This window comes from Winogradskya consettensis (assembly GCF_018332715.1).
Lineage (GTDB): Bacteria > Actinomycetota > Actinomycetes > Mycobacteriales > Micromonosporaceae > Actinoplanes > Actinoplanes consettensis.
Genome location: NZ_BOQP01000039.1, coordinates 57672 through 113686, shown reverse-complemented (window position 1 = coordinate 113686; position 56015 = coordinate 57672). Strand labels below are relative to the sequence as shown.

General features: G+C 69.6%; 55 protein-coding genes and 1 tRNA gene (2 of these 56 cut by a window edge). 27 read left to right on the top strand and 29 right to left on the bottom strand.

All coding sequences use genetic code 11. The features are described 5' to 3' along the window. The 8 genes from Aco04nite_RS32820 to Aco04nite_RS32785 all read right to left on the bottom strand — a co-directional run. On the bottom strand, window positions 1–328 hold the beginning of the coding sequence (locus Aco04nite_RS32820; RefSeq protein WP_213001118.1) for a hypothetical protein. 743 nt of this gene lie to the left of the window's left edge; only the first 328 of its 1071 coding nucleotides appear in the window; it begins with the start codon at window positions 326–328; its stop codon lies beyond the left edge, outside the window. Then, on the bottom strand, window positions 321–1388 hold the full coding sequence (locus Aco04nite_RS32815) for a protein phosphatase 2C domain-containing protein (protein WP_213001117.1): 1068 nt from the start codon (window positions 1386–1388) through the stop codon (window positions 321–323). The genes Aco04nite_RS32820 and Aco04nite_RS32815 overlap by 8 nt, the downstream gene beginning before the upstream one ends. Further along, the gene (locus Aco04nite_RS32810; protein WP_213001116.1) at window positions 1381–2106 is read right to left on the bottom strand and encodes a vWA domain-containing protein; all 726 of its coding nucleotides are present in this window, start codon (window positions 2104–2106) and stop codon (window positions 1381–1383) included. The genes Aco04nite_RS32815 and Aco04nite_RS32810 overlap by 8 nt, the downstream gene beginning before the upstream one ends. Further along, the gene (locus Aco04nite_RS32805; RefSeq protein WP_213001115.1) at window positions 2103–3467 is read right to left on the bottom strand and encodes a DUF4407 domain-containing protein; all 1365 of its coding nucleotides are present in this window, start codon (window positions 3465–3467) and stop codon (window positions 2103–2105) included. Before Aco04nite_RS32805 ends, Aco04nite_RS32810 begins: the two co-directional genes overlap by 4 nt. Continuing rightward, window positions 3460–4197, bottom strand: coding sequence for a hypothetical protein (locus Aco04nite_RS32800; RefSeq protein ID WP_213001114.1), 738 nt, complete (start codon window positions 4195–4197; stop codon window positions 3460–3462). The genes Aco04nite_RS32805 and Aco04nite_RS32800 overlap by 8 nt, the downstream gene beginning before the upstream one ends. After that, window positions 4185–4667 carry a PASTA domain-containing protein gene (locus tag Aco04nite_RS32795; RefSeq protein ID WP_213001113.1) on the bottom strand — a complete coding sequence of 161 codons (483 nt, stop codon included), beginning with the start codon at window positions 4665–4667 and terminating at the stop codon, window positions 4185–4187. The genes Aco04nite_RS32800 and Aco04nite_RS32795 overlap by 13 nt, the downstream gene beginning before the upstream one ends. A gap of 1535 nt (window positions 4668–6202) precedes the next feature. Then, a tRNA-Val gene (locus Aco04nite_RS32790) sits at window positions 6203–6274 on the bottom strand. Between the two features lie 58 nt (window positions 6275–6332). Then, a complete protein-coding gene (locus tag Aco04nite_RS32785) occupies window positions 6333–6728 on the bottom strand; it encodes a TIGR02611 family protein (RefSeq protein ID WP_213001112.1) in 396 nt (131 codons plus the stop codon). A 335-nt stretch (window positions 6729–7063) separates the two neighbouring features. Between Aco04nite_RS32785 and Aco04nite_RS32780 the strand changes: the two genes are divergently transcribed. The 4 genes from Aco04nite_RS32780 (at window position 7064) to Aco04nite_RS32765 (ending at window position 9503) form a co-directional block, all read left to right on the top strand. Beyond that, window positions 7064–7495 carry an SsgA family sporulation/cell division regulator gene (locus tag Aco04nite_RS32780; protein WP_203838964.1) on the top strand — a complete coding sequence of 144 codons (432 nt, stop codon included), beginning with the start codon at window positions 7064–7066 and terminating at the stop codon, window positions 7493–7495. A 200-nt stretch (window positions 7496–7695) separates the two neighbouring features. After that, window positions 7696–8664, top strand: a complete 969-nt coding sequence (locus tag Aco04nite_RS32775) for a helix-turn-helix transcriptional regulator (RefSeq protein ID WP_213001111.1) — start codon at window positions 7696–7698, stop codon at window positions 8662–8664. Window positions 8665–8765: 101 nt separating this feature from the next. After that, window positions 8766–9221: an RrF2 family transcriptional regulator gene (locus Aco04nite_RS32770; RefSeq protein WP_203838966.1), complete on the top strand. Its 456-nt coding sequence runs from the start codon at window positions 8766–8768 to the stop codon at window positions 9219–9221. 96 nt (window positions 9222–9317) lie between these two features. Beyond that, window positions 9318–9503 (top strand): DUF4236 domain-containing protein, encoded by a 186-nt coding sequence (locus tag Aco04nite_RS32765; RefSeq protein WP_203838967.1) that lies wholly within the window; start codon window positions 9318–9320, stop codon window positions 9501–9503. Here the strand turns inward: Aco04nite_RS32765 and Aco04nite_RS32760 are convergent. Then, the gene (locus Aco04nite_RS32760; protein WP_213001110.1) at window positions 9498–10400 is read right to left on the bottom strand and encodes a hypothetical protein; all 903 of its coding nucleotides are present in this window, start codon (window positions 10398–10400) and stop codon (window positions 9498–9500) included. The genes Aco04nite_RS32765 and Aco04nite_RS32760 overlap by 6 nt on opposite strands. A gap of 123 nt (window positions 10401–10523) precedes the next feature. On the opposite strand from Aco04nite_RS32760, the gene Aco04nite_RS32755 reads away from it, so the two are divergent. Both Aco04nite_RS32755 and Aco04nite_RS32750 read left to right on the top strand, forming a co-directional pair. After that, window positions 10524–13328, top strand: a complete 2805-nt coding sequence (locus tag Aco04nite_RS32755; RefSeq protein ID WP_213001109.1) for a fibronectin type III domain-containing protein — start codon at window positions 10524–10526, stop codon at window positions 13326–13328. 132 nt (window positions 13329–13460) lie between these two features. Continuing rightward, entirely contained in the window at window positions 13461–15056 is a 1596-nt protein-coding gene (locus Aco04nite_RS32750; protein ID WP_213001108.1) for a GGDEF domain-containing protein, read from the top strand. A 56-nt stretch (window positions 15057–15112) separates the two neighbouring features. Here the strand turns inward: Aco04nite_RS32750 and Aco04nite_RS32745 are convergent, their stop codons facing one another. The 4 genes from Aco04nite_RS32745 to Aco04nite_RS32730 form a co-directional block, all read right to left on the bottom strand. After that, window positions 15113–15895 (bottom strand): endonuclease/exonuclease/phosphatase family protein, encoded by a 783-nt coding sequence (locus Aco04nite_RS32745; RefSeq protein WP_213001107.1) that lies wholly within the window; start codon window positions 15893–15895, stop codon window positions 15113–15115. Further along, window positions 15892–17505, bottom strand: coding sequence for a phosphatase PAP2 family protein (locus Aco04nite_RS32740; protein ID WP_213001106.1), 1614 nt, complete (start codon window positions 17503–17505; stop codon window positions 15892–15894). Before Aco04nite_RS32740 ends, Aco04nite_RS32745 begins: the two co-directional genes overlap by 4 nt. A 65-nt stretch (window positions 17506–17570) precedes the next feature. Continuing rightward, a complete protein-coding gene (locus tag Aco04nite_RS32735; RefSeq protein WP_213001105.1) occupies window positions 17571–18674 on the bottom strand; it encodes a YihY/virulence factor BrkB family protein in 1104 nt (367 codons plus the stop codon). Then, a complete protein-coding gene (locus tag Aco04nite_RS32730; RefSeq protein WP_244876469.1) occupies window positions 18671–19618 on the bottom strand; it encodes a diacylglycerol/lipid kinase family protein in 948 nt (315 codons plus the stop codon). The genes Aco04nite_RS32735 and Aco04nite_RS32730 overlap by 4 nt, the downstream gene beginning before the upstream one ends. Before the next feature lie 166 nt (window positions 19619–19784). Between Aco04nite_RS32730 and Aco04nite_RS32725 the strand changes: the two genes are divergently transcribed. Next, a complete protein-coding gene (locus Aco04nite_RS32725) occupies window positions 19785–20561 on the top strand; it encodes an MBL fold metallo-hydrolase (protein ID WP_213001103.1) in 777 nt (258 codons plus the stop codon). Between the two features lie 168 nt (window positions 20562–20729). Then, window positions 20730–21323, top strand: coding sequence for a DedA family protein (locus Aco04nite_RS32720; RefSeq protein ID WP_213001102.1), 594 nt, complete (start codon window positions 20730–20732; stop codon window positions 21321–21323). Here Aco04nite_RS32720 and Aco04nite_RS32715 read toward each other — a convergent pair whose 3' ends face one another. Next, entirely contained in the window at window positions 21324–22223 is a 900-nt protein-coding gene (locus Aco04nite_RS32715; protein WP_244876463.1) for a serine hydrolase, read from the bottom strand. Between the two features lie 132 nt (window positions 22224–22355). Here Aco04nite_RS32715 and Aco04nite_RS32710 point away from each other — a divergent pair, with 132 nt between their 5' ends. Genes Aco04nite_RS32710 through bla form a run of 3 tightly spaced genes read left to right on the top strand, consistent with a single transcriptional unit; the run spans window position 22356 to window position 25422 of the window. Continuing rightward, the gene (locus Aco04nite_RS32710; RefSeq protein ID WP_213001100.1) at window positions 22356–23072 is read left to right on the top strand and encodes a methyl-accepting chemotaxis protein; all 717 of its coding nucleotides are present in this window, start codon (window positions 22356–22358) and stop codon (window positions 23070–23072) included. A 35-nt stretch (window positions 23073–23107) separates the two neighbouring features. Beyond that, the gene (locus tag Aco04nite_RS32705; RefSeq protein ID WP_213001099.1) at window positions 23108–24508 is read left to right on the top strand and encodes a CHASE domain-containing protein; all 1401 of its coding nucleotides are present in this window, start codon (window positions 23108–23110) and stop codon (window positions 24506–24508) included. A gap of 35 nt (window positions 24509–24543) precedes the next feature. After that, entirely contained in the window at window positions 24544–25422 is an 879-nt protein-coding gene (gene bla, locus Aco04nite_RS32700) for a class A beta-lactamase (RefSeq protein ID WP_213001098.1), read from the top strand. Window positions 25423–25480: 58 nt separating this feature from the next. On the opposite strand, the gene Aco04nite_RS32695 is transcribed toward bla, so the two are convergent. From Aco04nite_RS32695 to Aco04nite_RS32680, 4 genes are all read right to left on the bottom strand, one after another. Beyond that, the gene (locus tag Aco04nite_RS32695) at window positions 25481–26518 is read right to left on the bottom strand and encodes a S1 family peptidase (protein WP_213001215.1); all 1038 of its coding nucleotides are present in this window, start codon (window positions 26516–26518) and stop codon (window positions 25481–25483) included. A 187-nt stretch (window positions 26519–26705) separates the two neighbouring features. Further along, entirely contained in the window at window positions 26706–27962 is a 1257-nt protein-coding gene (locus Aco04nite_RS32690) for an FAD/NAD(P)-binding protein (protein ID WP_244876462.1), read from the bottom strand. A 664-nt stretch (window positions 27963–28626) separates the two neighbouring features. Then, entirely contained in the window at window positions 28627–30207 is a 1581-nt protein-coding gene (locus tag Aco04nite_RS32685; RefSeq protein WP_213001096.1) for a DHA2 family efflux MFS transporter permease subunit, read from the bottom strand. A gap of 126 nt (window positions 30208–30333) precedes the next feature. Then, a complete protein-coding gene (locus tag Aco04nite_RS32680) occupies window positions 30334–30840 on the bottom strand; it encodes a winged helix-turn-helix domain-containing protein (RefSeq protein ID WP_213001095.1) in 507 nt (168 codons plus the stop codon). A 475-nt stretch (window positions 30841–31315) separates the two neighbouring features. Here Aco04nite_RS32680 and Aco04nite_RS32675 point away from each other — a divergent pair, with 475 nt between their 5' ends. Genes Aco04nite_RS32675 through Aco04nite_RS32665 form a run of 3 tightly spaced genes read left to right on the top strand, consistent with a single transcriptional unit; the run spans window position 31316 to window position 32618 of the window. Next, a complete protein-coding gene (locus tag Aco04nite_RS32675; protein ID WP_213001094.1) occupies window positions 31316–31822 on the top strand; it encodes a flavin reductase family protein in 507 nt (168 codons plus the stop codon). 13 nt (window positions 31823–31835) lie between these two features. Further along, on the top strand, window positions 31836–32294 hold the full coding sequence (locus tag Aco04nite_RS32670; protein WP_213001093.1) for an NADPH-dependent FMN reductase: 459 nt from the start codon (window positions 31836–31838) through the stop codon (window positions 32292–32294). A gap of 12 nt (window positions 32295–32306) precedes the next feature. Further along, a complete protein-coding gene (locus Aco04nite_RS32665; RefSeq protein WP_213001092.1) occupies window positions 32307–32618 on the top strand; it encodes a hypothetical protein in 312 nt (103 codons plus the stop codon). Between the two features lie 3 nt (window positions 32619–32621). Here the strand turns inward: Aco04nite_RS32665 and Aco04nite_RS32660 are convergent, their stop codons facing one another. Further along, the gene (locus Aco04nite_RS32660) at window positions 32622–33311 is read right to left on the bottom strand and encodes a hypothetical protein (RefSeq protein ID WP_213001091.1); all 690 of its coding nucleotides are present in this window, start codon (window positions 33309–33311) and stop codon (window positions 32622–32624) included. Next, window positions 33311–33739, bottom strand: coding sequence for a hypothetical protein (locus Aco04nite_RS32655; RefSeq protein ID WP_213001090.1), 429 nt, complete (start codon window positions 33737–33739; stop codon window positions 33311–33313). The genes Aco04nite_RS32660 and Aco04nite_RS32655 overlap by 1 nt, the downstream gene beginning before the upstream one ends. Window positions 33740–33913: 174 nt before the next feature. On the opposite strand from Aco04nite_RS32655, the gene Aco04nite_RS32650 reads away from it, so the two are divergent. From Aco04nite_RS32650 to Aco04nite_RS32635, 4 genes are all read left to right on the top strand, one after another. Continuing rightward, complete coding sequence (locus tag Aco04nite_RS32650; RefSeq protein ID WP_213001089.1) at window positions 33914–34465, top strand: hypothetical protein; 552 nt, start codon at window positions 33914–33916, stop codon at window positions 34463–34465. Window positions 34466–34506: 41 nt separating this feature from the next. Then, the gene (locus Aco04nite_RS32645; RefSeq protein ID WP_213001088.1) at window positions 34507–35412 is read left to right on the top strand and encodes an alpha/beta fold hydrolase; all 906 of its coding nucleotides are present in this window, start codon (window positions 34507–34509) and stop codon (window positions 35410–35412) included. 10 nt (window positions 35413–35422) lie between these two features. Further along, window positions 35423–35590, top strand: coding sequence for a ribosomal protein bL36 (locus Aco04nite_RS32640; protein WP_438874961.1), 168 nt, complete (start codon window positions 35423–35425; stop codon window positions 35588–35590). Between the two features lie 78 nt (window positions 35591–35668). Further along, window positions 35669–36505 carry an alpha/beta fold hydrolase gene (locus Aco04nite_RS32635; RefSeq protein WP_213001087.1) on the top strand — a complete coding sequence of 279 codons (837 nt, stop codon included), beginning with the start codon at window positions 35669–35671 and terminating at the stop codon, window positions 36503–36505. Here Aco04nite_RS32635 and Aco04nite_RS32630 read toward each other — a convergent pair. Then, window positions 36502–36654 carry a SapB/AmfS family lanthipeptide gene (locus Aco04nite_RS32630; protein WP_213001086.1) on the bottom strand — a complete coding sequence of 51 codons (153 nt, stop codon included), beginning with the start codon at window positions 36652–36654 and terminating at the stop codon, window positions 36502–36504. The genes Aco04nite_RS32635 and Aco04nite_RS32630 overlap by 4 nt on opposite strands. Further along, entirely contained in the window at window positions 36624–39023 is a 2400-nt protein-coding gene (lanKC, locus tag Aco04nite_RS32625) for a class III lanthionine synthetase LanKC (protein WP_213001085.1), read from the bottom strand. Before lanKC ends, Aco04nite_RS32630 begins: the two co-directional genes overlap by 31 nt. Window positions 39024–39103: 80 nt before the next feature. On the opposite strand from lanKC, the gene Aco04nite_RS32620 reads away from it, so the two are divergent. Further along, the gene (locus Aco04nite_RS32620) at window positions 39104–40501 is read left to right on the top strand and encodes a hypothetical protein (protein ID WP_244876461.1); all 1398 of its coding nucleotides are present in this window, start codon (window positions 39104–39106) and stop codon (window positions 40499–40501) included. Here the strand turns inward: Aco04nite_RS32620 and Aco04nite_RS32615 are convergent. After that, the gene (locus tag Aco04nite_RS32615) at window positions 40498–41400 is read right to left on the bottom strand and encodes a pyridoxal-phosphate dependent enzyme (RefSeq protein WP_213001084.1); all 903 of its coding nucleotides are present in this window, start codon (window positions 41398–41400) and stop codon (window positions 40498–40500) included. The genes Aco04nite_RS32620 and Aco04nite_RS32615 overlap by 4 nt on opposite strands. 18 nt (window positions 41401–41418) lie before the next feature. On the opposite strand from Aco04nite_RS32615, the gene Aco04nite_RS32610 reads away from it, so the two are divergent. Next, window positions 41419–42078, top strand: a complete 660-nt coding sequence (locus Aco04nite_RS32610) for an HAD family hydrolase (protein ID WP_244876460.1) — start codon at window positions 41419–41421, stop codon at window positions 42076–42078. Here Aco04nite_RS32610 and Aco04nite_RS32605 read toward each other — a convergent pair. Next, window positions 42075–42662, bottom strand: coding sequence for a nucleotidyltransferase family protein (locus Aco04nite_RS32605; protein WP_213001083.1), 588 nt, complete (start codon window positions 42660–42662; stop codon window positions 42075–42077). The genes Aco04nite_RS32610 and Aco04nite_RS32605 overlap by 4 nt on opposite strands. 235 nt (window positions 42663–42897) lie before the next feature. Between Aco04nite_RS32605 and Aco04nite_RS32600 the strand changes: the two genes are divergently transcribed. The 3 genes from Aco04nite_RS32600 (at window position 42898) to Aco04nite_RS32590 (ending at window position 46244) form a co-directional block, all read left to right on the top strand. Beyond that, the gene (locus Aco04nite_RS32600; RefSeq protein ID WP_244876459.1) at window positions 42898–44625 is read left to right on the top strand and encodes an alpha/beta hydrolase; all 1728 of its coding nucleotides are present in this window, start codon (window positions 42898–42900) and stop codon (window positions 44623–44625) included. A gap of 129 nt (window positions 44626–44754) precedes the next feature. Next, a complete protein-coding gene (locus Aco04nite_RS32595; protein WP_213001081.1) occupies window positions 44755–45339 on the top strand; it encodes a cysteine hydrolase family protein in 585 nt (194 codons plus the stop codon). Continuing rightward, window positions 45336–46244, top strand: coding sequence for a GlxA family transcriptional regulator (locus tag Aco04nite_RS32590; RefSeq protein WP_213001080.1), 909 nt, complete (start codon window positions 45336–45338; stop codon window positions 46242–46244). Before Aco04nite_RS32595 ends, Aco04nite_RS32590 begins: the two co-directional genes overlap by 4 nt. 75 nt (window positions 46245–46319) lie before the next feature. Here Aco04nite_RS32590 and Aco04nite_RS50285 read toward each other — a convergent pair whose 3' ends face one another. From Aco04nite_RS50285 to Aco04nite_RS32570, 4 genes are all read right to left on the bottom strand, one after another. Next, on the bottom strand, window positions 46320–47342 hold the full coding sequence (locus Aco04nite_RS50285; RefSeq protein ID WP_213001079.1) for a transglutaminase domain-containing protein: 1023 nt from the start codon (window positions 47340–47342) through the stop codon (window positions 46320–46322). A gap of 390 nt (window positions 47343–47732) precedes the next feature. After that, window positions 47733–48662, bottom strand: a complete 930-nt coding sequence (locus Aco04nite_RS32580; RefSeq protein ID WP_213001078.1) for a sugar kinase — start codon at window positions 48660–48662, stop codon at window positions 47733–47735. Beyond that, entirely contained in the window at window positions 48659–49300 is a 642-nt protein-coding gene (locus Aco04nite_RS32575) for a bifunctional 4-hydroxy-2-oxoglutarate aldolase/2-dehydro-3-deoxy-phosphogluconate aldolase (RefSeq protein WP_213001077.1), read from the bottom strand. The genes Aco04nite_RS32580 and Aco04nite_RS32575 overlap by 4 nt, the downstream gene beginning before the upstream one ends. A gap of 49 nt (window positions 49301–49349) precedes the next feature. After that, window positions 49350–49922, bottom strand: coding sequence for a hypothetical protein (locus tag Aco04nite_RS32570; RefSeq protein ID WP_213001076.1), 573 nt, complete (start codon window positions 49920–49922; stop codon window positions 49350–49352). A gap of 155 nt (window positions 49923–50077) precedes the next feature. Between Aco04nite_RS32570 and Aco04nite_RS32565 the strand changes: the two genes are divergently transcribed. Then, complete coding sequence (locus tag Aco04nite_RS32565; RefSeq protein ID WP_213001075.1) at window positions 50078–50980, top strand: NADP-dependent oxidoreductase; 903 nt, start codon at window positions 50078–50080, stop codon at window positions 50978–50980. Between the two features lie 10 nt (window positions 50981–50990). Here Aco04nite_RS32565 and Aco04nite_RS32560 read toward each other — a convergent pair whose 3' ends face one another. Next, window positions 50991–53114, bottom strand: a complete 2124-nt coding sequence (locus Aco04nite_RS32560) for a putative bifunctional diguanylate cyclase/phosphodiesterase (protein WP_244876458.1) — start codon at window positions 53112–53114, stop codon at window positions 50991–50993. A gap of 373 nt (window positions 53115–53487) precedes the next feature. On the opposite strand from Aco04nite_RS32560, the gene Aco04nite_RS32555 reads away from it, so the two are divergent. From Aco04nite_RS32555 to Aco04nite_RS32545, 3 genes are all read left to right on the top strand, one after another. Continuing rightward, the gene (locus tag Aco04nite_RS32555) at window positions 53488–53889 is read left to right on the top strand and encodes a VOC family protein (RefSeq protein WP_244876457.1); all 402 of its coding nucleotides are present in this window, start codon (window positions 53488–53490) and stop codon (window positions 53887–53889) included. 179 nt (window positions 53890–54068) lie between these two features. Further along, complete coding sequence (locus tag Aco04nite_RS32550) at window positions 54069–54665, top strand: winged helix-turn-helix domain-containing protein (RefSeq protein ID WP_213001074.1); 597 nt, start codon at window positions 54069–54071, stop codon at window positions 54663–54665. Next, window positions 54658–56015: the 5' portion of an MFS transporter gene (locus Aco04nite_RS32545; RefSeq protein ID WP_280519398.1), read on the top strand. The gene runs 70 nt beyond the window's last position; 1358 of the gene's 1428 nt are visible here — the first part of the coding sequence; the start codon lies at window positions 54658–54660; the stop codon falls past the right edge of the window. Before Aco04nite_RS32550 ends, Aco04nite_RS32545 begins: the two co-directional genes overlap by 8 nt.

Genomic DNA, 56015 nt, shown 5'->3' with positions numbered 1-56015 from the left:
GCCCGGCCGCGAAGAACCGGCTGTCCGCGGCGGGGATCAGGAGCCCGGCGAGGCGGCCGTCACCGCGTACGGTGTGTCGTGGCCAGGCAGTGAGAACGTCAAGGCGCTCCCGATCCGGACCGGACCGGCTCTCCCGCCAGCGCAGCAGCCGGACCAGCGCATCCTCGTGCACGTCGCTGAGGTGTTCCGGGGTGAACTCCTTGAACAGGTACTGCTGGCCCCGGTAGCGGCACCAGCGCAGCGTCGCGTTGCCACCCGGGTCGATCCGGACCTGCCGCGGGTCGAAGAAGTCCAGCTCCGCCAGGTCGGCGTCCAGGTCGTCACCCATCGACGGCACCCTCTCCGATCCACACGGCGACCGCCGACCGGTCGTCGGACCAGTACTCGTCGACGAAGCCGACATGGTTGACGAAGTCGAGCCAGCCGGGGCGCTGGCGCCAGAGCCGGGCCAGAGCACGGGCCAGCGGTGACACGCTCACGTCCAGCGCGCCGGTGAAGCCGTCGGTGCCGAGCAGCAGCACGGACCCGGGCGACAGCATGAAACTCTGGACGCGTGGATCGGCCGCGTGGGTGGGCATGTCGCGGGTGGCGTTCTCGCTGCCGCCCCGCTCGTGGTGCAGCACCGTCCACCGACTGTCGAACAGCGCCCAGGCCTCGGAGTCACCCACGCCGACGACGGTGACCTCGGCGCCGTCGAACCGGGGGACCACCTCGGCGACGACCAGGGTGCAGGCCCCGCTCTCGCCCTCATGGAGGGAGCGCACCAGGCCGGCGCCGATGGCCTGGAACATCCGGGTGGCACCGGCCGCGAAACTCAGGCTGTCCGGGCGGGTCGTGCACAGGTGCAACGCGGCGGTGATCGCTTCGGCCGCCACCCGCCCGGAGGCCGGCAACGAGCCCAGCCCGTCGGCGACGGCTACGTACAGTGCGGAGTGGGTCTCGTCCCAGGCGGCGCCGATCGCGTCCTGCCCCTCGGTGCCCATCCCGGCGTGGGTCGCGCCGCGCAGGGTGGCGGCCCGCACGTTGAGCAGCACCGCCGGCCGGGCACCGCCGGTTGTGCCGCACCAGCCGTGGAAGAACGACCCGTGCCAGGCGCTGCCGGTGACCACCCGTGCCGGGAGCCGGGGTTCGCGTTCCTGGCCGTCCCGCGGGGGGTCGATCACCAGCCGGGCCACCTGTGGCTGTGCTTCCGTCGGTTTTTCTTCCTTCACCGGCATGTCGGGCGGCGGCTCGATCCCGTCGCGGTGGCGATCGGGACGGTGCCACAGCCGGGGGATCTTCTCCACGGGCGGCAGCGTCAGGTGTCCCGTGCCGAACAGCACCAGCGCGAGCGCGGTCACGCCCAGCACGGTGGCCACCACCACGGCCATGAACGGGTTCTCAACCATGGACCCGCCGCATCCCCCGTGGTTCGTCGATCACCATCTCGCCCGTCCGGACGGAGAGCTTGATGCTGCGCTCGATGACGGTGATGACGCTCTCGGCCAGGCTGTCCCCCGCGCCCTCGTCACGCGCCGTGGCGATGAACGCGTTGCGCTCGCGGCCCTTGCCGGTGGCGATCGCGAACAGGGTGCCCTGGTGGGCGCCGTGCAGACCGATCGCCGCGATCCGCGCCTGGACGGGCTCGGCGACGATCTTCTCGCGGTACGGCATCCACTCCCCGGGTCGCTGGAACTCGCCGTGGGCGTACGGTGCCCCGTCGGTGATGAAGAAGACCAGCGGCCGCGCCACCTTGGTGCGGTAGTTGCCCGCCGCGCCGTGCGCCTCGATCGCCACCCGGTCCACCTCGATGCGTTCGTGCAGGAAGCGCAGCGCACCGGCGTAGTCCGTGTGCCCGCCGTCGCGCGGGCTGCGCACCTGCACCGGCTCGGCGAGCGACGTCATCGGGCACAGCAGCTCCGGCCGGTCACCGAACGCGATGACGCTGATCCACGCCGCCTTGGCCAGCGACCGGGAATCCGACAGGGACATGATCAGATCGGGGATCATCTGCTCGAACTCCTCCTGCGGCGCCGGGGCACCGGGCAGCCGGCGGCGCATGGACGCCGAGCTGTCGAGCATGATGTAGATCGGATAGCTCTTGCGCTCCGAGACGGTGACGCTCATCGCCGCCACCCCCGCGGCCGGGCGTCGCCGTCGATCCCGCTCCGCGGCGGTGGCACGCTCAGGGGCAGGGTCGGCGAGTCGTGCAGCAGGTATTCGGCGCGCGCATCGGTCAGCTCCTCCCGCAGCACCTCGACGTCCACGTTGCGCATCCGGGCGTCAACCTCGACCTTGTCGACGGCCGCGGCGTGCTCGGCGAGCATCTGGTGCCGGGCCAGCGCCTCGTGGATGACCCCGCGGCGCCGTTCGGTCTCGTTGACGACGCCCTGGATCCGGCGCCCCCGGTTGAGGCGGTCAGTGACGATCCGGTCGTACGCCGTGTAGCCGGTGAGGAACTTGACGATGACCGGCAACGCGTCGACCACGATGAAGAACAGCCGCAACGCCCACTCCGCCGAGTGCATGTACGTGTTCTCGTCCACGAGCTTGCCGAGCGCACCCAGCCGCTCGAGCAGGCCGATCTCCCGCTGGTTGCTCTTGTAGTCGCCGACCTTCGTGGCGATGACGTCGTTGATCTTCGTACCCTCATCGGCGCGACTGGTGCCCAGCTCCCCGGTGAGCGTCACGAGCCGGTCGTTGAGCTGTTTGAGCTTGGTGTGGTTGGCCACCATGTTCTGGGTGGAGCGGAACTTCTCCGCCTCGCCACGCAGCCGCCGGCAGTTCGGTCCCTGCCCGGTCTTGCCGCTCAGGCCCTCGCCGTCGGTCCCGTTGCACTCCTTGCGGGCGAGCGCCTCCAGGTTCGCGTACTCCTTGTCGTCCTGGTCGACGTCGGCCTTGAGCGTCTTGATGTCGCCGTTGACGTCCGCGATCTCCTTCTCCTTGGCAGGCGCGTCGGTCTGGACATTGATCCGCTTGTCGTCGCAGGTCTTGGCATTCCGCCCGGGCGCCGACGGGGCCGCCTCCGCGGTGCCGGGCGGCGGATTGCACTTCTTGAGATCGGTCTCGTACTGCCCGGCCGAGACGATCCGGTCATCCCGGACCCGCTGCTCGATAGCGGACTGGAAGACCCCCAGCAGCAACGGCTCGGCGATCACCACCCCGAAAATGATCGAGAGCACCAGACGGGGCACCAGCTTGCGGGCACGGACACCGGCGTGCGGCGACGAGGAGCTGGACATCAGCCACCGGTCGAGCGACAGGATGAACGCGCCCCAGACCGGCACGAACAGCAGAATGCTCGGGTGGAAGCCGTCGAAGACACACATCAGCGCCACCGTCATGGAGAACATGGCGATCAGCGCGGTACCGAGCACCACGCCGCCCATGGCGGTGAAGCGCGCCCGTTCCCCCGGCACGGTGTCGAGCACGTCCTCATCGGCGCCAGTCAGGACGCGCAACGCCCGGCCACGACTGCGGTCACTCACGGTTCTCTCCCCAGGTGTAGTTGCGCATGATCGCCGGGTCGCCGTCGGCCATCGGCATCTCGCCCGTCTCCCCCATCTCGCCCGGCGCGCCGTCCTCCTCCGGGCGCGGCGCCGCCTGCACGGTCCTGCCCTGCTGCTGCGGCAGGGTGGCGAGACGTTGCGGTTCAAAGGCCACATCGGTGAGGCGTACGGTCAACCCGGCCACGATCAGCGGATGCATCTCGTGATAGGCCAGCAACCGGGCCGTGGCATTACGCTGGAAGTGCGGCCAGCCGGCGTGCAGATCGGTCGACTGGGTCAGGAACCGCAGCCGCGGATCCGCGCTCAGATGATCGGACAGCAGCGGCCCGACATCCCAGCACCCGGCGTCCAGCACCAGCTGCGCATCGGTCACCAGACAGAAGAAAACAGCCCGCACCGCCACACAGGTACGCGGATCAGCGCTGGGCAGATAAGCCACCGCCTCCCGCTGCACCTGCCGCGTGGACACCACCGCCACGGCAACCGCGTCAACCACCAGCTCCGCGTCCAGCCGCAGCGAGGTGTCGGGCAGCACCTCGTACGAATCCCCGAGCTGGAAGACCAGAACGCTGCCCGGCGGCTGCCGGGGAATCTCGTGCAACTCCCGCCGCGGCCGCCGGAACATCCGCCGCTTGATCGGCTCCAGCTCCGCCGAATCGAGCACCGGATACCCGAAGCCCAGCTCCTCGCCCGCCATCAGCTCTTGCACCTGGAGTCCCCGGTGGGCTCCCCGAACTTCACGACGGTCAGCTGGATCGTCGCCTTCTTCTCCGGGCTGCTCCCGGCCTTCGCGGACTGCCCCAGAACTATCCAGTTCCGGTCCACCAGCGGGTACCGTCCCTGCCCCAGCCCGTCCTTGGCGACCACGACGAAGAAACCGGCCCCCCGCAGCGCATCCTGAGCTTCTTGCAGGTCGTGACAGACAACGTCGGGCACAACACCCTTCTCCACCGCCACGTCATCCTGGTCATCGGTCGGCTTCCGCACCCCGAGCGTCACGGTCATCCCGTCAGCGACCCCGGCCCCCGCCGACGGCTCCTGCTGCTCCACCACCCAGTTGTTCTTCTCCAGAATCGTCCGGTTCTTCCCGGTCGCATCCACAGCCCGCACTGACATGAACCCCGCCGCCCCGAGCAACGCCTCAGCGTCGGACAGCCGCTCACCGTTCACATCAGGCATCACCCGACCACCCACACCCGACGAGCTCACCAGCTCCGACGGCATCGGCGACCCGGCAAAGGTCGTGGGAACCGCAACGTTCGTCGGGGCCGCGGGCACAGCGGGAACCGGATCCGGAGTGGACCCCCCGCAAGCAGCCAAGAACAAGCACCCGACCACCAGGAGACCCGTGAACCAACGGGACACATGCAGCACGACGTCACCTCGATCAAGGACATGCGGGCGCGCAGAAACACCCACCAAAATCAAAAATTGATAACCGCCGAACCGCGGCGCCGTAACCGAAATTAACCCCTCGGATTCCATTCAGAGATCGGCTGACCCGGCTGCCCTCCCCGCGATTCGGAACCCCACCCCCACCGATCGCCACCAACGCCACACAGACCGCCTACTCCTTCCGGGTGTCACCCCCGGATCAGCCACCACCCGCCGCGTACACACGCCAGCGGTAGTTCAAACGGCCGAAGGTCACCGCTGCGACAAGCCGCCAGCGTCGCTACTCAACGCCGCCACAACGCGGCGCCCCGGCAAGGCGCAGATCAGCCAGGGGGTATCTGCCACGGCCGAACAATCGATCGAGGCCGAGCCGCACGGCATCCTCAAAGGAGCGAGCCCAGGTCATTTCCAGGCTGAGCCCACACGGCGACGCCGGCTCATCCGGGCTTGCCACCCTCACGGCCGGCGGCACGTCCGCCCTGGGCAGCATCGCGTACGTCGCGCGGATACAGCTGAGGTTGGCCTGGGACATCGCGGTGCCCTACCGGGTGCCGCCTGACCTGAACGACCCGGAAGACTTCGTCCAGGTGGCGTGCGGGATCAAAGCCCACGAACTGTCTCTTCCGGGCGCGGTCACCGCAGCCGCGCCACCGACGCGCAAGCCGCCAAGAAGATCTACTCGCGGGAAAAACTGGACGCGGCGAAAAACCTGCCGGTCATCGGGAACTACCTACTGCAAAGCGCCATCATCAGGCGAACAATCCCTCTCGCTGCGCTGACGAGCCGCATCATGACCCGGGCCGCAAGCGAGAACGCACAGTCGGTTTTTCGGGGGCAAGGCAACGGTCCCGGAACGGGCCGAGAGACTGATCCAACGGACCCGCCATCTGAAGGTGATGCCGTGGCTCGCCCAACTCATCATCGAAATCGACCCGGCCGACGCGTGACCGAAGATCTAAGTGACGTCCTCGAAGCCGCCCGACGCATATCCAAGGTCGGCGGCCCACTCAACGACCTCGAAACAACCATCCTCAACGACCCACAAGCCCACTGCAGCCAACCCTGACCCCAGAGCCCCCCGCCACATCAAAGGCAAAGACCCAAGCCCAGCAAGCCGAACATCCACCGAAGCGCAAGCGAGCCAACAACGATGCGCAAGCGAGCCAAGCCCGAAGCGCAAGCGAGCCGCTGAGCGCACACCCGTCAGTAGGGGGTGTGGGTGGCGAAGCCCCCACCCCGCGTAGGCCAAAGGCCACGCAAAACAAAACGAGACCGACCCGGCTCACGCTAACCGTGAGCAGAGTTCGGCCTCGGGATCGTGGGCGATACTGGGATCGAACCAGTGACCTCTCCGGTGTGAGCGGAGCGCTCTCCCGCTGAGCTAATCGCCCTCAACGGATCTGAACTCTACCGGACCCGCGGTCGTCGGCGCTAACCAGGGTCGGCGCGTCACTTGCCGGTGATGAAGTTCCAGATCAGGGACGCCAGGTCGATGCCCATGGTGAGCTTGACGGAGAGCCACACCACCGCGCTGATGAAGATGAAGCCGGCCAGGCCGATGAGGGCTCTCAGGTGCAGGGGCTGCTTGAGGATCCACTGGGTCCAGGCCTGGACGTGGCGGCGGGTGAAGTGGAGCAGGCGCTTGGCCCAGGTGAATTCGACGGCCCAGATGGCGAGGCCGAGGATCACGATCGCCCAGCCGGGGCCGGGGAACGGGATGAGGATGATGCCGGTCACTACGACGAGGGTGCCGAGGATGCCTACGCCGATTTTCAGGGCTAGACGACCGGTAGGGTTGGCGCGGATCCGGTCGAGGAAACCCGTGCGGCTGGGGGAATCGGTCATCGGGTCGCTTTGGGGCATCTCGTTCACTTTCACCGGCAAAATCCCTGGCTCTCGCTCATTTCATCCCCCAGTGTTCCCTTCCCCCGTCACCGCCCGGGAGGAATGGACGTTACCGGAGTGAGTCAACTGCTGAACCACCCGACGCCGGGCGGATCCGAGCACCTGGGCAGAACAGGACAAGATACCGTTTAACGGTTTGTCCGGAGAGCTTATCGGAACCGTCTTCCCACTACTGGGTGAGATCAGCGTATGGCGGAGCGTAATGACAGGGATCACCTGAGTATGGGAAACGCGGGGTTCACCAGCCCCGCAGCGGTGCCGGGGGGAGTTCGTCCATGAGTACCATTCGTCCAACGACCGTCGAGGTCGAAACATCGCTGCGGCTCGTAGCGCCTGATGCCACGGCCCTGCCCGTGCGTGCCAGTCTTCGTTATGACCCAGCCGACCCGTACGCCGTCCACGTGTTGTTCCATGCAGAATCAGCCGGTGGGGAAGCCGTGAGCTGGTCCTTTGCACGGGAACTGCTCGTGACCGGGCTCGACGAGCCAGCGGGGATCGGGGACGTCCGGGCGTGGCCTTGGGTCACTCCGCGGGGCGACTTCATTGCCCTGGCGTTGTCATCGCCCGATGGCAACGCACTGTTCGAAGTTCCACGCAGCGTTCTTGTCCGATTCCTCCGGCGCACCTATGTGGTGGTGCCGCGGGGCCGGGAGTCCGATCATCTGGACGTGGACGCGGCCGTCAACCGACTACTCGCCGGTCGATAGCAACACAGCTCGAAGAACAAAAGGGATTTACGGGGCGACCCGCGTGGATACTGCCGGTCCACGCGGGTCGCCTTTTTACGTACGAAAGAGAAGTCTCTTTTGTCCGTTTGAAAACTCAATTTCCGATACGTCAGCGAGATATCCACTGACCTCGGGAGTCACGCGTGCATCCCTGGTCAAGGCCCGATACGGTCGGCTCGATGGTCACCTCCGTTCAGCGCCCCACCAGGTCGGCGCCCGCGCCCCGATGGGCCGGCGTGGGCACCTGCACGCTGTCCGAGACCGACCTGGCCACCGCGCAGCCGCAGCCCCGCCGACTCCCCTACCACCTGCTCGCTCTGACCACCGCCGGTCACGGCACGGTCGAGATCGACTTCGAGCCGCACCGGTGCCGGCCGGGCACCCTGCTCTGGATCAGACCGGGTCAGGCAGTGCGCTTCGGCGTCGAGCCGGGACTCGACGCCACCCTGGTCAGCTGGAACAGGGATCTTCTGACGGCGGCCGAGGTGGCCGGCGTACCCATCGATGATCTTCCTGGCCCTTCGCACTGGCAGCTGGCCGGCGAGGATGAAGACGCCGTGATCACCGAGGTCGCGCAACTGGGGGTGGACTGCGCCCGGCATTCGTCGGCCACGGGCGCGAAGGACATCGCCGCCGGACTGCTCCGGCATCAGCTCGCCGTCCTCGTGTTGCGGATCGCACTGCTGGCCTCGGGTACGGAGACCGGCTCGATCTCCAGCTCCGAGTCGCGGACGTTCGCGCGTTTCCGGCGCGATCTCGAGACCGGTCACGGCCGCAGCCGCCGCGTCGAGGACTACGCCGCAGGGATCGGCTGCTCCGTGCGCACGCTCACCCGCGCGAGCCTGGCACTGACCGGACGGACCGCGAAACAGATCGTCGACGATCGGGTCGCGCTCGAGGCCCGCAGACTGTTGGCCTGCACGGACATGTCGGTGGCAGAGATCGGGCGGCGACTCGGCTTCGGCGAGCCGACGAACTTCGGGCGGTTCTTCCACCGCGAGGTCGGGCTGAGCCCCGGCGCGTTCCGGGGCGAGTCCGGCTCCGCGATGCCGGCCGAGGTCGCCGACGACGTCGCCGACATCGGAGCCCGCATCCCGGCCCAACGACTGACGTCCGGCGAGCCGGCCGCGACCGAGCCGGCACCCTGACGCGACACCTGCGATCGGAGATTCACGCTCTGTGATGCCCGAATTCCCATAAATCCCGGGGTGCGCGAGGTGCTCCGGCGCGGAAGGGGCAGAATGGGGTGGTGCAGATCTCCGCGCGCGGCGACTACGCGGTACGGGCGGCGCTGAGCTTGGCCCACGCCTACCCGGCCCTTATGTCAGCCCAGGCCATCGCCCAGGACCAGAACATGCCCCGGAAGTTTCTCGAGGCGGTTCTGGCAGATCTGCGTCGCGCCGGGGTGGTCAGAGCGCAGCGGGGTGCCGAGGGTGGATACACGCTGTCACAGCCCCCACGCGACGTGACCATCGGTCAGATCCTGCGGGCGGTCGACGGTCCCCTCGCGGGCGTCCGTGGCCTGCGCCCGGAGGAGACCCAGTACACCGGCGCCGCCGAAAACCTGCCGAACCTCTGGGTCGCGGTGCGCTCCGCGGTGCGCGAGGTCGTCGACGAGGTCAGCCTCGCCGAGCTCATCAGCGGCCGGATGCCGGCCCACGTCCGCAAGCTCACCACCCGCCCGGACGCCTGGCAGCCCCGCTGAATCAGCCCGGCAGCCCCACTGATCAGGTAAGCGTTTCAGAAAATCGGACATCGGGAATCTGTGGGTCAACTGGCTCTTCCACGGAAGGACACCCCGATGGGCATCATGTACCGCAGTCGCAAGAAGTTCGGTCCCCTCATTCTGAACTTCACGCAGCGGGGCCTGTCGTCCTGGACCATCAAGATCGGCCGCTGGTCCTGGAACTCCAAGGCGAAGGCACACCGCGTTGACCTCCCCGGCCCGCTGTCCTGGAAGCAGGACAAGTCGAGCAGCAACTCATAACGAGATGACCACGTCTCCTCCGAGACGGCCCTGCTCCGGACGCCGGGTCACCGACCCGGCGTCCAGCAGCGCATGCACCACCCGCGTCGCATCCGACGCGCGGTAGACCGTCTCGGTGAGAGCGAAGGTCCGCAGCTCAGCGACGGTCGCCGACCCGGCCTGCCCGAGATGCGCGAGCAGTTCCCGGCGCAGCGGCCCGGGATGCGGTTCGAGCGAGATGTCGATCAGGTGCCGCTCCGGGTCGCCCGGATCGCGATAGCGGACGCCTGCGAACTCGTCGACCGCCCACAGCACATCCTTGAACGATTCGAGGCTCTTGCCGAGCGTGGTGGCGTACACGACGATTTCGGCCGGGTCATCGGAAACCGCGAGTTCCACCGCCGCGACCAGCGGAAATCCGGCCGTGTTCAGCGCTTCCCGGAAGTCCGGGACGGAAGACCCCGACGGCAGGACAACGAGGATCTCCGCCGGCTTCCCGGTCGCCAGGGCCGCGAGCGTGGCCGGCGAGGGTGGCCCACTCGCGCTGCTCGCATCCAGAAATCCCAGCATGGGTACGCGCAGAGCACCCGCAGCCTTCAACGCCACCCCGATCCGCTCCTGCGTCCCGCCCCCGATGGTGAGAACGGTGAGCCCCGGCGCGGGCGGCAACTTCCCCAGCCGTGCGGCAACATCGCCGACCTCCGAGCCGATCGCGAGCATGGTCAACTCCCGCCCGCGGACCAGATCGGACTGCTCGGTGAACACCCGGAGGGCAGCCTCGGCAAGATCCGGGACGTCGTCGGCGTACCCGTGGACGTAGGCCGCCCGGCGCCCGCGGTGCAGCGCCTGGGGTGCCCAAGTTTCCAGATGGCGCACAAGAATTTCACGTTTGACGGCGGCAACACTGTCGGCGCTCATACCCGAGTTCTACAGTGTCCCCGCCCAGCAGCGACGGAAGGGCCGGAAAGAGTGACCCTGATCCAAAGAGGTACGCGCCCCGGGACTTGTACCGAGGGTGTCTAACCACGCACTATGAGGCACGTGCCACCTCCGCTCGCCGAACTGACCGCCCAGGCGCAGTCGCTGACCGCCGAGGGCGACCTCACCGGCGCCCGCGACGTCCTCGCCCCCGCCCTCGACCCGGCGGCAGCCGACCCGCGACAGGCCACTCCCGACCTCGCCCTGGCCGCAGCCCTCCAGGCCCGTATCCTGATCGCCCTCGGCGACCCCCACGCCGCCCGCCTCTGGGCCGGCTTCGCCCACGCCGCCGAGGACCGCCTCCACGGCCCCGGCGACGAACGCACCATCGCCGCCGCAGCCACCCACGCCGCAGTCCTGCACAGAATCGGCAACCACGGCCGCGCCGCCCAGCTCTACCACAACCTCGTCGCCGAACTCATCACCCGCGAAGGCCCCCTCTCCCCCCGAGTCCTCGCCGCCGAAGCCGACCTCGCCACCGCCGAACACGCCGCCGGCCACTGCACCGCAGCCCGAGCCCGCCTCGAAGACGTCTGGACCCGCCACCGCGAGGTGTACGGCGACGCCTCCGCAGCCGGGATCAAGATGCTCGCCCGCCTCGGCGCGATGGAACGAGAATGCAACCGGACAGCCCAGGCCTCGGTCCACCTCGCCCTGGCCCAGGAACTCTGCGCCCGCTACCTCCCGGCTGATCACTCGCTCGCCCAGCAGATCGCCCGCCTGGCAGGCACCCCCGCCACCGGCCGCCACATCTGCGGCAGGGTCCAGCAATCCAACGGCCCCGCAGCCGGCAACCCCGCATCCGGCACCCTCACCCGCCCGACCGCCAGCTCTGCCGACGGTCCACCTGGTGCACCCCGCGCCGGTCCCGGCGGCAGCTTGGTCCGCGGTCCTGCTGGTGCACCACTTGCAGGTCCCGGCGGCGGCTTGGTCAGCAGTCCTGTTGATGCACCACTTGCAGGTCCCGCCGGCGGCTTGATCGGCGGTTCTGCCGGCGGGCCTCTCGCGGGGTCTGACGCGGGGCCTCATGCCGGTCGGGAGCCGATGGCTCAGGGTGGGGATAGGCCCCGAGCGGCAGCGCTGGGCGAGTCCGGCCGAGGCGAGCCTTATGTCACGCAACGCAGTTCGGGCGGTCTTACTGACGGTGTTACCCGGATGCCGGCAACCCTGGCCGATGCACACCCCGTAGTACGCCAGGAACGACGTCACGCCATCCCGGAGCAGAGAGCCGGCTCGCAGGACAGACCGCGGGACATCGGCGACCGACTGGCCGCGCTGGAGGGCCCGGCTACCGCCCAGGCCGGACATGTGGCTGGTCAGCGGAGCACGGGTCCGCAGGATGAGGTGGCCGCAGTCCCGCCAGGCGTGCTCGACGATCGTGGCATGGCCCCAGACGTCCAGGCCGCGGATGTCCAGGCCCCGAATGTCCTGGCCGCGGATGTCCCGGCCGCGGAATCCGTGGGGCCGGACGCCCGGGTCGGCCACATGCGTGTTCCTTCAGCGAATCCGTGGAAGAACCACGACCCAGGAGGGCACAACCCAACCACGCACAGCCCAGAAACGCACGACCCAGAGACCCACAGCCCACAGACCCACAGCCCAGAGAGCCACAGCCCCAAAACTCGCGGCCTCGAGACCAACGGCCCCGGGACCAACGGCCCCGGGACCAACGGCCCAGAGACTTCTGGGCCGCAAGCCGGAGCCGCCCAGCAGGAGCTGACCCCACAGGGGGCGGGCCAGCAATGGCTGGACCCGCAAAGATTGAGTTCCCAGGGGCCGAACCCACAGGCACCCAACTCCCAAGCGCCCAACCCCCAAGCATCCGGCTCTCAGGCACCTGGCCCCCAAGCGCCCAACCCCCAGACGCCCAACCCCCAGACGCCCAACCCCCAGACATCCAGCCCGCAGATGGAGGGTGAGGCGGGCGGGGTGCGACGGGAGATGGGGGCGGTTGATGCGGAGGTTTGGGAGTTCGGGGATGTGGCTGGGGAGTGGGAACATCCGGGGCTGAGTGATCAGGTCTGGGAGGCTCCGGTTCGGGTGGAAGGGGCGGGGGACGGCGGGGGGTTCGGGGATTCGACGGGGCGGCATGCTCGGGTGGAGGGGCCGGTGGCTTTGCCGTTGATGTCGCCGGCGCCGGCTGTTCCTGAGCCTGGGGTGCCCATGCCGAGGAGTGAGCCGGTCGTCTTCGAGAGGCCCTCGGAGGCTGAGGAGCCCGTTACGGCCATTCCCGCTCATGATTGGCAGGTCGGGCCGCCGGGGCCTTATCCGCCGGACTACTTCCCAGCGGCCGGGTATTCGCCGGATGGGTATCCGCCGGGGCCGGAGATGCCCGAGATGGGGCGGCAGCCCGTTGATCGGGCTACTGCTCGGGTGCCGGAGCGCGCTCAGGGCGTACCGAAACGGGAAGTGGAGAGGGGGCACCGGCAGCCGTTCATTATCGCCGGGGTTGTTGTTGCAGGGATCGCGGCCGCGGCTGCGGTCGTTGCTGTCACCCTGCCGCGCGGGGATGCGAAGGAGCCCGCCGTGGCGAAGCCGAGCGCGCCGGTTGCCTCCGCTGGCGTACCCTCCGCTCCGGTCGGGGAGAAGGAGCCTGGGGTGGTCGCGCCCGCAAATGTGAAGCTGCGGGACAACCGGGACAGTGTGTCGCTGAGCTGGGGTTATCCGAAGGGTTCCGAGGGGCCGGTGCTGATCTCGGGTGGGCGCACCGGGCAGGAGCGGCGGGCGTTTCAGCAGTTGCCCGCGGGAACGACCGAGTACATCGTCTACGGGCTCAACGAGCGCAACGACTACTGCTTCACGGTCGCCGTGATCTACACGGTCGACAAGGTGGGCGCTTCGGCACCGGTATGCACCGACCGTGGCTGAACGGCTGAACGGCTGAGACGAGCGACACTCGATCTCAACCGGTTGATTCCTCAACGATCGTGGGTGGCGTCCGATCTTCGTGGGTTGCCGAGGTTCCTCACCGGGGGGCCGGGCCGGGAGATCGGGGACGCCATGACTACGGAGACAGCGGCTACGCCGGCTTCCGCCGTGGTTTCTCCGGTGGATGAGCGGGCCCGGCTCGAGGCTGCCGTCGCCGAGCTCGAGCAGCGGCCCACGTCGAAGTTTCGCAGTGTGTTCGCGCCCGCCGCGACCGTGGAACGGCGGGCCGCCTCGCTCGGGTTCGATGACCTTTTCATGCGGGCGCGGCTGCTGCGGGCGAACGTCTTCGTGCGGGAGGGTCGCTCCGAGCGGGGTGGGCGCTGGGCGCACGAGGTGCTCGCCTGGGCGCAGGAGCACGACCACGCATTCCTGCTGGCGCGGGTGCACCGGGTGCTGTCGATCTTCTACCGGCAGGTCGGGGATCTGTCCGAGGGGCTCACCCACGCCGTGCAGTCGTACTCGCATCTGAGCGAGGAAGAGCCGCCGAGCGTGCGGGCCCGGCACCTGATGACGCTCGCGGTGGCGCTCGACGAGGCCGGCTCGATCGAGGAGGGCGCCCGGCGGTTCCGGGAGGCGCTGCACCTGGCCACCGCCGCGCACGACGCCGAGCTGGCGCTGAACATCCTCAACAACATGGCGTACACCGCGTTCGAGAAGGATGACGAGGTCGGCGCCCGGCAGCTCGTGACGCGGATGCGGGACGTCCTCGCGGTCAGCGGTCGCAACTTCAGCGCGCTCGAGCTGGACACGATCGCGCGGATCGAGATGATGAGCGGCCACTACGACGCGGTCGAGGAAACGCTGCACGTGCTGCTCGACGACAACCAGTCGAAGGTCGAGGTGCACGAGGGTGACGCGCCGGCCGTGTGCCTGCTCACCCTGGCCGAGGCGCGGCGGCTGGATCATCGCTTCGACGCGGCCCAGGAGGCACTCGACGCCGCGGTGCGGATCACCGAGGAGCGCGGGCTCGATCGCGTACGCGCTCAGGCCCGGGAAGAACAATCCGCACTGTACGCGGCCACGGGCCGGTTCGAGCTCGCCTACGAGGAGCACCGCGCCTTCCACAAGGCGGCAACGGCCCTGCACTCGGCCCAGCGTGAAGCCCGCGCCCGGGCGCTGCAGGCCGTCTTCGAGGCGACGGAAGCGCGCCGCGCCAGCGAGCACTTCCGCGAGATGGCCCACCGCGACGCGCTGACCGGTCTCTACAACCGGCGTTACGTCAACGAGCGCCTGCCCGCGCTGCTGGGCGACGCCGTGTCGCGGCGCGCGCCGATCTCCGTCGCCATGATCGATCTGGACCACTTCAAGCGGGTCAACGACACGCTGTCGCACAGCACCGGTGACACGGTGCTGCAGCACATCGCGCAGCTGCTGCTGGAGGCCGCCAGCGGCCCCATGATCGCCGCGCGGATGGGCGGCGAGGAGTTCGTACTGATCATGCCCGGCACGGACGCGGTGGAGGCGGCCGCCCGCTGCGAACGCCTCCGGTTGCGCGTCCGCTCCCACGGGTGGGAGCCGGTCACGGGATCGCTCGCGGTCACCACCAGCATCGGGGTCACCACCTCCGACGACGGCCGGGGCTCGCCGTCCTCGCTGCTCTCCCTCGCCGACCGCAACCTCTACGTCGCCAAACGCGAGGGCCGCGACCGCGTCGTCGCCGACGCCTGAGCCCCGGCCAGACTGATCCCCCGGCCCGGGGGATCCCGGCCCGGGGGATCCCGGGGTCAGAGGTCGAGGGTCACTGCCAGGGGGTAGTGGTCGGAGGCCCATTCGGCCTCGTCGCCGCGGATCACCCGGGCCCGGGTGGCTCGGGCGGCCAGGGCGGGGCGGGCCAGCAGGTAGTCGAGACGCATGCCGGCGTTGGAGAACTCGTGGCCGCCGCCCTTGCTGGTCGGCACGGTCAGGCCGTCGCCCTCACCCGCCGTACGCCAGAGGTCGGTGAAGCCTGCCGTCTGGAACGCGGCGATCGCGCGCGTGTCGGGGCCGCCGTCCCTGGCCAGGTGGCGACGGCGGTAGAGGTCGGGCAGGCGGGACAGGCGTTCGCTGTGGCCGGTCTGCGGGTCGAGGGAGTTGAGGTCGCCGGTGATCAGGGTGAGCGGGGCCCGGTAGCGGTGGGCCAGCCAGTAGGCCTCGCGCAGGCGGCGGTAGGGGCGAAACGGGTTGAGGTGGGTGCTGACGACGGTCAGCGGGCCCGCCGGGGTCGGCACCGTCACCGCGGCGGCGGCGTGGTGCAGGCGCCAGCGGACGGCCGACCGGTGGGTGATCGTCAGGGGTGGCCGGACCAGGACTGCGACCGGCTGGCCGAACGCCGAGGGGGCCAGAACCGCCGTCATGCCGAGGGTGCCGGCCACCTCGCGCATCCGCTGGTGGTCGTGGCGCTGGAAGTCGCGGAGCTCCTGCAGTGCCACGATGTCCGGGCGCTCCCGGGTCAGCAGCGCGACGACCGCGTCGAGCCGGCCCCCGGAGCCGCCGGTCTTGATGTTCCAGGTGACCAGTCTGAGCGTCACCGCGTCACCTTGGCGTCGACGTCCGGCGCGTCAGCGGCAGCCCGCGGCGAGCCGGAAGAAGAACCTGTAGCCCGCAGCGAGCCGGCAGCAGCAGGAGAGCCGGCAGCGCCGGTCAGCTCGTGCTCCTGGTCGCCCTCCACCAGCTCGCCGGCATCGGCCTCGTTGCCCGCGGTCACGTCGGCGTTGGGCTTGATGACCCACCACAGCAGGGTGATCCAGCAGGCGGTGAGGATGGCGGCGCCGAGGACGTCCGACGGGTGGTGCATTCCGCGGTACATCCGCGACAGCGCGACCCCGGTCGGCATGATGATCGCCAGCGCGACGAACAGCCACCGCCACCAGGCCTTGACCCGGGGCAGGACCAGCACCGCGATCGCGACGTAGAGGCACATGGTCGCGGCGATGTGCCCCGACGGGAACGACGACGTGGGCAGCTTGCCGTCGAGGTGCTCGACCGGCGGCCGGGGACGGCCCACGGCGGCGGCGGCGGAGAGGAAGAGCGTCAACTCGCCGAACATCGCGAGCACCACGAACAGCACCGGCCGCCAGCGCCGCCACAACGCGACCACGAGCGGGCAGAAGACCAGCGAGACCAGCAGGATCATGTGGGTGTCGCCGGCCTTGCTCCACCCGTAGCTGAGGTCGTCGAGGGCAGGCGTGCGGAACGTCTGGAGCCAGCGCGGGACGCCGTCGTCGACGGACTGGATCCAGGTGCCGGCGGTGTGGTTGGTCAGGGCCCAGCCGAGGACGAAGAGCACACCGAACGTGAGGACCCAGCCGACCAGGATCTCGGCGGCACCGGCCCAGGGGTGCGGCAGGAGGTGGTCCTCGTCGGGGGCGGGCTTCACGTCGTGCGCGGCCTCCGGTTCGAGGCCCTCGCTCAGCGACGGCACGCGCTGACCGGTCTCCCGGCGCCAGACCCGGAAGGCGTACGCGGTGACCCCCAGCCAAGCCGCCCCGAGCAGCCACCCGGCGAGCACATCGGAAAGGAAGTGCACGCCGAGCGAGATCCGGGTGAACCCGATCGCCACGACGATCAGGGCGACGAGACCGATCGCGAACTTGCGCCACCGCCGGGACACGGCGGGAAGGAAGACGAGCAGCAATGCGCCGTACGCGACCATCGAGCCGAGCGCGTGCCCGCTGGGGAAGCTGTTGCCGGGCGCGATCGCCACCGGCACGTCCACCACCGGGCGCAGCCGGCCGACGAGTGCCTTGAGCGAGGGATCGAGCAGCAGTGCGCCGATGCCGGTCACGACCAGATAGACCGCCAGCCGGGTACGCCGCCTGATGAGCAGCAGCACCACCGCGACCGTGACCAGCCACAGCATGATCGTGCGACCACCGAGCTGCGCGATCGCCTTCAGCACGGTGACGACCGGCGGGTGTGGTGCCACCCAGTTGTTCAGGCCCTGCGCCACCGAGTGGTCCAGGTCCTGCAGCGGCGTCCAGTGCAACCGGACGAGCAGCAGGAGCAACCCGAAGCCGAGGCCGCCCGCGACCACCGCCAGCAGACCGAGCACGCTGCGCTCGGTGAAGTGGCGCAGCGGCCCCCAGCCTGCTTTCCGGTGCACCCGGCCGTCGTCAGCCGTTGTCGCCGTATCGGTCATCATCACTCCCGCTCGCTGATGGGCGGCGGGGGATCAGTCCCGCTCGCTGGTAGGCGAGCGGGGACTTACCCGGTCGGGCCGGCGCTCACACCGGGTTCACGCTGTCCGGGTACGGCCTGCGGTCCGAGGTCGACGGACGGGTCGTGGGCGGACGGCACGGCGGCGTCCAGGCCGGGGTCACGGCGTGCGGGGACAACCCGCAGGTCGTCGTCGGTTTCGGGTTCCCAGCGGTCCTGCTGCGCCGGGCGGACCACGCCGACCCGCTGCGCCTCCAGCTGCGCCGCGAAGGCCAGCCCAAGGAAGATCGCGATGCCGGTGAGATTGGCCCAGAGCAGCAACGCCATGATCGCGGTGAGGGGGCCGTACGTCGCGTTGAAGCCGTCGCTGAGCCGGATGTAACCGGCGAGGCCCAGGCTCGCCAGCCACCACAGGATCGTGGACAGGGTCGCGCCGAACAGCAGCCAGGTGAGGCCCGGCTGGCGGCGCCGGGGCGAGTGGCGGAACAGCAGCCCGACCGGGAAGACGATCAGGCCGAGGCTGACCGGCCAGCGGACGACGTCCCAGGTGATGTCCCAGGCCTCACCCCAGCCGGTGTACCGGGCTATCGAGGCGCCGGTGGCATGACCGGCCGCCAGTAACAAGAACCCGAAGAGGGCGGGTAGGCCGGCGATCAGCGCCAGCACCGCCGCACGTACGTATTTGGGGAAGACCTTGCGGTCCCGCTCGACGCCGTAGATCCGGTTGGCGCCCCGCTCGATCTGGGCCATGGCGCTGGTCAGCGCGAACAGCCCGGTGATCAGACCGAGGGCCAGGGCCAGCTCGCCGGCGTCCTCGGTCTTGTCGTCCTCGTTGAGCAGGTCCCGCACGAGTGGCTCGCTCGCACCGGGGGTCAGCGCGAGCACCGTGTCGGCGACGACCTGACCACCCTCCTCGGCGCCGAGGTCGGTGGCGAGACCCGAGAGCGCGATGAGGAACGGCACGATCGCAAGACACAGCTGGAAGCCGAGCGCGCGGGAGTGGCTGAAGCCGTCGCCGTACCGGAATCGGATGAAAGCGTCCCGGAGCAGCGGCCACCGGCCGTAGTTGCGCAGCGCCAGGAACGCGTCATCGGCGGAGAGGTCGTCCCCGGACATGGTCCGGGTCTCGGGTACGGGCTCCGTGCTGCTCACTCGGCAGCTTTCTCCGCTGCGGCGCGCACCTCTTCCGCTGCGCGCTCGGCGGCACTGGCGTCGTAGGCGAGATCCGGGTCGCTGTCGGGCTGCGGCACACACAGCAGCAGCGCTCCCGGGCGTACTGAGATGGACATGCTCTTGCCCGCCTCGATGAGGTCCCCGTCGAGCTGGCGCGGCTGCGGCTTGGCGCTGCGGATCTCGATGCTCGCGGCGGTGTAGGTCTCCATCCGCGGGACCCGCTCGCTGCGGCGGACCACGGCCCAGCCGAGCGCGGCCCAGTGCGCGAGGTTGCGCGGGCTGAGGATCGCGATGTCCAGCTTGCCGTCCGCCGGGTCGGCCTCGGTGAGCAGCCGTACGCCACCCTGCAGCCGTCCGACGTTGCCGACGATGACCGTGCGCGGGCGGCGGTGCAGCGCGGGCTTGCCGTCCAGCGAGATGATCAGGTTCATCGGCTTGTCGCGGATGTACTTGAGGGCGCCGCCCACGTACGCGACCCAGCCGATGTGCTTCTTGGCCGTCTCGGACGTGCCCTCGAGCATCTGCGCGTCGAAGCCCATCCCCGCCATCACGGCGAAGCACTGGTCCTCGACGACGCCGACGTCGATGCGCCGGCGCCCGCCGTCCAGCGCGACCTGCACGCCGGTGGCCGCGTCGGTGCTGAGCCCGAGGTTGGTGGCGAGCAGGTTGCCGGTGCCCGCGGGCAGCACGGCGAGCGCGACGTCCGTGCCGGCGAGCGCGGTGACCACGGCCATCACCGTGCCGTCGCCGCCGCTGACGAAGACCAGCTCGGCGCCGGCCTCGACCGCCTTGGTGGCCTGGCCACGGCCGGCGTCCTCGGGCGTGGTCTCGAGCCACATCGGCTCGGGCCAGCCCTTGGTGGCGAGGCCCTCCACGATGGTGCGGCGCAGCAGGTCGAGGTCCGGAACCTTCACGGGGTTCACTACTACGGCAGAACGCGGTCCAGTCACGGCGTCAGTGTGCCTGACAGGGTTGACAACGGCGACCCGAGGGAAATTCAGGTCGCATGGCGGAGACCCATTTCACGTACGCCCACCTGCGCGGCACCGTCACGACGGCCCGCCACGATCCGTCCCGTACGGTTGAACCGTGAGCGAAACGAGTGTCACCTGGTGGGGGCACAGCACGACGTGGCTGACCGACTCGGGAGTCTCGCTGCTCACCGACCCGTTGCTCACCGACCGCCTCTTCCACCTGCGCCGGATGGCGGGCGGTCGGCCGGCGCTGCCGGGTGCGCCCGACGCCGTGCTCGTCTCGCATCTGCACGCGGACCATTTCCACCTGCCGTCGATCAAGGCGGTCCCCGGCGAGCCGTGGCTCATCGTCCCCCGTGGGGCCACCACGTTCGTGGCCAAGGGCCTGGGCGGTAAGTACGCCGACAGGTGCGTCGAGCTCGTCCCCGGCGAGGAGACAACGGTCGGCACCGTGACCGTGAAGGCCGTCGAGGCCGCGCACGACGGTGGCCGCGGCGCGTGGTCGCGGATGCGGTCCCCGGCGATGGGCTTCGTGATCGAGGGCGCTGCCCGCACCTGGTTCGGCGGCGACACCGGCCTGTTCGACGCCATGGGCAACCTGGGCCCGCTCGACCTGGCTCTGATCCCGGTCGGCGGCTGGGGTCCGACGCTGGGCGCCGAGGGCCACCTCGACCCGTCGGACGGCGCCGAGGCGCTGCGGCGGGTGAAGGCGGCGTGGGCGGTCCCGGTGCACTACGGCACGTTCTGGCCGGTCGGCATGGGCCGGATCCGCCCGCACTTGTTCCGCGACCCGGGCACCGAGTTCGCCCGGATGGCCGCCCAGACCTCCCCCGACACGCACGTCCGCGTTCTCGCGCACGGCGAGTCCCTGACGATCGAGCCTGCCGCGTGACCGACTGCACCGAAGCTCCCCGTCCGGCGCTCACCGACGGCCGCGACGCTGAGGGCCACGAGGGCACGCAAAAGGAGACAGCGTGACCGACTGCACCGAAGCTCCCCGTCCGGCGCTTACCGACGGCCGCGACGCTGAGGGCCACGAGGGCACGCAAAAGGAGACAGAGTGACCGAGCTCGGTGCTCTGGGGTGGCTGTTCCTCGTCGTCGCGTTCGGTGCGATCGTGCCGATCGTGCCCACCGGGGCTGCGGTCAGCGGCGCGGCTGCCCTCGCCTTTCATCAACATCCGCTGCTCATCGTCCTGACCATCGCTGCCGGCGCGGCGGGTGCTTACGTGGGCGACCTCGTGATGTACGCGATGTGCCGCACCGGTGGTGAGTCACTGGCCCGCCGTCTGCGCTGGCTCCGCGACGAGGAGCATCTGGCAGCGGTCAAGGAGCGGCTGAGCAAGAGTCAGGTGCCGGTCCTGCTCGTCTCACGGTTGCTGCCCGGTGGTCGCGTGCCGGTGCTGCTCGCGGCGGCGTTCCTGGGGCTGCCGTGGCGCACCTTCGTGGTCGCCAATGCCCCGGCCTGCCTGCTGTGGTCCGCGGTCTACGCGGGCATCGGTGTCGCGGGCGGCTCGATCTTCCCGAAGCCGTGGCAGGGCGTGCTGGCCGCGATCATCCTGGTCGTGATCGTCGGCCAGACGGTCAGCCTGATCAACAAGCGTCGCGCCCGGGCCGCGGAGGAAGCCCCACAGCCGGGCGAGACCGCCGCCTGATCAGTACTTCAGGTACTGCCGGGTGAGCTTGGCGACCTTCTCCACGAGCGTGATGCCACCCTCCATCGACTGGTTGTCGTGGGAGAGGACGGCCACCGAGACGTCGGTGTCGTCCGAGACGACCCGGCCGATGGTGTTGATGGCCCAGAGGCCGCCGTCGGCCGTCCGGGTGTCCCAGCCGTTCTTGACCGTGGCGGTCTCGCCGGACTTCTGGATCGACGGGATGCCCCAGTCCTGGGCGTCGTCGACCGAGCTCATCAGCGTGAACGCGGTCTTGCGGGAGTCGGCGTCGAGCTCGCCCTTGGTGTCGACCAGGTCCGACAGGAGCTTGACCTGGTCGGTGACCGTGGTCCGGGTCAGGCCCCAGGAGCTGCTCACCGTGGTCTGGGTCAGGCCGAGGCGCTTGTTGCACTTCGTCACCGCGGTCTTGCCGCCCAGGCGGGTGAACAGTGACGTGGTCGCGTTGTTGTCGCTGAGCCGAATCATCGGCTTGGCCAGCGCCATCTCGCCCGTGCTCGGGTCGCGGTCGGCATCCTGGGCCTTCAGCAGCATGCAGGCCAGCACCTGGACCTTCACGATGCTCGCGGTGTCGTACTTCGCGGTGCCGCGGTAGGTGTAGGTCTTACCGCTCTTCTTGTCGAGGACCGCGACCGAGAACTCGGGGGCCGTGTCCGCCAGCTTCTTGAGCGCGGTGTCCAGCGACTTGGTCTTCTTCGCCCAGGCCGCGGCGGCCAGTTCCTCGGGAGTCGGGCCGGTCGGCGTCGGCGACGCGGTTGGTGTGGCGTCGTCGTCACCGAGAGTCAGGGAGCTGGGTAACAGACCGCCCCCCGCGCCCCCGGAACCATCCCGGAGACCGAGCGCGATCAGGCCACCGCCGCCCAGAATCACGACTGCCGCCACAGCGAAAATTGCTAAACGGTAACGACGCACCCATGCATAGTGCCGTGCCGAACCCCGGTTCACCAACCTACCCACCGTGGGCGTCAGGCTGAACACGGTTAGTGATGGCATCGCGGGGGCACAATGGTGTCCATGTCCCTGCTGCCGTCCCCCACCGCCCTCGTCGAGCTCACCCGGTACGCAGCCGGGCAGGTGGTCGAGACGGTGGCGTCGGCGGCCACCGTGCCGGCCCGGGTGCTGGGCGTGCTGAGCCAGACCGAGCTGCTGGTCAGCCGGATCTCCGTGCTGGCCGAGCGGGCCGAGTCGCTGATCGACCGGGTCGAGCGGGTTACCGCCGACGCCGAGGAGACCGTCGGCGGCGCCAAGGCGATCGTCCAGCGCGTCGACCAGGTGACCACGGACGCCGAGCAGGTCGTCCGGAGCGCCGTCGTCATCACCGCCGGCGCCGGACAAATCGTCCAGAAGGCCAACGCCATCACGGCAGAGGCGCAAGAGGTGGTCCAGGAGGCCGCCGGCACGTCGAAGGTCGCGAAGGGCCTGCTCGAGGAGTACGTGCCGACGCTCCAGCGCGCCGCCCCGCTGCTCGCCCGTTTCGTCAACGACCTCACCCCGGAAGAGGTCACCGCGGCGATCAAGATGATCGACACGCTCCCGGTGCTGCGCAAGCACCTCACCGAGGACGTCATGCCACTGCTGGGCAAGCTCGACCAGGTCGGCCCCGACCTGCACTCGCTGCTGGAGGTCACCAACGACCTGCACCTGGCGATAGTCGGCATGCCTGGCCTCAAACTCCTGCGCCGCCGCGGCGCCGAACGGGTGGCCGAGGAACATCAGGCCGAGGAGAAGTAGCCCGAAATCGTGCAAAAGCGACTAAATTTCATGAGGTGGCGAGGGAGAGCAAGAGCGGCTGGTCCCGCCCGTGGGCTGCCTTCTTCGCGCTGATCATCATTCTCGGCGGGGTCGCGATCTCGCTGGGCTTCGGGGTCCGGCTGCGCGGCGCCCTCGAACGCAACGCCGAGTCGCGGATGGCGACCGCCAGCACCTCGGTGCAGACCGCCGTCACGAACGAGCTGGGGCGCTACGCGGACGCCGTACGGCTCAGTGCCGCCGCCATGGCCGCGCTCCCGGCTCCGACCGCCGCCGCCTTCGACAAGATCGCTGAGGCCGTCGACGAGCAGGACCTCACCGCCGTACGCGCGCTGACGTTCGTGGCCCCGGACTCCCCCGGCCTGACCGCGAGCTGGCGGTCCCGCGGCGCGACCGGCTTCACCCCGAGGACCGCCACCGGGTTGCAGGAGCACTTCTACACCGTTTTCGCGCACACCCTGGGCGAGGAGAAGACCGCACCGGCGATCGGCGTCGACCAGGGCTCCGCGCAGGCCGTCGTCGACGCCGCCCGGCTGGCGACCGGGCACGTGGCGATCTCCGACGCGTACGTGCGGCTGGCCGATGCCGCGATCCCGAAGGCGCAGCAGCAGCTCTCGTTCGACGTGCTGGCGCCGGTCGCGGGCTACGGCTGGGTGTCGATGACCGTCGGCGCGGCCGATTTTGTCAGCGCGAACCTCACCAAGGCCGCCGGTGACCTGCTCGACGCGCAGGTGATGACCCGATCGTCCGCGGGGGCGCTCGCCGAGGTGGCGACCGTCGCGCGGGGGGACGGGTCGGGCTTCCGGCGTACCCAGAACTTCACGGCCGGGGAACGGCAGTGGGTCCTGCGGACCAGCGCGACCTACAAGTCCCTGCTCCCGAACGCGGGACGCACCGACATGGTCGTCGTGATCGCCGGCTCGACCCTGGCCGTCATGTTCGGCACCCTGATGTACCTGCAGATGTCGGCCACCGCGCGCGCGGAGCGGGAGATCGCCGCCGAGGTCGGCGAACGGCTGCGCAAGGTCGACGCGGAGTCCGAGCAGGGCCGGCTGCGGGGCGCGCTGGCCGCCCAGGAGGCGCTGCTCAGCGGTCTGATCGCGCACCCCGGCGAGGAGACCACCGAGGTGGATCTCAGAGCCGTCGTGGCCGAGGTGGTCGCCTCCGGTCTGGCCACGGCGGAGGTCACGGTCGGCGACCTTCCCCAGGTACGCGCGGACGGCGCGATCCTGCACCATCTGCTCGACACCATGCTGGCGGACGCCCTGAGCCGTACGCCGCCCGAAACCTCCCCGACCATCGCGATCAGCGCCGGGACGAGCGCGGACGGCCTGGTCCGCCTGGTCGTGGAGAGCGCCGGCACGGTCATCGGATGCACTCTTCCGAGTGCCACCGTGGAGGTTCCGGCCGGTTCTTAACACGCATTTGACGCAGTGCACGAAAGGGTGGCGCCATGGTTGATCACCTGTCCCGCCGCGCCCTGCTCACCGGGGGTGCGACGGCCACCGCCGTGCTGCTGCTGCCCGGTGCTGCCAACGCCGACTCCAACCTGCCCGGCCTCGAGCGGGAGTACGACGCGCGGATCGGTGCCTACGCGCTCGACACGGGCACGGGGCGCACGGTCGAGCACCGGTCACGCGAGCAGTTCCCGCTGCTGTCGACGTTCAAGGTGCTGGCGAGCGCCGCGGTGCTGCGCCGTGCGCGTACCTGTGATCCCGGTCTTCTCGATCGCCGCGTCTTCTTCAGCACCGACGATCTCGTCGCGAACTCGCCGGTCACGTCGTTGCACGTCGAGGAGGGGATGAGCGTCGCCGAGCTGTGCGCGGCCGCCATCGGCTACAGCGACAACACCGCCGGAAACCTGCTGCTGCGCCTGCTCGGTGGCCCCGCCGGCGTGACCCGCTACGCCCGCGGCATCGGCGACCCGGTCACCCGCCTGGACCGCTGGGAGACCGCGCTCAACATCTGGTCCCCCGCCGAGGTCCGCGACACGACCACCCCGTCGGTGATGGGCCGCAACCTGCAGGCGCTGACCCTCGGCCACGCGCTCTACCCCGACGACCGCGAACGCCTGCTCGGCTGGCTGCGCGCGAACACCACCGGCGGCGCCCGCATCCGCGCCGGCCTGCCCCCGTCGTGGTCCGTGGGCGACAAGACCGGCTCGTCCGACTTCTACGGGGCCGCCAACGACATCGCGATCGTCCACCCGCGCAAGGGCGCCCCGCTGATCCTCGCCGTCTACACCAACCGCAACGACGCGACGGCGCCCTACGACAACACCCTCATCGCGCGTACGGCAACCGCGCTCGTGCGGGCTCTCGGCAGGCTCTGAACACGCAGGGAAAGACCCCGGCGGGCGGCCGGGGTCTTTCCTCTGGTGGAAGCGTGGATCAGAAGACCGAGACGCCGTAGACGCTGAGCGGCTCGACGACGGGCTGGAAGTACGTGACGCCACCGGCGGAGCAGTTACCGCTGCCGCCCGAGGTGAGGCCCAGCGCGGTGGTGCCGGAGTAGAGCGAGCCGCCGCTGTCGCCGGGCTCGGCGCAGACGGTGGTGCGGATCAGGCCGGAGACCGAGCCCTCGGCGTAGTTCACCGTCGAGTTGAGGGCGGTGACCCGGCCGGAGTGGATGCCGGTGGTGCTGCCGCGCCGGTAGACCGTGGCGCCGACGGCGGGGGTGCCGGCGGAGGTGATGTCCTGCGAGCCGACCGCGCCACTCTTGGCGATGGTCGTGTTGGTGTAGCGGACGATGCCGTAGTCGTTGCCCGGGAAGCTCGTGCCGGCGCGGGTGCCCAGCGTGGCCGAGCCGTTGGTCCAGGTGGTGGCGATGTTCGTGCAGTGGCCGGCGGTCAGGAAGTAGTACGTCGAGCCGCTGACCACGTTGAAGCCGAGCGAGCAGCGCGAGCCACCCGCGTAGATGGCGTCGCCACCGGAGATGCGGGGGGCGAGGGTGCCGTCCACGATCTCCAGCGAGGCCTTGTCGCCCAGCTTGGCGACGGTCGCCTTGACGGCGGCCAGCTTCGCGCCGGTGACCGTGCTGTCGGCGGTGACGGCGACCTTGTTGGTCACCGGGTCGATGGCGAACGAGGTGCCGGGGGTCTTCAGGGTCGACTTCAGCGTCGACTCGGCGGCGGACAGCTCCGCGCCGCTGCGCAGCACGTAGCGGGGGGTCGCGCCGGAGGCGGCGACCTGGGCGGCCGTCGCGGAGTCCGTGACAGCGACGACGACCTTGCCGGCCGAGTCGATGTACGAACCGGCGTCCTTGCCGGCGAGCTGGGTGTCCAGCTTGTTGGACAGTGCCGAGGGGGCGAACGACGGGTCGGCCTTGGGCGCGACGGGGGCGGCGGACGCGGGTGACGCGAACGCGCTGCCGGCAATCAGAAGGGCGGCCAGGCCGACGATCGGTCGGCCGAGCTTGGTGTTACGCACAGATTCCTCCAGGGGGATGGGGGTGGTACGCCAGATGTCCGGCGTACCAAGTGCCACCTGTAGTATCGAGAAGATTCAATGCGCACTCAAGGGTCACCATTCGGCCCGAAAGCCACCCATCCCCGCCTTGAGCTGCGGAAACACCCTTTACATATCATTCGGTCAGGGGGTCAGTCGGGATGCCACCTCAGGCCACTCCGGCCAGCGCGGCGTCGCTGCGCAGATCCGTGACGAGCCGCGCGGCCTGAGCCCGGATCTCCGGCACGGCCGTGGTCTCCCACTGCGTCCCGCGCCGCAACGGCCCGATCAGCCACAGCCGGTCGTGCACCCGGCCGCTGGCTGCGACCACCCGTCCGGACGGATCGATGGCGAGCCCGAGTTCGTGCGGGCCCACCTTCGCCGACCCGGCGTCGAGCAGCCCCCGCACCAGCGGGCTCGCGGAGCCGGGCAGCTTCCCCGGGCCCGCGCAGTTCACGACGGCGGCATACTCCGAGAGCCCCGGCCAGGCCGCGACACCGCCCCGGCGGACCTCCAGCAGGCCCTGACTGCGCAACTCGACGACCCGATCGGCGATCGCCGGCGCCATCCGGTGCCGGTGACACTCCCAGGTGCGCGCCAGATGCCGCAGGAACGCCTCCTGCTCGTCGGGGGTCAGCGCCGTCCACAGCTTGTCGAGGAAGGGCCGCATCCCGTCGACGACCGGCCGCCAGTCCCCCGCCTCACCGGCGGCGGACCGCACGGCCCGGATCACGTCGCGCAGGGTGGCACAGTCGTTCAGGTCGGGCGCGGTCGGCGGCGCCGCCTCGGCGGTATGGGTCAGCGGGAGCAGCCCCCGCCGGCTCACGGCCACGACGGGTGCGGTGCGACGCCCGTCCGCGGTCAGGGTCAGCGCGGCGTCGATCGCGGTCAGACCGGTGCCGACGAGCAGCACCTTCCGATCGCCCGGCAGCGTTTCGAGCACGCCGGGCCGCCACGGATCGTCGATGATGTTCGGGTGGTCCAGCCGCTGCCGTGCCGCCCGGGGTCCACCCGTCGCCAGCACCACGTGGTCGGCGCGCAGGGTAGTACCGCCGGCGAGCTCCACCACCCCACCCGGATCGACCCGGGTGGCCTCGGCCCGCACGACCCGCAACCGGCCCGGGTGGTCTGCCGCGGCCTCATCCAGCACCGTACGCAGATAGCGCCCGTACTCCGCACGCGGACGGAACTCCGCCGCCTCCACACCCGCCCATCGAGCGAAGTGCCCGGGATCGTCGGGGTCGGCGCTCATCGCCCCGGCCCGCGAGTTCAGAAAATGCCAGGGCCGTGCCTCACCGTACGCAACCCCGCCCCCGAGCTCCCCCGGCTCGACCACCACGACATCGTCGTCGCTACATCGAAGCAACTCCCCCGCCACCAGCACCCCGGAACACCCACCACCCACAACAACCACAGTCCGTCGCACGGCACCTCCCCCATCTCCTACAAACACGATAGGCATAACAGCCTTTCGCGGCCACCTCCCACACCGCTCTCGACCCCGAAGCCCGTTATTTCCCACCTCATGGACGGGCTCCAGCATGCAGCGCGTGAGGTTACGCCCACCTGAACGCAGCCAGCACAACGACTCAACGCTTCTTCCGGCGCCGACCGGCGACAGCAAACCGTCAGTGGAGCAGCGCAGGCAGCGACCAGACCCCGCCACCACACCGGGATCGTCGATTCCCGCACGCATCGGCGGCCACGACCGCCACGATCCGTAACCCTGGCCGACATGCATGTGTCATGTGTTGAACAACAATTGCCCAGGTTTGACAGCAAGAACGCCAAAAGTTGCGGCAGACGATTGCCCCGCACAATTTCCAGCGAATATTTGCTCCGACAGACCGGAGACGATCAATTTCCCAGATGGGCAACACGATGCGTTACCGGGTTGCCGTGTCTGGCGCGAGACAGCACAGGGGAGCTCGGTTCGACCCGGTTCAGCCAGGAGTTGCAGACCGCGCGGAGCCGGACGGTTCGCCTTGCGGTTCCAGGCCCTGCTCGGCCGTGACCACGGGTTCAACGGCCCGAGACGCAGAAACGCGCCGCGTCCCAGAAGCTCGGGCGCAGCGCGTTTCTGCGTGAACTCAGTGCAGGATGACCGGGGCAGCGACCCGGTCGTCGGCGACCTCGCCCGGGGCCAGGGGCTGGGGGCGGCGGCGGGGGAGGAAGCCCGCGGGGATCAGGGTGGCCAGGATGATGAAGAAGGCCACCCAGAAGGTCGTGCCGAACGAGTTGGCGACGAAGGCCAGGCCTCGTTGGATGAGGTCGGCCGGGAACTGCTGGGCGATTGCCGGGTTCTGCTGGGAGGCGATCGCGACGCCGGCCTCGGTGAGCGGGGTGCCCGTTGCCGGGTCGGCCGCGCCGGGGATGGCCGGGGAGTCGTTCAGCTCGTTGGTCAGGATCACCGACATCAGGGCCGAGCCGACCGAGCCGGCGATCTGCTGCAGGATGTTGAGCAGTGTGGAGCCGCGGGCGACCTCGTTGTTCGTGAGGGTCTTCAGGGCCGAGGTCATGATGGGCATCATCGTGCCGCCCATGCCCAGGCCCATGACGAACAGCGAACCGCAGAGCAACAGGTACGACGTGTCCGTGCCGACCTGGGTGAAGGTGAAGAAGCCCGCGGCGATCAGCAGGACGGCGAACGGGACGGTCCGGCCCACCGGGATCCGGTCGGCGAGCGTGCCCGCGATCGGCATCGTGATCATCGCGCCGATGCCCTGCGGGGCCATGAGCAGACCCGCGTGCAGGGTCGTCTCACCCCGTACCTGTAGGAAGTAGCTGGGGAACAGCAGACCCGCACCCATGAAGGCGACCGTGAAGACCGCCAGGGTGATGGTGGCGACCGAAAGGTTGCGGTCGCGCAGCAGGCGCAGGTCGAGCAGCGGGTGTTTCGGCTTGAACGAGTAGAGGACGAAGCTGACGACGAGCAGCGCACCGGTCAACATGGGCAGCCAGACCTTGGTCGCGCCGAAGGTTCCCGCTTCGGGGACCGACGAGACGCCGTACAGGAAGAGCGCCAGGCCCGGGGAGAGCATGAGCATGCCGACGAAGTCGAAGGACTCGGACGGCTCGGGGCTGTCCTTGGCCAGGGCCCACTGGGCGTAGATCAGGGCGACCACGCCGATCGGCAGGTTGATCAGGAAGATCCAGTGCCAGCTGGCGATGTCGATCAGCCAGCCGCCGAGGATGGGACCACCGATCGGGCCGAGCAGCATCGGGATGCCGAGGACCGCCATCAGCCGGCCGATGCGCTGCGGGCCGGCCGCGCGGGTCATGATCGTCATGCCGAGCGGCATCAGCATGCCGCCGCCGAGGCCCTGCAGGACCCGGTAGGTGATGAGCTGGCCGATCGAGTCGGCCGTCGCGCAGAGCACGGAGCCGAGGGTGAAGAGCAGCAGGGCTGCCATGTAGAGCCGCTTCGTGCCGAAGCGGTCCGCGGCCCAGCCGGTGAGGGGGATGACCGTGGCGAGGGCCAGCGTATAGCCGGTCATCGTCCACGCGACCCGCGCGTATGACGCGTCGAACTCGGTCTGGAAGGTCGGCAGGGCGACGCTGACCACGGTCACGTCGAGGATCGACATGATGGCGCCGAGTACGACGACGCCCGCGATCTTCAATACGGCGGCGTCCAGTTTATCCGGGGCCGCCGGGGCTTGACTGGTCACAAAATCTCCTGAGGGAAGCCGGGTGCCGGAGGGAGCGTACCGAGGTACGCCCGTCCTCACCTGCCCTTTATCCCGGCCCCGAGCGCCTCACGCAAGCGGCTTTGCCACAAAGGCAAGATCTGGAGCTCAGTCGACCACCGTGATGGGCGCCTCGTCGGCCAGGCGGTAACCCACGCCATAGACCGTCGTGACGATCTCCGGGTCGCCCAGCTTCGTGCGCAGCCTGCTGACGTGCACGTCCACGGTGCGAACGGTGGTGTGGGTGTGACCCCAGACATGCCCGAGCAACTGGTTGCGGGTGAAGACCTGGCGCGGGTGCCGGGACAGGAAGAGCAGCAGGTCGTATTCGAGCCGGCTCAGGTCGAGGGTCACCCCGTCGAGGGACGCCGTGCGTGACCGCGGATCGAGGCGCAGGCCCGGCGGCGCGGGCTCGGCGGCCGGGGTGAACTCCGCGCCCGGTCCGGCGGCGGCCACGAGGTCGCGCAGCGCGGCGAGGACCCGCTCGCTCTCCTCGGAGCCGGGCGAGCCGAGGGTGATGGTGACGGTCACCGACGAGGCCAGGTCTCCGGGGATCGAGCGCAGTCGTGGGCGGGCGCGATGCTGACTCAGGTCGGCGACGGCGAGGACGGACATGTTTGCCTCCGGGGGGCGAGTCACCGCGGCCGGATCTCGGCGGCGGCTAGATACACTTCTCCCATGTGCGGGATAGGATTATAGGCGCACTACGGGCGCCCAACTCTCAAAGCGGAAGACGTGGCGCTGAAACTATGCGGCGCAACACCGGGCGCTCGCGCACCGAAGAAGGTCGATGGCGAGGCGGGACGTGAGTCGTTCGTCGCGCAACTGCATGGCCTCCACCCTTCTCTTCCTGCCCCTGCCGGTCAAACAAATCCAACGAGGGTCACACCGTGGACATAGCGGCCACTCTCCTACCCGGCGTCCCCCATGTCAATAAAAGCCCATAGGTTTACTAGGATATGAGATCACCGTTGACCTTCCGGTTCGCAAGAGGGACGGTAGGTCTCATGCCCACCTTCACCGATGGCCCCACGTCATCAAATTCTCATTTGGTGGAATTCGTCGGTGGACTCTCCTGGCAGGGGGACCGATGACCGACACCGACACCACCCTCGTGGACGCAGATCTATTCCGGTCGCTGTTGCGCCGGCACGCCGCCGCCGTCGTGGTGATCACCGCGCCGGGATCGCCACCCGCTGGCTTCACCGCGACCTCGTTCACCTCGGTGTCGCTCGACCCGCCGCTGGTGTCGTTCGCCCTGGCGCACACGGCATCCGCGTGGTCGGCCGTGCAATCCGCCGACACCATCGCGGTGCACGTGCTGACCCAGGAGCAGGAGCACGTGGCCCGCACGTTCTCCACCCGGGGCATCGACCGCTTCGCCGCGCACGGCGCCTGGCACCCCGGGCCGGACGGCGTACCCCTGCTCGAAGGGGTGCTCGCGACCCTGATCTGCCGGGTCAGCCAGCGGGTCGAGGCCGGCGACCACACCATCGTGCTGGCCGCGCCCTCCTTCGGCGAGCACCACTCGGACGCCACGGTGACGCCGCTGGTCTATCACGACGGCAGCTACGCGCATCTCAAACGAACCGCATAGAAGGAGCTGTCGCATGAGTGGAATCGTCGTCGTGTCGGGCAATCCCCGCGCCGGGTCCCGCACGTCCACACTGGCCGCCGCCGTGGGCACCGCGCTGGGCGGGACCTCCGAGGTGATCGAGGTCGGCGCGCTGGGTGCCGGCCTGCTCACCCCCGGAGACGAGGCCACAGCCGCCGCGGTCGCCGCTGTGCAGGACGCCGACGTCCTGGTCGTCGCCACGCCCACCTACAAGGGCAGCTACACCGGGATCCTGAAGGTGCTGCTCGACCAGCTGCCGGCGAACGCCCTGGCCGGCAAGAAAGCCGTGCCGGTGACGGTTGCCGGAGTGGCCCCGCAAGCGTCGGCCGCCGCCGCGCTGCTCGCCCAACTGCTCGGCGAGCTCGGCGCCACCGTGCTCGCCTCGCTGCCCGTGGTGGAATCCGACCTGGGCGACCCGGAGACGATCGCCGCCAAGTACGTGGCAGCCGCCTGACACCATCGGCGGATGGATTACGTCATCGTTGCCGCTCTCGTGGCGAACGTCCTCGGCGTGTTCGCGCTGCTGCTCTCATCGTCCGGCCGCGGTCGCCGTGAGCGGCTGCAACTGACGGCGCAACTGGCAGCGCTCGAGCGCAAACTCGACGCCGTGGTCACGCATCTCGGGGTGGTCATCCCCGGTCCGAGCTTCCCGGCGGTCGAGTCGCTGGTCCGCCAGGGGCGCCGGATCGAGGCGATCAAGCTGTACCGCGAACAGACCGGAGCCGACCTGCTCACCGCCAAGAACGCAGTGGACATGATCGGCTCCGGGCCCTACTGAGCGCTACTCGGCTGCGGCAATCGATGCCGCGGTGGTGCGGCGGTCCCAAAAGCGGGCGGCGCCGACGAGAACTGCGGCGGCGGCCATCGTGATGGCGCCCCAGAGGATGTCCTGCTTGGAGACGGCGTTGTCGAACCATTGAGCGTACGCAAGGACTGTGGCGAACACGACCACCGCGACCCCCGGCAACCCGGCCAGCGCACGTCGGCGACCGGCTGGGCGGATCAGGCCGAAGATCGCGTCACCCAGCACGAGCAACGCGGTGACCGCGCACATCCCGAAGGTGTAGGCCCGCACCGGGACGGACACGTCCGCGTTGTCGAGCCGGAAGACGATCAGCAGCAGGGCCGCGCCGAGCACCAGAGCGAGCACCGCGGCCGAGCCGAGCTCCCAGAGCCGGGGCAGCGGCCGGTCGCGGTCCTGACGCTTGCGGGGGATGTAGTCCCAGGCGCGGTCGGAGAACCAGCGGGCGGCGAGCGCGCCGAATATGCTCAGCGCGAGGAAGACCACCACCGGTCCGAACCAGTTGAGGCTGAGGTAGCCGACGATCGCCGCGACGAGCGTGGCGACCGGGAGACTGGTGCACGCGCCGACCAGCCAGCTGTTGCGGAACCGGTCGCGGGCCTCGGGCAGGTCGAGCGGGTGGACGAGGTAGTGGGTGGTGGCGTCGGGGAGGGTGACGGTCTCTTCCATCAGATGCTCCAAGGGGTCCGGTCGATGAAGGAGCCGGTGGCGCCCGGCCGGGCGATGTCGTAGACCTTCTGCCGGGAGACGCCGAGGCGGCTCGCGACGGCGACGGCGCTGAACTCGTCGAGCAGCGCCTCGACGGCGACCGCCCGCACGGCGGAGGCCCTGGAGGTCAGGTGCGCGGCGAGCGCGCCGACCTCGGCGGCGATCAGGGCGACTGCGAGCGGGCCGCCGAACGGCTCGGCCCAGTCGTCGTCCTTCTTCTCGGTGACGGCCCGGAACAACTCGTCCCCGCCGTCGATCAAGGCGGATCGGACCTGCTCCGGGGTCACTCCGGCCGACGCGAAACGCTCGCGGACCGGGTCACGGGTGTCGGGTGGCCGATGCGCCAGGACGACGTCCCAGTCGCTGTCACCCCCGGGTTGACTGCTCATGGACCAAGCATCTGTCACCCCGGGGGTGACTGTCAACCCCGGGGCGACAGTGTCTGCGAAAATCCTGTGGGTTCCCAGGAAAGCTCCGGCAAAACCACATAAAGGCAACCTCAAGGCCGATGCAACGGGCCGTAGGGGCCGACAGCCGGTCCTGCCGAGGAGGGAAGACCAGCAATGACTTCGATCAACGCGCTGAGCTCGGCGTCCAGCACCTACCGGTTACCGCCGCCGGGGTCGGGCACCCGGCCGGACCCGATGGCGGCGGTCGCCGACAAGCTGGGACTGAGCAGCAGCGAACTCAAGACCCAGCTCCAGGACGGCAAGAGCCTCAACGAGGTCGCCACCGCCCGGGGCGTCAGCCACGACGACCTGCTCGCCGCCATCAGGGCGGGCATGCCCAAGGACACGACCGGCGCCGGCTCCATCCAGTCGGCCGAGAAGATCGCCACCACCAAGGGCCTGCCCCCGCCTCCGGCCGGCGAGAGCCCGACCAGCACCGACGGAACAGCCGGACCGGGAGGTGCGCCGAAGGGCCAGAACACCGGCATCCGGGACCCGGAGACCCTCGGCAAGCTCAGCGACCTGCTGGGCATGGACAAGGAAAAACTGAGCAGTTCGGCGACGAGCGCGACCAAGCTGGTCGAGATGCTCCAGAAGAACGGCGTCGACCTGGGCCAGCTCCGCAACGTGATGAGCAGCGGCGGCCTGGTCGACGTCGCCGCCTGACGGGTTGCCATGTTTTCATGGTGCAGATGTACCATGAAAACATGGCAGCCATCCTCAGCGCCTTCACCAGTGACGATGCCCGCGAGCGTTATCTCGCTACCGTGCGGCGGTTGATCGAGCGGTATTGGCCGGTCGAGCGCACCGAGAAGCATGTTCCGACGAGCTTCGGCGACACCTTCGTGATCCGGTCCGGAGGCGGGGACGGGGTGCCGTTCTTCCTGCTGCCGGGTTCCGGCGGCGGGTGCGTGATGTGGTATCCGTACGTCGCGGAGCTGGGCCGGGACCGACCGGTCTACGCCGTCGACCCGGTGGGCGAGCCGGGGCAGTCGACGCAGACCGCGCCGATCACCGGGGGCGCCGACTGGTCGCGGTGGCTGACCGACGTGCTCGACGGGCTGGGGCTCGACCGCGTGCACCTGGTCGGGACGTCGTACGGCGCCTGGGTCGCCCTCCAGCACGAGCTGGACAGTCCGGGCCGGGCCGCGAGCATCACGATCGTCGACCCGGGCGGGTTCGGCCGCGTCACCAGGCGTTTCATGACCTGGATCATGCTCAGCGGGCTGGCCTCGTTCACCCCGCGCCCGGTCCGGCACCGCGCGGCCAGGCTGCTGAACAACGCCACGCTGAAGTACGACGACGTGCACGCGCTGGTCGGCGGGTTGTTCAGGTTCCGCCGCCGGCTGCCGATGCCGGGCACGTTCACCGACGAGGAGCTGCGCCGGATCGAGACGCCGACGCTGGCACTCTTCGGGGAACGGTCGCAGATGCTCGACGCCGGCGCGGTCGCCGCGCGGATGCGGTCACTGCTGCCGGACGTGCGGACCGTGGTCGTGCCGGACGCCGGTCACGACCTGATTCTGCACAGCCCGGAGCTGATCGCCGGCGAGATCCGGGGCTTCACGGCTCAGCGGCCGGGCGGCCAGACGAAGGAAGGGTCGCGCAGGTAGTCGTCACGGAATGCGAACCCCCGCGACGGCGTTACCCCCGCAGGAGGCAAACACCATGAAGGTTCGTAACTCGCTCCGTTCGCTCAAGTCCAAGCCGGGTTCGATCGTGACCCGCCGCCGTGGGCGTACGGTCATCATCAACCGCAAGAATCCCCGTTGGAACGGCCGTCAGGGCTGAGTCCGCTATAACGTGACAGCTGATCCGGGGACCCGCCGCCGCGGGTCCCCGGTTTTGTGCCCGGTGCAGAATGGCCCGATGGAGCCCGTGGTCCATCCGATCAGTTCGTCCGGCGCAGTGACGCTCACCGTCGAGGAATACGGCATTCCCGGCGCCCCGGCATCGATCGTCTTCCTGCCCGCCCTCGGCGTGCCGCTCGCCTATTACCGCAGGCTCCTCACGACCTGGTCCGGCCACGGCCGGCACGTCGTCGGGGTCGAGCTGCGCGGCATGCCACAGAGCCCGGTCGCAAATCTGAGAAAAGGATCCTTCGGGTACGCCAACCTGCTCCACGACGACCTTCCGGCTGTGTTCGCGGGGTCGGCGGTCGCGGGCGCCGACCGGATCGTGCTCGCCGGTCACAGCCTCGGCGGCCAGCTCGCTCTGCTCTCGGGTGCGGCCGGCAGCGTACGCACGGACGCCGTCGTGGCCCTGGGCACCGGAACGAGCTCCAAGTACGCCCACCGCGGCCCCCTCTCCCGCGCCCGCCGCGCCGCCGGGGTGCGTTTCGTCGGCGCGGTCACCAGCTCCCTCGGCTACTGGCCGGGCCACAGGCTCGGCTTCGCGGGCCGCCAGCCCCGCGGCCTCATGACCGACTGGGGTTACGAGGCCCGCCACGGCCGGTACCGCGTGCACGGCGACAGCACCGACTACGAGGCTGCCCTGGCCGGACTCGCGATCCCGGCCCTGCTGGTGGACATCGCCGGCGACCGCATGATCCCGGCAACGGCGGTGGACCATCTCGCCCACCGCCTGCCGGACCACGTCGACCGGGCGCACGTGCAGGCGTACCCGGATCATTTCCTGTGGGCCCGCCGCGCTCCGGAGAAAGTCATCGACGCCGTCGAGACCTGGTTGAGCGCCCGCGACCTCTAGTTGCAGGTGGCGATGCTCAGCGAGCTATCCCCGCAGAGCAGGAGGCTGGCCCGGCTCCCGCTGTCGCCGATGCCGTCGGCTCCGTCGTCGGCGACACCGGAGGTTTCGTCCTCGGCTGTCAGTTCCTGGAGTTCGAGAATGCTTTCCATGGTTCTGATTCCTTCCGGTTCGGCCCGGCCGGGTGGCCGGGAGTCGGTGGGGTGAAGAACGGCAGGCTCTTCACGAGTGCCAGCAAAATTCCCGCGGTGCCGCCGTCGACGTCCATGCTCAGCCGACGCAGCGTGGTCCCGGGGAAGGCGATGCCGTCGGCGTAACGCACGGCGTGCAATTCGAGGCTCTGCACCGACTGCCCTGGGGCGGCCAGCAGCAGCCCCGCCCGGCCCTGCATCAGGCCGGGGTAGGCGGTCAGCCGGGACATGCACGCCTGGCGCAGCTCCGGGAGTGCCTGTACCGCGGCAGCATCGGGCAGGTGGGGCGCGAGCTCGGCCGCGACGAGCGCAACGCCGGCGCTCCCGGTGCCGACGTAGGGCAGCCGCCGGTTGCCATCGAGATACTGGCGACCGCTGTCCAGTTCGAACGGGCAGCGCGCCAGGTCGCGGTCGAGCAGCCGGGCGGCCTCGGACAGCCAGCGGTCGTCGTAGGTCCGCTCGAAGAGCCGCAGGCAGAACAGCGCCGGGCCGCTCCAGCCGGTGAGCAGGCCCGCGGGCAGATCGCCGTCCTGGGCGGCCATCCGTTCCGCGATCGTCACCGCGCGATCGATGAGCTCACCGGTGCGGCGGCGCGTGGCGATGTCCAGCAGCGTGAGCCCGGCCCCGGCGAGGCCGCCGGCGAAGTCGGGCCCCTCCGGCAGGGTGTGCAGATCGAGGAGGACGTCTGCCCGGTCCTCGTAGCCGAGCCGGTCCAGGACGTAGGCGACCCCGTGGGTTCCGGTCCAGAATCCGGCGGCGGCAGGCGGTTCGGCTGAGCGCAACCATTCCCCGTACGCGGGAACGAGCGGCTCCCCCGCCGCCGCCAGCGCATGGAGCACACCCGCCGCGCCATGCCCGAACCCGGCCCCACCACTTCGGAACTGCTCGATGTCCCCGGGGAAGAGCCTGTCCCCGCGTTCGGGAGTGGCCGTCGCGTGCAGCGCCCGGACCAGCGCGGCGACGGGATCCGGTCCGGGCCATTCAGGTTCCGCCCGGGTCGGCTGCCACGCGTCGCGCAAGCGTTTCGCGGTGGCGGCGGGCAGGTCGCGCGCGTACCGCAGATGGGTGCCGAGCTTCTCGGGTGCGAGCTCCAGCAACGGTGTCAGGGGCACCAGGAACGTCAGCCGGATCGCGGCCAGGGCGTGGTGATCCAGGTCGGCGCCGCGGGTGCCCGGCGGGGCGCGGAACCCCGGCACGCCCAGCGTCGCGACCCGGCCGGATCCGATCGGCTCGGCGCACTCGAAGTCGATCAGGCGCACGGTGTCGTCGGCTCCGACGAGCACATTGCGGGGATGTAGGTCGCCGATCACCCAGCCCCGTTCGTGCACCGCGGCCACCAGCGCGTCGAGTTGGCCGGCGACCGCCGTCGCGCGTCTGCGGTAGGCCGTGTCGTCCGGCCCGTACAGCCCGCTGTGCACCGCGATCCACCGGCCGAGCGGAATGCCCGCGATCTCCTCCATCGCCAGGAACGTGTGCTCCCAGGCTTCGAAGAGTTCGTACGCGACGGGGATGCCGGGGATGCCGGCGAGCGAGCACAGGACCTCGTGCTCGCGTTTCAGCCGGTGCACGGCGTCGTTGCCGGCCACGTCCAGCCCGGCGTGGGGACGGGCCTCCTTGAGCACCACGGTCCGGCCGTCGCGTTCCGCCCGGTAGACGCCACCGCCGTTCGAGAAGTGCAGCGCGCCGGTCACCCGGTAGGGCAGCTCGGTCCTGACCCGGGGCCGGTCGAGGATCGGGGGCAGCGTCACCCAGTCGGGCAGCTGGAAAGCGGGCGAGCGCACATCCGGCACGAGTACGCCGTCCGGGCGGCGGATCGCCGGGACGCCATCGACGGTCAGGGATCGGAAGCCGCCGTAGCGTGCGTAGACCGGGCCGTCGCCGATTCGCCGGTCGCTGAGGATGTACGGCCCGGGGCGACCGAGCAGCAGTTGTGAGAGGTCGGCGGCTGCCGCGGTGAAGTCACGTGGGTAGATGGTGACGAACTTGCCGCTGCCGCCGCGGCCCGCGTACTTGCTGTTGCGTCTCAGTAGCGACGCCGGCGAGGGCAGGTGCTTGAACGGCAGGCGTTCCCGCACGCAGTAGTCCGCGACGATCGCAAGCGTGCCGGCGGCGGTTGCCGGTGTCGCCGAGACGTGCAGCTTCCAGCCCTGCTCGGGCAGGTCGGCACCGTTCGGCATCGCCATCCGCCAGTCTGCGGATTCCCGTACGGTCCATTCGCCCGGCGGCAGGGGCAGCTCGGGGAAGCCCTCCCCCGGCAGGCTCGGCGCCGGACGCTCGAAGAAGACGCTGCCGGGGAGGCAGTAGTCGTCGTAGGACCGGGTCGAGGGCACTAGCGATATATACCCTATGCGGCTTTTATAAACCGGACCGGACGCGGAACCCCGTGACAGGGATGGCCATACTGTCCGGCGTGAACGAGGTCGTGTTTCCCCTTGGGGCGGATGGTCGGCGCAGCAGCTCGGAATTCGGCCGGGCGGTGGTCGCCGACGCGCTGCGGGCCGCCGACCCCGGTGCGGCCGATGCCGCTGCCGCGGAGAGCGATTGGCGCAAGGGCTATCTGCCGCACTTCCGGGCCCTGGTCGCAGCCGATGACGGGTACGCCACAGCCACCGCCGGCCTCGACTCGGTGCACCGGAGGCTCCGGGTGCGGCGCGACGGCGAGGACATCCCGCTGGACGACGTGTTCGCGATCGAGGCGGAACCGCCGGCCACGTTCACCGTCGACGGCGGGGAGAAGGCGGAGACCGAGCTGCTCATTCCGTACGGTGAAGAGGTCCTGCGGGGTGACTCGCTCAGCCGGCAGCTCGACACCTGGGTGACCGCCGGCGTGCTCGAGGCCTCCGCCGCCGAGATGGTGCGTGAGGTCGCCGCGAACCCGGACTGGCTCGACCTCAGCGACCACCGGCTCGTCGTGCTCGGCGCGGGTGCGGAGCTCGGACCACTCCCGGCGGTGCTGGCCTGGGGCGGCACGGTGGTCGGCATCGACCTGCCCCGGCCCGCGCTGTGGGAACGCGTCGCGCTCGCCGCCCGCAACGGCGCGGGCCGGCTGATCGCGCCCGGCACGTCGCCCGCGGACGCCGGGATCGACCTGCTGAGCGGACTGCCGGAGACCGCGCGGTGGTTGCTCGGCGTCGAAGGACATCTGGTTCTGGGCAATTACGTGTACGCACCCGGGGGCGCGTATCCGTTGGTGTCTGCGGCTGTGGACGCTTTGGGCGTACACGTGCAGAAGCAGCGGCCCGGCACCGGGCTGGCCTTTCTCGCCACGCCGACCGACACCTTCGGTGTGCCGGCTGACGTTGTCGCGCAAGCGACGTCGAACTACCGCTCGCGGTCAGCGGCCGCCCGGGTTACCCACGCGGTTTCCGGCGGCCGGCTGCTGAAGCCGCACTACCCTTCCGATGCCGGCGCGGTGCCGGCGATCGCGGACAGCCTGGTGCCGCAGCAGGGGCCCAACTACGCGCTGGCCAAACGGATCCAGCGGTGGCGTGCCTCGGTCGCCCGGCAGTCGGGTGCCGAGGTGAGCTTCGCGGTGGCACCCCCGACGACGACCCGGTCGGTGACCAACAATCGATTGCTGGCCGCGGCGTACGCGGGCGCGCACCTGTTCGGAGTCGAAGTGTTCGCGCCCGCCACGAGCAACCGGCTGATGGCGGCCCTGCTGGTGCATCAGCTGCGCAACCCGCGGCCCGCGGCACCGCAGGCCTGGACCGACGAGAACGTGGGCGCTGTGCACGGCGGTCTGTGGCGGATCGGCTACCTGCCCCGGACCGCCCTCGGCCTGGCCGCCGTCCGCGGATTCTTCTAGGCCAGTAATCCGGGGAGCCCGCCCGTGTGCAGGAAGACGACCTTGCCACGGGGTTTCGCCGCGCAGAGACCGGCCATCGCGCGGCCGGTATAGGTCGGGTCGAGGAAGATCCCCTCGGTGCGCGCAGCCAGCCTCATCGCCGCGCGCACCGGCTCGGTCACCGTCGCGTATCCCGCGCCGACCTGACCGCTGTCGATGCGCAGGCTTTCACTGACCGCGCCCGTCTCGGTCCCGCCTGCCGCCCACATCCCGCTCTCGGCGGGCGCCAACATCTCGTCCAGCAGGCCCGCCACTGTCGCGCGTGGATCGGGCAGGGCGCCGACGTCCACACCCAATACCCGCTCGGGACCGAGCTGCGCGACCAGCCCGGCCATCGTCCCGCCCGACCCGAGCGCGACGACCACCGTGTCCAGATCCGGCAACTGGGTGAGCAGCTCCTTCGCACAGTCGACGTACCCCTGCGCCGACACCGCATTCGTGCCACCGAACGGAATGACATAACCGTCCTGCGCGGCCGCGACCTCGGCAAGCGGATCGGTGCCGGCCCACACGATCCGCGCACCGGCCAGCTCATCGAGCAGAAGGTTGCCACGCATGGCCTCCGGCGCCGTCCCCGCCAGGACCAGCGTGCAGCTCAACCCGAGTCGCGCGGCGGCCGCAGCGGTCAAGCGCGCATGATTCGACTGCGGCGCCCCCGTGGTGACCACGCCGGTCGCACCGGCCTCGACCGCCTGCGCGCAGGTGTACTGAAGCTTCCGAACCTTGTTCCCACCACCACCGAGCCCGGTCAGATCGTCCCGCTTCACCCACAATTCTTCGAGACCGATCGCCCCTGCCAGCCGCATCGCGGGCTCCAACGGGGTCGGCCAGGTCGCCAGCGGAACAGCCTTGATCGTCATGGCAATACAATGCCAGTCGTGACCGTACGAGGCCTGCTGCTGGACCTGGACGGCACGCTCGTCGACCACGAGGCAGCAGCCGACGCGGGCCTGCGAGCCTGGCTCCCCACCATCGGCCACCCCGCAACCGACGAATCCGTAGCCCACTGGACCGCCCTGCAGGAACCCCACCTCGCAGCCTGGCGAGCCGGCACCATCACCTACGCCGAACAGCGCCGCCGCCGTTTACGCGACTTCCTCGCCACGCCGTCCGCCCCCGACTCCGAGCTGGACGCCATTTTCGCCGGCTACCTGAAACACTACGAAGCCGCATGGCGCGCTTACGACGACGTCATTCCCGCTCTACGCGCGCTGCCCGTGCCTTGCGCGGTCCTGACAAACGGCTCAACCACCCAACAGAACAAGAAACTCATCCGCACGGGAATCGCCCACCTCATCGGCCCGGTATTCACGGTCGACAACCTCGGCACCGCCAAACCCGACCCGGCGGCGTTCCTGCGCGCCTGCGAACGGTGGGGCTTCCAACCACACGAAGTGCTGAGCGTGGGCGACAACCACGACCTGGACGTCCGCGCCGCCCGATCCGCCGGCCTCCGAGCCACCCACCTCGACCGCCACGGCACCGGCCCCTTCACCGAACCCCACCGCATAGCCACCCTGGCTGATCTCACTCTTTAGCTTTTCTCCGGCTCGCGCTCTTCCGGTGGGCCGGGTGGGATGTCGAGGTCGGTGTCGTCGGCGATGTCGTCCATCGGGACGACTCGGACTGTGTGGGCGTGGGTGCGCAAATAGTCGCGGGCGCCTCTGTCTCCGATGGCGGAGGCTGCCACGCCGGCCCAGTGGTCGCGGCCGAGTAGTACCGGGTGGGAGCGGCGGTTTTCGTAGCCGCCCATGGCGAGGGCGTCGGGGGCGGCGAAGGCGACGATTCGGCGTACGGCTGCGGGGGTGATGCCGGGCATGTCGACCAGAAGGACCACCGCCGCGTCGGCCGCGCCCGCGGCCAGGGCGCCCAGCCCGGCGCGCAAGGAGGACGCCATGCCGGTGTCCCACTCGGGATTGTCGACGAGGTCGACGCCGGGAACAGCGGCGCGCACCCGTTCGGCCTGCGCCCCGACCACGATGTGGATCTGGTCGAGACCGGCCGTGCGCAGGGTGCGTTCCGCGCGCCGCACCAGCAGCGTGCCTTCCCACGGCACGAGCGCCTTCGGCATGCCGTAGCGACGCCCGGCTCCCGCGGCGAGCACCAGCCCGGCGACCTTCATACCGTAATCCTATTACCGGGTGAATTTTCCTCCACAGTGGGGCCGACGACCATTCCTGCCGACCCTTTCAAATGCGAGAAACATTTCCGATGAATGCCGCAGCGGCGCGTCAAAGAAAAGCATCGGCCACCGTGAGATACATATCTTGATGCTCTGCGGCAAACGGCCGCGGATCGCTGGAAGGGCGGCTATGCATTCTCTAGGAAAACGTCTCCTCGGTTTGGGAGCGGCGGGGGTGCTGATCGCGGTCAGCGCTGCGGTCCCGACCTCGGCGTCGGCGGCCGGCGCGGGGTCGACGGCAGCGAAGGCGCAGCAGGCCGACACCACTAGCGCCTTGGAGCGCAAGCGCGTCGACAGCGTCCCGACGCCGAAACTCGACTGGTACGAGTGCTGGGAGACGGCGGAGTGCGCCACCACTCGCCTCCCGCTCGACTATGACCAGCCGACCGGGGCGAAAACCGAGATCGCGGTCCTGCGAATCAAGGCGAAAGACCAGGCGCACAAGATCGGGACCCTGTTCGTCAATCCGGGCGGCCCGGGCGGTTCCGCCACCAGTTTCGCGTATTCCGCGCAGTATTTCCTGAGCGAGTCGGTCCTCGAGCGCTTCGACATTGTCGGCTTCGACCCGCGCGGTATCGACGCCAGCCAGAACCTGCACTGCTTCCCGTCGGTGAAGGAGCAGACCGCGGTTCTCGCACAGATGAACGTGGCCTTCCCGTGGGGCAAGGCCCAGGAGGACCGCTTCATCGCCGCTGCCAAGAAGTTCGGCAAGGCATGCTCGACCACCGGCAATTGGCTCGCCGGATCGATGTCGTCCGCCGAGGCGGCCCGCGACATGGACGTGCTGCGCCGGGCGGTCGGTGACCAGAAGCTGAGCTTCCTGGGCTTCAGCTACGGCTCCGTGATCGGCCAGTTCTACGCCAACATGTTCCCGGACCGGTTCCGGGCCCTGACCGTCGACGGTGTTCTCGACCCGGAGCACTGGGTCGGCACACCGGCCACCGCCGGGCAGGAGCAGGACGCGCGTCTGCGGTCGGGCAACGGCGCCTACCGCGCGCTGATGGAGATCCTGCACCGCTGTGACGCCGTCGGTGAGGAGTTCTGTGTCTTCGCCGCCGGTGACCCGGTCAAGAACTTCGAGACCATCGCGCAGACGCTGCGCAAGAAGCCGCTGGTCCTCAAGGACGAGTGGGGCACCTGGACCATCACGTACGCGGACTTCGTCAGCGGCATCCTCGGCTCGATGTACGGCATCGACGCCGGCGACTGGGCCACGTACCTGATGATGGACCTGTGGAACATGCTGTTCCCGCCGACCCAGGAGGCCGCCGCCGAGGCGAAGGCGGCGCTGCTCGACCGGATCAAGGAGGCCCGCGGCAAACCGGCCCGCGACTTCTACTACAGCAACGGCTTCGAAGCTTTCGCCGGCGTGGACTGCACCGACGCGCTGCACCCGCAGGACGCCGCCAACTGGCCGGCCCTGATGGCGAAGGCCGACAAGCAGGCACCGTATTTCGGCCGCGCCTGGGGCTGGGACGCCGTGCAGTGCGCCCGCAACACGTGGACCGTCCGGGACGAGGACGCGTATACCGGCCCGTGGACCGCGAAGACCGCCGCTCCGGTTCTGTTCGTCGGCGCAAAGTGGGACCCGGCAACGAACTACGACGACGCGGTGTCGGCTTCCAAGCGCCTGCCGAACAGCCGGCTGCTGTCCAACACCAACTGGGGCCACACGTCGTACGGCACCTCGGACTGCGCCACCGACGCGATCGACACGTACCTGCTGACGGGTGCGCTGCCGGCGAAGGGCACCTGGTGTGACGGCGACTACCAGCCGTTCACGACACCGGTGGTGTCGGAGGACGAGCAGGAAACGATGACCCTCTCGGAGGCTCGCAAGGAGCAGGGTCTGCCGGACGCCTCGCGCCGGGCGCCGTACTCCATCTTCAATTCTCGAAGCTGATCTCCCGGGGCGGCGCTTCGGCGTCGCCCCGATTTCATGCCACCCCGGCGGAACCCCTGACCGGATCGTTCCGCTCCGAGACCTGCCAATGCCTTTATGAGTACGCCGTGAGCACGCCAGAATCGACGTATGACAAAAGCGCTCATCGTCATCGACGTCCAGGAATCCTTCCGTGCCCGCCCGTCCTGGAAAGCGGTCGGCAACCCCGACATCGCCAAGCCCGTGCAGGCACTGATCGACACCGCCCGTGCCGCCGGCGACCTGGTCATCTGGATCCTGCACAGCGAACCCGGCACCGGCGGCGTCTTCGACCCCAGTTCGGGCCACGTCCGCCCGTTCGCCGAGCTGTCCCCCGCCGACGGCGAGCCAATTCTCACCAAGACCTCGCGAAACTCGTTCACCACCACCAACCTGCAGCAGCTCCTGACCACCGCGGGCATCCACGAGCTCACCCTCTGCGGCATCCAGACGGAGCAGTGCGTGGAAACCACCGCCCGGGTCGGAGCGGACTTCGGTTACACGATCACCTTCGTCACCGACGCCACCACGACCTTCCCGATCGCCCACCGCTCAGCCCCCACCGACCTCACCGTCGACGAACTCCTCGCCGACCCCCGCACCCTCCCGGTCGCCGACATCATTTCCCGCACCGAGTACGCCCTCGCAGGCCGATTCGCTACCGTGACAACCGTGAGTGAGCTGACCGGATCGTGAGCCAGGTGGTCTTCGTCCTCGTGCCCGGCCTGCACCTGCTGGACCTCGCCGGGGCCGCCCAGGTCTTCTCCACCGCGGCCGAGTACGGGCACGACTACCGCCCCACCTACGTCGCGGAGCACGAGCAGATCACCACCCACCAGGGCGTCACCCTCCTCGCCACGAAACAGTGGCCGGACCTGACCCCGGACGACCTGGTGGTGGTCCCCGGCTGGAGCGTCCGCCCCGGCACCACCAACGGCCACCTGCAGCAGCAGACCCTCGACCGGCTGACCGCCCACCACACCGCGGGCGGCACGGTGGCCAGCATCTGCGCCGGCGCCGACGCCCTGGGCAGGGCCGGGCTCCTCAACGGCCGCCGCTGCACCACCCACCACGACATCCAGCACACCCTCGCCCGCCGCTACCCCCTGGCCGAGGTCATCCCCGACGTCCTCTACGTCACGGACGGCCGCGTCGTGACCTCGGCCGGCATCGCCAGCGGCATCGACCTGGCCCTCCACCTGGTCGCCACCCACCACGGCCCCGCAGCCGCCGCCCGCGTCGCCCGCCAGATGGTCGTCTACGCCCGCCGCAACGGCAACGACAGCCAACAGAGCGCCATGCTCCGCCACCGAGCCCACCTCAGCGATGCCGTCCACCGGGTCCAAGACCGCATCGAAACCGATTTCAAGGAACAACTCCCCCTCACCGACCTGGCCCGCACCGCCGGAATCAGCGAACGAACCCTCACCCGCCGCTTCGAATCCGCCACCGGCAGCACCCCCCTCCGCTACCAGCAACTCCTCCGCCTCGAACGAGCCGAACACCTCATCAGCCACGGCGCCACCATCGAATCCGCCGCCCACTCCGTAGGCTTCACCGACGCCCGCATGCTCCGCCGCCTCCGCTCCCGCCCCCACTGACCGACTGTTCAGCCAGCTCATCCCCGCCGGCCGCGAAGGCGAGTACTACGGCTGACCCCCGCGGCCTGCTATGCCCTACCGACCGACCAACTCCAGCGGCACCCGAAGGTCCGCAGTCGCATACAGGCCCACAGCAGCCGCAGGATCATCAGCGGCACAGGCCTCCGCAACCGCGTCCAGCAGCCCGTCATAATCGGCCCCGGTCTCGCCCCTGTACGACGCCTGCATCCGCCCCCACTCATCCCACGGCAACGTCTCCAGCTTGTTCAGACAGGCCAGATCCCGAACAGCGTTACCCCGAATCTCAGCAGGCCCCCAGTTCTCAGTGCCGGGCACGCCGTACTGAGAAGCATCGAGTCCCCCGGAGCGATAGGCCACCCAAGCCTCCCCACCCGTCACGAACTCGCCGGGCTTCAGATCCGTGGCATCCTCCACCAAGGACGACCCCATGATCTCCGCATCCACACGCACCCACCGCCGCCGGTCAGAACCGCCCTGCTCAGAGCGACCCGACGCGGAACGACCCGGCGCGGAACGACCCGGCTCAAGACTGTCCTGCTCAAGATGGCCCGACTCAGGACGGCCCGGCTCAAGACTGTCCTGCTCAGGACGGCCCGACTCAGGACGGCCCGGCTCAAGACGGCCCGGCTCAAGACGGCCCGGCTCAAGACGGCCCGGCTCAGGCTGCTGGTAGTCGATGATCCAGTGGTCGAGGCCCTTCCCCACCTGGAAGTACGTCCCGAACCCGCAGCGGGTCCGCGCCGCGATCCCCCGATGCCGAAGCAGAGCGCAAGCCAGAACGGCGAAATGCCGGCATGACCCGATGACCCGATGCTCCGGAGCCCGTGGAGAGCTCAATGGCGCAGGATCCACCGCCATCAACGCGGTGACCATGTCGGCGGCACGATGCAGCTGGTTCTCGGCGAAGCGCCCCTCCGGCACACCGGCCGCCCGGGCATCCGCGGGCTGGATCACAAGATGCCGCACCAACTCGCACAGCCCCACGGGGTCGGAGGGCAACCCTTCGAGCGCTAACAGCGGCACCCCGCTGAGATCGGTGAAAACCCCGGGCGACGAGTAATCGATCGCTGCTGTCATACCCCGAACCCTAGGCCGGGGGTACGACACCCCCCCGGCACCTCAACTACCCGACTCCGCCCGGCACCCCGACCACACGACCCCGCCCACCGCCCCGACCACACGACCTCGTTCATCGCCTCGACCGCCCGACCTCAGCCCATAGCCTCGACCGCCCGATTTCGCCCACCGCCCCGACCGCCCGACCTCGCCCGACGTCTCGACCGCCCGATTTCGCCCACCGCCCCAACCGCCCGACCTCGCCCGACGTCTCAACCGCCCGACCTCTCGACCGCCCGGCGCCGGCCGACGTCTCGACCGCCCGGCGTCTCGGCCGCCCGGCGTCGGCCGCCGCCCACGGACCGAAGGCTTCGATGAGCGCCACAACGGCGTCTCAACAATCCTTTCTCGTCAACGCGCGACGTTGTCCGAAGCCGCGACCAGGAGCCCGAGATCCTCGCGCGACGGCATGCCCTCGCAGTCCCCCGGCACCGTCACCGCGAACGCCCCCGCCGCGATCGCCGTGCGCAGCCGTGAATCCGCACCCGCACCGGCGAGCCGCTCCGTGAGATAGCCGGCAACGAAGGCGTCGCCGGCACCCACCGGATCCACAACCGTCACCGAAAGTGCGGGGAGTGCGTAATGCTCGCCGCCGATGAGCGCTTCGCAGCCGCGTGCGCCGTCCTTGATGACCACTTCGGACGGACCCAGCGCAGCCAGACCCTTCAACGGCGGGCCGTCGACGACCAGGGCGGCTTCGTCGGGGCCGGCGAAGACCACATCGGCGCGGGTGATCAGGTCCATCAGCACGGGCGACGCGTCGTACCGCGACCACAGCTTCGAGCGATAGTTGATGTCGATGGAGACCGGCACGTGCGCTGCCTGGGCCGTTTCCACCGCCTGGAAGACCGCTGCACGGGCGGTGTCGCTCAGCGCCGGCGTAATGCCGGTGACGTGCAGAATGCTCGCCTCTCGCACCGTCTCCACCGGGATGTCGGCGGGGGCGAGGCGGGAACCCGCACTGCCTGCGCGGTGATAGTCGACGTGCAGCACCGAACCCGTGCGGCGATGCTTGACCATCAGTCCGGTGAAGGACGTGTCTCGGATAGTCACTGCGCGCACCCCGCCTGCGCGGAGCCTGTGCTCGATCAGGTCACCCGCCGCATCCGGCCCGATACGGCCTATCCAGACGGCGTCGCCGCCGAGACGGGCCACCCCCAGGGCGACGTTGCTCTCCGCGCCGCCGATGCCGAAGGTGAAACCGCGTGCGTGCTCGAGGCGGCCGATCGTGTCGGCTGCGACCACGCCCATGGTCTCGCCGAAGGTGAGCAGCCCCGTCATGATCGGGCGTAGGCCACGGCGTCGGCGGCGTGGCGGGCGCGTCTGGCCAGGGCCGCGAGACTCCCGCCGCGAACGGCGTCACCGACGAGCGGGCTACCCAGGCCCACCGCGGCGGCGCCGGCGGAGAGCCAGGTGGCGATGTCGGAGATCTCGATGCCGCCGGTGGGCATGATGCGCAGATCGGGCAGCGGTGCGTGCAGATCCTTGAGATAGCGCGGCCGGACCGCCGACGCGGGGAAGAGTTTGACGAGCGGCGCACCCGCGCGGCTGGCGTTGTAGATCTCGGTGGGGCTGAACGCGCCCGGATAGAACGGCACGCCGAAGCCGTCGAGACCTGGCACGAGAACGGGCGAGACCAGGAAGGCCGCACCGGCATCGACACTGGCCTTCGCATCGTCCGGGGTGAGCACCGAACCGGCGCCGAGGGCCACATGCGGTGGTAGCTGCCGACGCAGACCCGCGATCGCGTCGATGGCACCTTCGCAGGTCAGCGTGACTTCGAGCGCGGTGATGCCGGCTTCCACGAGCACGTCGCCGACGGCTGCGAAGTAGTCCGCAGTGGGCGCCCGCAGGACCGCGACCACCCCGCTGCGAACGACCGACTCGGTGACCTCTTCAGAAACTGGATTGTCCGTCATGGATGCCCTCCCCCTTCGAAGGGCTCCAGCATCCCGCGCCCGGGCCGACTCAGCCAGTGACGCGTGACTCCTGATTTTCCGCAGCTGCCCTCTTGAAAGTTGACCGGCGGGACTTAGGTGCCGACTCGGGCAGCGCGGGGGGCGGGGTGATCTCGATTTCCAGCTCCACGCGGATCGCGGCTTCCAGCTCCTGCATCACGAGCGATACCTGGCCGAGCATCTCGCGGACGGCTTTGCCCGGCTCCACCCCGGGCGGCGGCGTGGGGCTCGGGGTGTACAGCTTCTCCAGCAGCAGGTGCACGGCGAGAGCGGCGCTGCGCACCGTTCCGGAGGACAGAAGACGCACCTGCATAACCGCGGGGCCCGCCTCGTCGAGGTACGTGAACGGCGCGGGCATCGGCTGCCCGGAGTCCAGTGCTGCCCGAAGCCGGTAACTCGCCCGCTCGAACTGGGTCAGCAATGCGACATATGCGTCACGGCGCTCGGCGTACCACCGTTTGGTGCGCTTGGCACGACTGCGCACGTAGTTGTTGCGGGCCGACACGAGTACAGCCACACCGGCGCCCACCAGGGCAGACACTGCGGCGACGAGGGGAAGGCCCCACCACGGGATCTCAGACACGCGCTTACCGTAGCGATGCCCGCCAGGCCGGTCGAAGCGGTGCACCAGATCGTGACCGTTCAGCCCAAGGTCAGAGAATCGGCCCCGAAGATAGGCACGGAAAATTGGGCGCTCGCCCTTGACCTCCCCTCGACTGGAGGCAGGAGGGTCATGGCATGAGAGCCGCCACGTTCGACCGCTTCGGCCCGCCCGGCGTCCTGCACATCACCGAGCTACCCGATCCCGAGCCCGGCCCCGGCCAGGTCCGGGTGCGGGTCCACGCCGCCGGGGTCCAGCCGTTCGACGTGAAGTTCCGGACCGGCCGGATGACCCGGATCCCGGCCACCTTCCCGCAGCGGATCGGTCAGGAATATGCCGGGATCATCGATCAGGTCGGCGCCGGCGTCATCGGCCTCGAGGCGGGCACCGCGGTGCTCGGTTCCTCGATGCTCGACGCCTGCGCCGACTATGTGATCGCCGACGCCGCCACGGTCGTCCCCAAGCCCGCCGAGCTCGGCTTTCCCGTCGCCGCCGGGCTGGTCGCCGCCGCGCAGACCGCCTCCGGTGCCCTGCACGAGCTGGGCGTGGGATCGGGCGACGTCCTGCTCATGCATGCCGGGGCCGGCTCGGTCGGCACGGTCGCCACCCAGCTTGCCAGGCTCGCGGGCGCCACCGTCATCGCCACGGCGAGCCCGGAGAACCACGGCTATCTCCGCGGGCTCGGCGCGATCCCGGTGACCTACGGCGACGGCCTGGTCGACGCCGTCCGTGCTCTCGGCGAACGGGTGACCGTCGCCATCGACGCCGTGGGTGGCCAGGCGATCAAGCAGTCCGTGGAGCTCGGGGTCGCACCGGAGCGTGTCGGCACGATCGTGGGTGACCCCTCCGCGCAGCAGTACGGCGCCACGATGGTCCGGGTCGGCCGCTCCCCGGCCCGTCTGGCAGGCGTCATCGCGCTCGCCGCTCGGGGCGAGGTCGTCATGCCCGTGCGGGTCTACCCGTTCGCGCAGGTCGTGGCAGCGCACACCGTCGTGGAGAGCGGCCATGGGCGGGGCAAGGTGGTGCTGTCACTTGAATAGTCAGCCCGGGTCAGACCCTCACGTCGCGGCGGATCAGCTCGGCATGGGCCGTGGCGATCAGGGGCTTACCGAAAAGCCATCCCTGCCCCAGGTCACAGCCCTGTTCGTGGAGCCAGTCACGCTGCAGTTCGGTCTCAACGCCCTCCGCCACGACCCTCAGGTTCAGCGCTCCGGTCATCGCCAGCACCGCCCGCACGATCGATTCGTTCGCCCCGTGCAGGCCGACCTCGGAGACGAACGAACGGTCCAGCTTCACGATCCCCACCGGCAGCAGATTCAAATAGCTCAGCGACGAGTAACCGGTGCCGAAATCGTCGATCGCCATGGTGACGCCCAGGTCGCGCAGGGCATTGAGCGTGTCCAGGGCGGTCTCGAGGTCCTCCATGACGCCCGATTCGGTGATCTCGAGCCAGAGCGCCTCGGGTGGCAGCCCGGTCTCGGCCAGCACGTCCTGCACGAGCTGCACCAGCGCCCTGTCACGCAGCTGGCGCACGGAGACGTTGACCGAGACGTGCAACGGCCGGGCGTCCGGCCCGCGTTCGGCCCGCCACGCGGCGAGCTGGTGGGCCGACTCGCGCAGCAGCCACGCGCCGGCGTCCACGATCAGGCCGGTCTCCTCGGCGATCGGGATGAACTGCAGCGGGGAGACCGAGCCGAGCTCGGGGTGTTCCCATCGCATCAGCGTCTCGAAACCGTCGAGCTCCCCCGTGGTCAGGTCGATGATCGGCTGGTAGGTCGCAAACAGTTCACCGCGCTCCAGCGCCCCGCGCAACGCTTGTTCCAGGTCCATGCGGGTGCGGACCCGCTCGCGCAGGGAGGAATCGAAAACGGCGTAAGCGTTCCGCCCGGAGCCCTTCGCCTTGTACATGGCGGTGTCGGCGTCACGAATCAGTTCGACCGCGTGCGCGCCACCGAGCGACTTGGCCACGCCGATGGAGGCCGAGACCACGACATTGCCGACAGACAGTTCGAACGGCTTGACAAACACAGCCAGCACGCGAGCGGCCAGCGACTCGGCGAGAGCGGAGTGCGACGGGCTGGCCAGCGCGATGACAAATTCGTCGCCGCCGATCCTGCACACCAGGTCCTCGCCGCGCACCTGCGAGCTGAGCCGGCCCGCGACCGCGCAGAGCAGCTCGTCCCCGACCTCGTGACCCCAGTGGTCGTTGACCATCTTGAAGTGGTCGAGGTCGATGAACAGCAGGCTGATCTCCTGACCCTCGGCGGACGCCCGGTCACCCCATCGGGTGATGGTGTCGGTGAGCAGTTCCCGGTTCGGCAGGTCCGTGAGCGCGTCATGGGTGGCTCGGCGCCGGGTGACGTTCTCGGCGCGGGCACGGGAATTGTTGGAACGCACGACCCGGTAGAAGACCGTCATGATCAGCAGGACGCAGAGCACCGCCCGGACCGTGCCGTCCAGGACCCCGCCGATCGGCTCGACCGTGGTGATGACGACGGGCACGGCCACCATCAGGGCGATGATCCCGGTGCGGAGCTTCCCCAGTTTCTTGACGATGATCCGTTGCGGCTCGGTGAGGGTGCGCATCGACGGGTGCAGCGTGGCCGCGCCGACCAGCAGAAAGGTCGCGGTGAAGAGCACGTCGACCAGGTGACCGGGCACGTCTGCCACGGCACCGTCGCGCAGCATGAAGAAGAAGTCGCCGATGAACATCGATGCGGCGGCCAGGTTGAGCATCCACAGCGACGGCGCCCGGGCACCCGAGAGCGCGAGCTGTGCAACCAGGACCACGAGCACCACGTCGATGATCGGGAAGAACGCGTTGGCGACCCGCAGCGGCGGCAACCCATCCTGATCGATCGAGGGCGCCATCAGATAGGTCCAGCTCATGAAGCCGGCAGCGAGCCCGACAAGCACGGCATCAACCCTGGCGGGATCGTCGTCGGCAGCTCGGCGCCGCTGCAGCATCGTCCCGAAGGCGTAACCCTCGAGCAGATAGGCGGGCAGCACGAAAGCGTCCGGGATCAGCGCCATGGTGGTCGGCGGGGATTCACCGGCGCCGGGCACGAGCGCCCGGATCACGATGCCGCCGAAGAAGAGCCACGCCGCCATCACCAGATGTACCCATGGTCCCCGCTGGTCGGGCAGCGCGATACGCCGCACGCCGTAGGTCATGGCTCCCAGCCCCGCGCCTATGCAGAGCGCGAGAAGCGGCAAGCGCAGAAACTCCGGCCCCACAGCAAGCAGCGTCAGGGCACCCGCGGATCCAGCGGTGAACACCCAAGCCCGGGCGGCACTACGCCGCGACAGCCCATCGGAAGCCACCGCACCAGCGGTTTCCGTGCCCTTCGGGGCCAGCGCAGAGATCACAACCCCCCATCGGCAGGTCGTGCCGCCCGCTTAGTACGAACTGGCCGTCCGCGCGATGCCCGAGCGGGCGTTGTCCCGGGCCACCGTCCCGGTCAGGCCGGGTCGATCCGGCAGGCAGCGATCAACCAGATGAAAAAGCCAGAGGTAAACCTGCCAGAAGGTGTCAGCTATACCCGTCATGATCGAGACCGACTCCACCGACGAAAGGCTCGACATGCCCGGCTTCGCCACTCTGGCCATGATCAACCTCGACGCCGAGGACCCCGCGGCCCTGGCGTCCTTCTACTCGCAGGTCCTGGGCTGGGAAGTCCAGCACTCCCAGGAGGAGTACGCAATGATCGGCGACGGCTCCACCAGCATCGGATTCGGCAAGGTTCCCGGCTACTCGGGTCCGGGCTGGCCCGGGGAGAGCACCCCGAAACGCTTCCACCTCGACTTCTACGTCGACGACCTGGACAAGGCGGAGGAGCAGGCGCTCGCGCTCGGTGCGACCACGCCGTCCGAGCAGCCCCAGCCGGACCGCTGGCGGGTGCTCCTCGACCCGGCCGGCCACCCCTTCGACGTCTGCCTGCGTTCCTGACTCAGGAGCTCCCGGCTCAAGCACGAACGAAGCTCCCTGCCCAGGCACCAACGAAGCTCCCTGCCCAGGCACGAACGAAGCTCCTGGCTCCGGCGCAGCCCAGGTTCCTTGGTTCAGGTAGGAGCCTGATTCCAAGCACTTGCTTGACATCGCCGCCTCGGAGGCCACATATTCCAAGCATGTCCTTGGAATCCCATCCGGGGCGGCGAGTTGTCACCGACCCGCTCGCGCTCCGGGCACTCGCCCATCCGCTACGCCTCAAGATCTACGGGGTGGTGGGCCGCGAAGGCCGGATGACCGCCGCTGAGGCCGCCCGTCAGATCGGGATCAGCCAGGCACTCGCCTCGCACCACCTCCGACAGCTCGCCAAGTACGGGTACGTCGAGCCGAGCCCCGCCGGGGACGGCCGGGAGCGCCCCTGGCAGATCACGTCCACCGCGAACAGGTTCCGGGGCGACGACTCGTCCGAGGCCTGGGAATCGGTGGAGTTCCTCGACCGCTACATGGCTGAGCAGGCCGTGGAGCAGCTCGCGGACTGGCAGTTGCGGCGCGAGGACCAGGATCCACGATGGTCCGAGCTCGCAGGCTCGGACCAGTCCCTGCTGTACCTCACGATCGAGGAGGTGGCCGAGCTCAAGGAAGCCGTGAACGCACTGTTCACGGAGCGCGCCCGGCGGCGACCTCTCGGTGACGCCACGAAGCGGCCTGCCGATGCGGTTCCGGTGAACTTCACGCTGGTGACGGCCCCACTACGCCCAACGGCATCCGGTGGCTGACATCCCTCCGCCCGCCGACACCCGCCCAGCAGCCGCCAGCCCTCCACCCACCGGCAGCCGTGCAGCCGCGGACAGCCGTCCAGCTACGGACAGCCGTCCAGCAGGCGACACCCGCCCATCGGGTGACATCTGGCTGGTTCTTGGGGCGAATCTTGTTTCGCTGATCGGGGATTGGACGTTGCGGATCGGGGTGGCGTACCAGATCTATGTTCTGACCGGGTCGACGCTTGCCTCGGCGGCCGCGCTGCTGGTGTCGCTGCTGCCCAAGATCGCGCTGGGTTCGATTGCCGGGGTCTACGCCGATCGGTGGGACCGGCGCTGGACCATGATCGGCACCAATCTGCTCATGGCGGCGGCGTTGCTGCCGTTGTTCGCGGTGCGCAGTGCCGGCCAGGCGTGGCTGATCTATGCGGTCATGGCGGTACACGCCTGCATCGCGCCGTTCTTCTCGGCCTCGGAGGCCTCGCTGGTGCCCACTCTGGTGGGAAGCGACCGGCTGGTCCGGATCAACTCCCTGAACGGCCAGGTCAGCGACATCGCCCGGCTGATCGGCGCGGCGCTCGGCGGGGCCTTGGCCGCTTTGGGCGGCATTCCCCTGCTCGGTGCGGTCGACGTGGGAACGTTTCTGCTGGCTGCCGGCTTACTGTCCCTGCTACAGGTACGCCCCGAGCGCACCAACACGGCTCGCCCGCATGTCCTCCACGAGTGGTCCGAAGGCCTGCACATCGCCCTCGCGAGCCGGGCACTACGCGTCTTCCTCATCTTCGGCCTGATCACCGGCGTGGGCGAGGCGGCCATCGGCACCCTCGCGGCGCCGTTCGTGCGTGACGTGCTCGGGGGCGATGCTCGGGCGTACGGGATGATCATGTCTTCGCAGGCGATCGGCGGGCTGGCCGGCGGCCTGATCGTGACGCTGGTCGGGCATCGGTTCCCGCCGCGGGCGATGTTCGGCTGGGGCGCCGTGACCTTCGGCCTGATCGACCTGGTGCTGTTCACCTATCCCCTGCTCGATCGGGTGCTCTGGCCCGCTGTCGTGCTGATCGTCGCGGCCGGGCTGCCCGCGGCGTTCATCATGGCGGGAGGCATGACCGTGTTCCAGCAGGCCACCGAGGATCGCCACCGCGGCCGGGTCTGGGGCGCGTTCACCGCGGTGGACGCGACGGCGATGCTGATCGGCACGATCGCAGCGGGCTCGCTCGCCGAGCGCTGGGGCGTCCTTCCGGTGATCACCGTTCAGGGCGTTGTCTACACCGCAGCCGGCGCCGTCGTGCTCCTGGCGCTGCCCCACCGCCTGACATCATCCCCAGATGCCCCCAGCCCGCAGGAGACCCGAGCCGAGCCCGCACGAAA

What these genes read in the sequence shown, in the direction of transcription:
- bla (WP_213001098.1), top strand. Translation starts at nt 24,544, where the DNA reads ATGGTTGATCACCTGTCCCGCCGCGCCCTGCTCACCGGGGGTGCGACG.
- Aco04nite_RS32605 (WP_213001083.1), bottom strand. Translation starts at nt 42,662, where the DNA reads ATGAAGGTCGCCGGGCTGGTGCTCGCCGCGGGAGCCGGGCGTCGCTAC.
- Aco04nite_RS32635 (WP_213001087.1), top strand. Translation starts at nt 35,669, where the DNA reads ATGGAGCCCGTGGTCCATCCGATCAGTTCGTCCGGCGCAGTGACGCTC.
- Aco04nite_RS32655 (WP_213001090.1), bottom strand. Translation starts at nt 33,739, where the DNA reads ATGAGCAGTCAACCCGGGGGTGACAGCGACTGGGACGTCGTCCTGGCG.
- Aco04nite_RS32710 (WP_213001100.1), top strand. Translation starts at nt 22,356, where the DNA reads ATGTCCCTGCTGCCGTCCCCCACCGCCCTCGTCGAGCTCACCCGGTAC.
- Aco04nite_RS32555 (WP_244876457.1), top strand. Translation starts at nt 53,488, where the DNA reads ATGATCGAGACCGACTCCACCGACGAAAGGCTCGACATGCCCGGCTTC.
- Aco04nite_RS32810 (WP_213001116.1), bottom strand. Translation starts at nt 2,106, where the DNA reads ATGAGCGTCACCGTCTCGGAGCGCAAGAGCTATCCGATCTACATCATG.
- Aco04nite_RS50285 (WP_213001079.1), bottom strand. Translation starts at nt 47,342, where the DNA reads ATGACAGCAGCGATCGATTACTCGTCGCCCGGGGTTTTCACCGATCTC.
- Aco04nite_RS32680 (WP_213001095.1), bottom strand. Translation starts at nt 30,840, where the DNA reads ATGTCCGTCCTCGCCGTCGCCGACCTGAGTCAGCATCGCGCCCGCCCA.
- Aco04nite_RS32565 (WP_213001075.1), top strand. Translation starts at nt 50,078, where the DNA reads ATGAGAGCCGCCACGTTCGACCGCTTCGGCCCGCCCGGCGTCCTGCAC.
- Aco04nite_RS32560 (WP_244876458.1), bottom strand. Translation starts at nt 53,114, where the DNA reads ATGACCTACGGCGTGCGGCGTATCGCGCTGCCCGACCAGCGGGGACCA.
- Aco04nite_RS32630 (WP_213001086.1), bottom strand. Translation starts at nt 36,654, where the DNA reads ATGGAAAGCATTCTCGAACTCCAGGAACTGACAGCCGAGGACGAAACC.
- Aco04nite_RS32575 (WP_213001077.1), bottom strand. Translation starts at nt 49,300, where the DNA reads ATGACGGACAATCCAGTTTCTGAAGAGGTCACCGAGTCGGTCGTTCGC.
- Aco04nite_RS32815 (WP_213001117.1), bottom strand. Translation starts at nt 1,388, where the DNA reads ATGGTTGAGAACCCGTTCATGGCCGTGGTGGTGGCCACCGTGCTGGGC.
- Aco04nite_RS32780 (WP_203838964.1), top strand. Translation starts at nt 7,064, where the DNA reads ATGAGTACCATTCGTCCAACGACCGTCGAGGTCGAAACATCGCTGCGG.
- Aco04nite_RS32660 (WP_213001091.1), bottom strand. Translation starts at nt 33,311, where the DNA reads ATGGAAGAGACCGTCACCCTCCCCGACGCCACCACCCACTACCTCGTC.
- Aco04nite_RS32760 (WP_213001110.1), bottom strand. Translation starts at nt 10,400, where the DNA reads ATGAGCGCCGACAGTGTTGCCGCCGTCAAACGTGAAATTCTTGTGCGC.
- Aco04nite_RS32650 (WP_213001089.1), top strand. Translation starts at nt 33,914, where the DNA reads ATGACTTCGATCAACGCGCTGAGCTCGGCGTCCAGCACCTACCGGTTA.
- Aco04nite_RS32740 (WP_213001106.1), bottom strand. Translation starts at nt 17,505, where the DNA reads ATGACCGATACGGCGACAACGGCTGACGACGGCCGGGTGCACCGGAAA.
- Aco04nite_RS32785 (WP_213001112.1), bottom strand. Translation starts at nt 6,728, where the DNA reads ATGACCGATTCCCCCAGCCGCACGGGTTTCCTCGACCGGATCCGCGCC.
- Aco04nite_RS32550 (WP_213001074.1), top strand. Translation starts at nt 54,069, where the DNA reads ATGTCCTTGGAATCCCATCCGGGGCGGCGAGTTGTCACCGACCCGCTC.
- Aco04nite_RS32595 (WP_213001081.1), top strand. Translation starts at nt 44,755, where the DNA reads ATGACAAAAGCGCTCATCGTCATCGACGTCCAGGAATCCTTCCGTGCC.
- Aco04nite_RS32765 (WP_203838967.1), top strand. Translation starts at nt 9,318, where the DNA reads ATGGGCATCATGTACCGCAGTCGCAAGAAGTTCGGTCCCCTCATTCTG.
- Aco04nite_RS32640 (WP_438874961.1), top strand. Translation starts at nt 35,423, where the DNA reads ATGCGAACCCCCGCGACGGCGTTACCCCCGCAGGAGGCAAACACCATG.
- Aco04nite_RS32670 (WP_213001093.1), top strand. Translation starts at nt 31,836, where the DNA reads ATGAGTGGAATCGTCGTCGTGTCGGGCAATCCCCGCGCCGGGTCCCGC.
- Aco04nite_RS32615 (WP_213001084.1), bottom strand. Translation starts at nt 41,400, where the DNA reads ATGACGATCAAGGCTGTTCCGCTGGCGACCTGGCCGACCCCGTTGGAG.
- Aco04nite_RS32795 (WP_213001113.1), bottom strand. Translation starts at nt 4,667, where the DNA reads ATGCCTGATGTGAACGGTGAGCGGCTGTCCGACGCTGAGGCGTTGCTC.
- Aco04nite_RS32665 (WP_213001092.1), top strand. Translation starts at nt 32,307, where the DNA reads ATGGATTACGTCATCGTTGCCGCTCTCGTGGCGAACGTCCTCGGCGTG.
- Aco04nite_RS32675 (WP_213001094.1), top strand. Translation starts at nt 31,316, where the DNA reads ATGACCGACACCGACACCACCCTCGTGGACGCAGATCTATTCCGGTCG.
- Aco04nite_RS32750 (WP_213001108.1), top strand. Translation starts at nt 13,461, where the DNA reads ATGACTACGGAGACAGCGGCTACGCCGGCTTCCGCCGTGGTTTCTCCG.
- Aco04nite_RS32775 (WP_213001111.1), top strand. Translation starts at nt 7,696, where the DNA reads ATGGTCACCTCCGTTCAGCGCCCCACCAGGTCGGCGCCCGCGCCCCGA.
- Aco04nite_RS32580 (WP_213001078.1), bottom strand. Translation starts at nt 48,662, where the DNA reads ATGACGGGGCTGCTCACCTTCGGCGAGACCATGGGCGTGGTCGCAGCC.
- Aco04nite_RS32645 (WP_213001088.1), top strand. Translation starts at nt 34,507, where the DNA reads ATGGCAGCCATCCTCAGCGCCTTCACCAGTGACGATGCCCGCGAGCGT.